Annotated in this window: 60 protein-coding genes and 1 pseudogene (2 of these 61 running past the window's edge); 31 read left to right on the top strand and 30 right to left on the bottom strand. The window is 62.0% G+C overall.

The window, feature by feature from the left end; all coding sequences use genetic code 11:
* The 6 genes from JI59_RS07640 to JI59_RS07660 form a co-directional block, all read left to right on the top strand.
* Positions 1-177: the 3' end of a TonB-dependent receptor gene (locus JI59_RS07640; RefSeq protein ID WP_081473977.1), read on the top strand. Its footprint begins 2,073 nt before the window's first position; 177 of the gene's 2,250 nt are visible here — the last part of the coding sequence; the start codon falls outside the window, past its left edge; its stop codon occupies positions 175-177.
* 6 nt (positions 178-183) lie between these two features.
* Positions 184-933, top strand: a complete 750-nt coding sequence (locus tag JI59_RS07645) for a polysaccharide deacetylase family protein (protein WP_007013348.1) — start codon at positions 184-186, stop codon at positions 931-933.
* Positions 934-994: 61 nt separating this feature from the next.
* Positions 995-2,155, top strand: coding sequence for a glycosyltransferase (locus JI59_RS07650; protein ID WP_007013347.1), 1,161 nt, complete (start codon positions 995-997; stop codon positions 2,153-2,155).
* A gap of 45 nt (positions 2,156-2,200) precedes the next feature.
* Complete coding sequence (locus JI59_RS07655) at positions 2,201-3,142, top strand: hypothetical protein (protein ID WP_238532535.1); 942 nt, start codon at positions 2,201-2,203, stop codon at positions 3,140-3,142.
* Between the two features lie 62 nt (positions 3,143-3,204).
* Positions 3,205-3,678, top strand: coding sequence for a DUF2141 domain-containing protein (locus JI59_RS26150; protein WP_238532538.1), 474 nt, complete (start codon positions 3,205-3,207; stop codon positions 3,676-3,678).
* Positions 3,679-3,702: 24 nt separating this feature from the next.
* Positions 3,703-4,857, top strand: coding sequence for a glycosyltransferase (locus tag JI59_RS07660; RefSeq protein WP_007013345.1), 1,155 nt, complete (start codon positions 3,703-3,705; stop codon positions 4,855-4,857).
* A gap of 66 nt (positions 4,858-4,923) precedes the next feature.
* Here the strand turns inward: JI59_RS07660 and JI59_RS27610 are convergent, their stop codons facing one another.
* Positions 4,924-5,193, bottom strand: a complete 270-nt coding sequence (locus JI59_RS27610) for a hypothetical protein (RefSeq protein ID WP_239000600.1) — start codon at positions 5,191-5,193, stop codon at positions 4,924-4,926.
* Positions 5,194-5,223: 30 nt separating this feature from the next.
* Here JI59_RS27610 and JI59_RS07665 point away from each other — a divergent pair, with 30 nt between their 5' ends.
* The 11 genes from JI59_RS07665 (at position 5,224) to JI59_RS07715 (ending at position 18,181) form a co-directional block, all read left to right on the top strand.
* Positions 5,224-6,192 (top strand): hypothetical protein, encoded by a 969-nt coding sequence (locus JI59_RS07665; protein ID WP_239000601.1) that lies wholly within the window; start codon positions 5,224-5,226, stop codon positions 6,190-6,192.
* Between the two features lie 100 nt (positions 6,193-6,292).
* Positions 6,293-7,609 carry a lipopolysaccharide biosynthesis protein gene (locus JI59_RS07670; RefSeq protein ID WP_238532534.1) on the top strand — a complete coding sequence of 439 codons (1,317 nt, stop codon included), beginning with the start codon at positions 6,293-6,295 and terminating at the stop codon, positions 7,607-7,609.
* Positions 7,606-8,697, top strand: coding sequence for a glycosyltransferase (locus JI59_RS07675; RefSeq protein WP_038577257.1), 1,092 nt, complete (start codon positions 7,606-7,608; stop codon positions 8,695-8,697). The genes JI59_RS07670 and JI59_RS07675 overlap by 4 nt, the downstream gene beginning before the upstream one ends.
* A gap of 142 nt (positions 8,698-8,839) precedes the next feature.
* Positions 8,840-9,163: a PepSY domain-containing protein gene (locus JI59_RS07680; protein ID WP_038577260.1), complete on the top strand. Its 324-nt coding sequence runs from the start codon at positions 8,840-8,842 to the stop codon at positions 9,161-9,163.
* Positions 9,164-9,171: 8 nt separating this feature from the next.
* Positions 9,172-9,846, top strand: a complete 675-nt coding sequence (locus JI59_RS07685; RefSeq protein ID WP_007013339.1) for a response regulator transcription factor — start codon at positions 9,172-9,174, stop codon at positions 9,844-9,846.
* Positions 9,843-11,189 carry a sensor histidine kinase gene (locus tag JI59_RS07690; RefSeq protein ID WP_007013338.1) on the top strand — a complete coding sequence of 449 codons (1,347 nt, stop codon included), beginning with the start codon at positions 9,843-9,845 and terminating at the stop codon, positions 11,187-11,189. The genes JI59_RS07685 and JI59_RS07690 overlap by 4 nt, the downstream gene beginning before the upstream one ends.
* On the top strand, positions 11,186-12,526 hold the full coding sequence (locus tag JI59_RS07695; RefSeq protein ID WP_007013337.1) for a TolC family protein: 1,341 nt from the start codon (positions 11,186-11,188) through the stop codon (positions 12,524-12,526). Before JI59_RS07690 ends, JI59_RS07695 begins: the two co-directional genes overlap by 4 nt.
* Entirely contained in the window at positions 12,523-13,545 is a 1,023-nt protein-coding gene (locus JI59_RS07700) for an efflux RND transporter periplasmic adaptor subunit (RefSeq protein WP_160289726.1), read from the top strand. The genes JI59_RS07695 and JI59_RS07700 overlap by 4 nt, the downstream gene beginning before the upstream one ends.
* Positions 13,542-16,625, top strand: a complete 3,084-nt coding sequence (locus JI59_RS07705; RefSeq protein ID WP_007013335.1) for an efflux RND transporter permease subunit — start codon at positions 13,542-13,544, stop codon at positions 16,623-16,625. The genes JI59_RS07700 and JI59_RS07705 overlap by 4 nt, the downstream gene beginning before the upstream one ends.
* A 169-nt stretch (positions 16,626-16,794) precedes the next feature.
* Entirely contained in the window at positions 16,795-17,517 is a 723-nt protein-coding gene (locus tag JI59_RS07710) for a hypothetical protein (RefSeq protein WP_038575774.1), read from the top strand.
* Positions 17,518-17,584: 67 nt separating this feature from the next.
* Positions 17,585-18,181 carry a DedA family protein gene (locus JI59_RS07715; RefSeq protein ID WP_007013332.1) on the top strand — a complete coding sequence of 199 codons (597 nt, stop codon included), beginning with the start codon at positions 17,585-17,587 and terminating at the stop codon, positions 18,179-18,181.
* 145 nt (positions 18,182-18,326) lie between these two features.
* On the opposite strand, the gene JI59_RS07720 is transcribed toward JI59_RS07715, so the two are convergent.
* The 5 genes from JI59_RS07720 to JI59_RS26730 all read right to left on the bottom strand — a co-directional run bounded on the left by JI59_RS07720 (position 18,327) and on the right by JI59_RS26730 (position 22,120).
* Positions 18,327-18,965: a plasmid pRiA4b ORF-3 family protein gene (locus JI59_RS07720; RefSeq protein WP_007013331.1), complete on the bottom strand. Its 639-nt coding sequence runs from the start codon at positions 18,963-18,965 to the stop codon at positions 18,327-18,329.
* A complete protein-coding gene (gene tnpC, locus JI59_RS07725) occupies positions 18,962-20,611 on the bottom strand; it encodes an IS66 family transposase (protein WP_038577262.1) in 1,650 nt (549 codons plus the stop codon). The genes JI59_RS07720 and tnpC overlap by 4 nt, the downstream gene beginning before the upstream one ends.
* Positions 20,612-20,684: 73 nt before the next feature.
* On the bottom strand, positions 20,685-21,026 hold the full coding sequence (gene tnpB / locus JI59_RS07730; protein WP_079731921.1) for an IS66 family insertion sequence element accessory protein TnpB: 342 nt from the start codon (positions 21,024-21,026) through the stop codon (positions 20,685-20,687).
* Positions 21,023-21,391, bottom strand: coding sequence for an IS66-like element accessory protein TnpA (tnpA, locus tag JI59_RS07735; RefSeq protein ID WP_007013328.1), 369 nt, complete (start codon positions 21,389-21,391; stop codon positions 21,023-21,025). Before tnpA ends, tnpB begins: the two co-directional genes overlap by 4 nt.
* Positions 21,392-21,547: 156 nt before the next feature.
* Positions 21,548-22,120: an IS5 family transposase gene (locus JI59_RS26730; RefSeq protein ID WP_338042180.1), complete on the bottom strand. Its 573-nt coding sequence runs from the start codon at positions 22,118-22,120 to the stop codon at positions 21,548-21,550.
* Positions 22,121-22,469: 349 nt separating this feature from the next.
* Between JI59_RS26730 and JI59_RS07745 the strand changes: the two genes are divergently transcribed.
* The gene (locus JI59_RS07745; RefSeq protein ID WP_007013325.1) at positions 22,470-22,676 is read left to right on the top strand and encodes a hypothetical protein; all 207 of its coding nucleotides are present in this window, start codon (positions 22,470-22,472) and stop codon (positions 22,674-22,676) included.
* Between the two features lie 112 nt (positions 22,677-22,788).
* On the opposite strand, the gene JI59_RS07750 is transcribed toward JI59_RS07745, so the two are convergent.
* Together JI59_RS07750 and JI59_RS07755 are read right to left on the bottom strand one after the other, a co-directional pair.
* Entirely contained in the window at positions 22,789-25,362 is a 2,574-nt protein-coding gene (locus JI59_RS07750; RefSeq protein WP_081473975.1) for a TonB-dependent receptor, read from the bottom strand.
* A 150-nt stretch (positions 25,363-25,512) separates the two neighbouring features.
* Positions 25,513-26,562: a YncE family protein gene (locus tag JI59_RS07755; protein WP_239000603.1), complete on the bottom strand. Its 1,050-nt coding sequence runs from the start codon at positions 26,560-26,562 to the stop codon at positions 25,513-25,515.
* 182 nt (positions 26,563-26,744) lie between these two features.
* Between JI59_RS07755 and JI59_RS07760 the strand changes: the two genes are divergently transcribed.
* From JI59_RS07760 to JI59_RS27620, 7 genes are all read left to right on the top strand, one after another.
* A complete protein-coding gene (locus JI59_RS07760) occupies positions 26,745-27,413 on the top strand; it encodes a response regulator transcription factor (RefSeq protein WP_038577266.1) in 669 nt (222 codons plus the stop codon).
* Positions 27,406-28,749 carry an ATP-binding protein gene (locus JI59_RS07765; RefSeq protein WP_007013320.1) on the top strand — a complete coding sequence of 448 codons (1,344 nt, stop codon included), beginning with the start codon at positions 27,406-27,408 and terminating at the stop codon, positions 28,747-28,749. Before JI59_RS07760 ends, JI59_RS07765 begins: the two co-directional genes overlap by 8 nt.
* A gap of 135 nt (positions 28,750-28,884) precedes the next feature.
* On the top strand, positions 28,885-29,694 hold the full coding sequence (locus JI59_RS07770; RefSeq protein ID WP_007013319.1) for an MlaA family lipoprotein: 810 nt from the start codon (positions 28,885-28,887) through the stop codon (positions 29,692-29,694).
* 146 nt (positions 29,695-29,840) lie between these two features.
* Positions 29,841-30,131: a PepSY domain-containing protein gene (locus JI59_RS07775; protein WP_007013318.1), complete on the top strand. Its 291-nt coding sequence runs from the start codon at positions 29,841-29,843 to the stop codon at positions 30,129-30,131.
* A 9-nt stretch (positions 30,132-30,140) separates the two neighbouring features.
* Positions 30,141-30,641 (top strand): response regulator, encoded by a 501-nt coding sequence (locus JI59_RS27615; RefSeq protein WP_007013317.1) that lies wholly within the window; start codon positions 30,141-30,143, stop codon positions 30,639-30,641.
* Entirely contained in the window at positions 30,625-30,789 is a 165-nt protein-coding gene (locus tag JI59_RS28115) for a winged helix-turn-helix domain-containing protein (RefSeq protein ID WP_007013316.1), read from the top strand. Before JI59_RS27615 ends, JI59_RS28115 begins: the two co-directional genes overlap by 17 nt.
* 41 nt (positions 30,790-30,830) lie before the next feature.
* Complete coding sequence (locus JI59_RS27620; protein WP_239000617.1) at positions 30,831-31,352, top strand: hypothetical protein; 522 nt, start codon at positions 30,831-30,833, stop codon at positions 31,350-31,352.
* A gap of 22 nt (positions 31,353-31,374) precedes the next feature.
* Here JI59_RS27620 and JI59_RS07790 read toward each other — a convergent pair.
* A protein-coding gene (locus tag JI59_RS07790) for an IS3 family transposase (RefSeq protein ID WP_085997526.1) occupies positions 31,375-32,546 on the bottom strand; the annotation gives its coding sequence in 2 pieces (ribosomal slippage) (positions 31,375-32,282 and positions 32,282-32,546; 1,173 coding nt in all).
* A 108-nt stretch (positions 32,547-32,654) separates the two neighbouring features.
* Here JI59_RS07790 and JI59_RS28185 point away from each other — a divergent pair.
* Positions 32,655-32,759 carry an efflux RND transporter permease subunit gene (locus JI59_RS28185; RefSeq protein ID WP_238532533.1) on the top strand — a complete coding sequence of 35 codons (105 nt, stop codon included), beginning with the start codon at positions 32,655-32,657 and terminating at the stop codon, positions 32,757-32,759.
* A 250-nt stretch (positions 32,760-33,009) separates the two neighbouring features.
* Here JI59_RS28185 and JI59_RS07800 read toward each other — a convergent pair whose 3' ends face one another.
* The 4 genes from JI59_RS07800 to JI59_RS07815 all read right to left on the bottom strand — a co-directional run bounded on the left by JI59_RS07800 (position 33,010) and on the right by JI59_RS07815 (position 39,115).
* Positions 33,010-33,552: a lytic transglycosylase domain-containing protein gene (locus tag JI59_RS07800; RefSeq protein ID WP_337999246.1), complete on the bottom strand. Its 543-nt coding sequence runs from the start codon at positions 33,550-33,552 to the stop codon at positions 33,010-33,012.
* A gap of 31 nt (positions 33,553-33,583) precedes the next feature.
* Positions 33,584-36,547, bottom strand: a complete 2,964-nt coding sequence (gene mobF, locus JI59_RS07805; protein WP_007013312.1) for a MobF family relaxase — start codon at positions 36,545-36,547, stop codon at positions 33,584-33,586.
* Positions 36,544-38,667, bottom strand: coding sequence for a type IV secretion system DNA-binding domain-containing protein (locus tag JI59_RS07810; RefSeq protein WP_007013311.1), 2,124 nt, complete (start codon positions 38,665-38,667; stop codon positions 36,544-36,546). The genes mobF and JI59_RS07810 overlap by 4 nt, the downstream gene beginning before the upstream one ends.
* Positions 38,668-38,815: 148 nt before the next feature.
* Positions 38,816-39,115 (bottom strand): hypothetical protein, encoded by a 300-nt coding sequence (locus tag JI59_RS07815; protein ID WP_038577274.1) that lies wholly within the window; start codon positions 39,113-39,115, stop codon positions 38,816-38,818.
* Between the two features lie 514 nt (positions 39,116-39,629).
* On the opposite strand from JI59_RS07815, the gene JI59_RS07820 reads away from it, so the two are divergent.
* On the top strand, positions 39,630-39,938 hold the full coding sequence (locus JI59_RS07820; RefSeq protein WP_038577278.1) for a hypothetical protein: 309 nt from the start codon (positions 39,630-39,632) through the stop codon (positions 39,936-39,938).
* Positions 39,939-40,096: 158 nt separating this feature from the next.
* On the opposite strand, the gene JI59_RS07825 is transcribed toward JI59_RS07820, so the two are convergent.
* The 4 genes from JI59_RS07825 to JI59_RS07840 form a co-directional block, all read right to left on the bottom strand.
* The gene (locus JI59_RS07825; RefSeq protein WP_007013308.1) at positions 40,097-41,077 is read right to left on the bottom strand and encodes a DUF2493 domain-containing protein; all 981 of its coding nucleotides are present in this window, start codon (positions 41,075-41,077) and stop codon (positions 40,097-40,099) included.
* A gap of 411 nt (positions 41,078-41,488) precedes the next feature.
* Positions 41,489-41,731, bottom strand: a complete 243-nt coding sequence (locus JI59_RS07830) for a DUF6117 family protein (protein ID WP_007013307.1) — start codon at positions 41,729-41,731, stop codon at positions 41,489-41,491.
* 68 nt (positions 41,732-41,799) lie between these two features.
* Positions 41,800-42,798, bottom strand: a complete 999-nt coding sequence (locus JI59_RS07835) for a DUF2493 domain-containing protein (RefSeq protein WP_007013306.1) — start codon at positions 42,796-42,798, stop codon at positions 41,800-41,802.
* Between the two features lie 94 nt (positions 42,799-42,892).
* The gene (locus JI59_RS07840) at positions 42,893-43,354 is read right to left on the bottom strand and encodes a DUF736 domain-containing protein (protein WP_007013305.1); all 462 of its coding nucleotides are present in this window, start codon (positions 43,352-43,354) and stop codon (positions 42,893-42,895) included.
* Positions 43,355-43,556: 202 nt separating this feature from the next.
* On the opposite strand from JI59_RS07840, the gene JI59_RS27360 reads away from it, so the two are divergent.
* Positions 43,557-43,766 carry a hypothetical protein gene (locus tag JI59_RS27360; protein ID WP_038575777.1) on the top strand — a complete coding sequence of 70 codons (210 nt, stop codon included), beginning with the start codon at positions 43,557-43,559 and terminating at the stop codon, positions 43,764-43,766.
* A 69-nt stretch (positions 43,767-43,835) separates the two neighbouring features.
* Here the strand turns inward: JI59_RS27360 and JI59_RS07850 are convergent, their stop codons facing one another.
* The 8 genes from JI59_RS07850 to JI59_RS07885 all read right to left on the bottom strand — a co-directional run bounded on the left by JI59_RS07850 (position 43,836) and on the right by JI59_RS07885 (position 50,928).
* Positions 43,836-44,048: a DUF5818 domain-containing protein gene (locus JI59_RS07850; RefSeq protein WP_007013303.1), complete on the bottom strand. Its 213-nt coding sequence runs from the start codon at positions 44,046-44,048 to the stop codon at positions 43,836-43,838.
* A gap of 65 nt (positions 44,049-44,113) precedes the next feature.
* Positions 44,114-44,407, bottom strand: coding sequence for a type II toxin-antitoxin system RelE/ParE family toxin (locus tag JI59_RS07855; RefSeq protein WP_007013302.1), 294 nt, complete (start codon positions 44,405-44,407; stop codon positions 44,114-44,116).
* Positions 44,407-44,676, bottom strand: coding sequence for a type II toxin-antitoxin system ParD family antitoxin (locus JI59_RS07860; protein ID WP_038575778.1), 270 nt, complete (start codon positions 44,674-44,676; stop codon positions 44,407-44,409). The genes JI59_RS07855 and JI59_RS07860 overlap by 1 nt, the downstream gene beginning before the upstream one ends.
* 365 nt (positions 44,677-45,041) lie before the next feature.
* Positions 45,042-45,356, bottom strand: coding sequence for a hypothetical protein (locus tag JI59_RS27625; protein ID WP_238532531.1), 315 nt, complete (start codon positions 45,354-45,356; stop codon positions 45,042-45,044).
* A gap of 394 nt (positions 45,357-45,750) precedes the next feature.
* Positions 45,751-46,209, bottom strand: a complete 459-nt coding sequence (locus JI59_RS07870; RefSeq protein ID WP_007013299.1) for a hypothetical protein — start codon at positions 46,207-46,209, stop codon at positions 45,751-45,753.
* A complete protein-coding gene (locus JI59_RS07875; protein ID WP_007013298.1) occupies positions 46,193-48,001 on the bottom strand; it encodes a site-specific integrase in 1,809 nt (602 codons plus the stop codon). The genes JI59_RS07870 and JI59_RS07875 overlap by 17 nt, the downstream gene beginning before the upstream one ends.
* A 4-nt stretch (positions 48,002-48,005) precedes the next feature.
* Positions 48,006-49,823 (bottom strand): site-specific integrase, encoded by a 1,818-nt coding sequence (locus JI59_RS07880; protein WP_007013297.1) that lies wholly within the window; start codon positions 49,821-49,823, stop codon positions 48,006-48,008.
* Positions 49,816-50,928: a tyrosine-type recombinase/integrase gene (locus JI59_RS07885; protein WP_239000604.1), complete on the bottom strand. Its 1,113-nt coding sequence runs from the start codon at positions 50,926-50,928 to the stop codon at positions 49,816-49,818. Before JI59_RS07885 ends, JI59_RS07880 begins: the two co-directional genes overlap by 8 nt.
* Positions 50,929-51,139: 211 nt before the next feature.
* Between JI59_RS07885 and JI59_RS07890 the strand changes: the two genes are divergently transcribed.
* The 3 genes from JI59_RS07890 to JI59_RS07900 are packed head-to-tail and all read left to right on the top strand — an operon-like array spanning position 51,140 to position 53,471.
* A complete protein-coding gene (locus JI59_RS07890; protein WP_238532530.1) occupies positions 51,140-51,646 on the top strand; it encodes a TIR domain-containing protein in 507 nt (168 codons plus the stop codon).
* Between the two features lie 5 nt (positions 51,647-51,651).
* Positions 51,652-52,812, top strand: coding sequence for a toll/interleukin-1 receptor domain-containing protein (locus tag JI59_RS07895; RefSeq protein WP_007013294.1), 1,161 nt, complete (start codon positions 51,652-51,654; stop codon positions 52,810-52,812).
* Positions 52,813-52,814: 2 nt separating this feature from the next.
* Positions 52,815-53,471, top strand: coding sequence for an SLOG domain-containing protein (locus JI59_RS07900; RefSeq protein ID WP_038575783.1), 657 nt, complete (start codon positions 52,815-52,817; stop codon positions 53,469-53,471).
* Between the two features lie 16 nt (positions 53,472-53,487).
* Here JI59_RS07900 and JI59_RS07905 read toward each other — a convergent pair whose 3' ends face one another.
* The 5 genes and pseudogenes from JI59_RS07905 to JI59_RS07925 form a co-directional block, all read right to left on the bottom strand.
* Positions 53,488-54,042 (bottom strand): toll/interleukin-1 receptor domain-containing protein, encoded by a 555-nt coding sequence (locus JI59_RS07905; protein ID WP_038575785.1) that lies wholly within the window; start codon positions 54,040-54,042, stop codon positions 53,488-53,490.
* Between the two features lie 46 nt (positions 54,043-54,088).
* Positions 54,089-54,694 carry a TIR domain-containing protein gene (locus JI59_RS07910; RefSeq protein WP_238532529.1) on the bottom strand — a complete coding sequence of 202 codons (606 nt, stop codon included), beginning with the start codon at positions 54,692-54,694 and terminating at the stop codon, positions 54,089-54,091.
* A 91-nt stretch (positions 54,695-54,785) separates the two neighbouring features.
* Entirely contained in the window at positions 54,786-55,157 is a 372-nt protein-coding gene (locus tag JI59_RS07915; protein WP_038577287.1) for an adenine nucleotide alpha hydrolase family protein, read from the bottom strand.
* Between the two features lie 5 nt (positions 55,158-55,162).
* Positions 55,163-55,450, bottom strand: coding sequence for a DUF5983 family protein (locus JI59_RS07920; protein WP_007013289.1), 288 nt, complete (start codon positions 55,448-55,450; stop codon positions 55,163-55,165).
* Between the two features lie 72 nt (positions 55,451-55,522).
* A pseudogene (locus JI59_RS07925) lies at positions 55,523-55,622 on the bottom strand (hypothetical protein) (its annotated part continues 278 nt past the right edge of the window); the annotation flags it as partial.

Genomic DNA, 55,622 nt, shown 5'->3' on the forward strand with positions numbered 1-55,622 from the left:
TCGTTAGGTCTGCGCTTCCAAGGGGCGCTATTGGGGATCACCCTGGATGTCAGCAACCTGCTCAATTCGCGGGCGAATACATTTGCCTTCGGAAATCCGTTCACGCTCGCGAGCGGCACGCAGCAAACCCCGCCGAGGCCGCGCTCGCTGCGCCTTGGCATTGATGCGAATTTCTGAATTACAGTGAAACGCCTCCTCGTCTCGATCCATGATGTCGCTCCACACTTCGAAGGCGAAGTGGACCGCCTGCTTGAACTCCTCACGCCGATCCTGGGCGGCCCGAGGCTAGCCATGCTGGTGGTCCCCAACCACTGGGGAAAGTCGCCGATTGGCGGGGATGCCGCCTTTCGAAGCCGCCTGCGAAGTTGGTCCGATGCCGGAATTGAAATGTTCGTGCATGGCTGGTTCCACAAGGATTTGAACAACCATACAGGGCTCGCCAATCTCAAGGCGCGGCACATGACCGCTGGCGAAGGCGAGTTCCTTGGTCTGGATTACCGGACGGCTTTTCAGCGCATGAGCGAGGGCAAGTATCTGCTTGAGGATATCACCGGCCAAGCAGTTGCTGGCTTCATCGCACCGGCCTGGCTGTATGGCCATGGCGCGATGCGGGCAATTGCTGACTGCGACTTCGCACTGGCCGAGGACCACATGAAGGTCTGGCAACCCAGCCTCCCGGACAAGCCTCTTGCCCTCGGCCCTGTAGTTACATGGGCGAGTCGCAGCCCGGCACGGACGGCCTCATCCCTTGCGTTCGCGGCGCTGGCCCGCAAGGGACTTCATTTACTCGATACCGTACGTATTGCAGTCCATCCCGGGGACGTGACCAAGACCTCGATCCTGAACAGCATCGAGAAGACGGTAGTTTCCTTCGCACGCAGACGGTCCGTCGGACGATACGCGGACCTGTTGGAGAACGAGGCGCTTCAGTAGCCCTGAAAAAAGATCCTATTGCGAAGTGTGGGTCCCGTCATCAGACGGAGTCATTGCAAGTATGACAAAGTCGCTTCGCATCGTCGTGCCAATCCATAGTTTCGAACCCGGAGGGGTGGAACGCGTAGGCTTGGGATTGGCTAAGACTTGGGATGACAAGGGCCATGCTGTGACAGTCGTATTGGGCCGCGACGAAGGAATGGATCGCAATCAGGCCCCCTCGATCCGTTATCGCAGTATTACCTTTCCGATTTCAACCGCGCGCTTCGAGACAATCTGGATGGTCTGGTCGCTGCTGGTCTATTTGCGGCACAACAAAGCCGATGTGCTATTCTGCCCAGGTAACACTTACGCCATCGTCTGCGTCGCCATGCGTGTACTGCTGGGGTCGCGCTGCCCGCCAGTTATAGCGAAAATCAGCAACGACCTCGTGCGGGCCGATAGGCCCTGGCTGTTTCGCATCGGCTATCGGCTGTGGTTGCGCTTGCAGGCAAGGTTTTTCGCTCGCCTAGTTGGCATGGCGGAACCCATGCGCGAGGAAATCGCCTGCTTCATGAGTGCACGGTCGGAGCAGATCGCCGTCGTCCCCGATCCGGCGCTGGAGCTACGACGGCTTCAACGCCTGATGGCTATGCAGAGGGAGCGCGACCTTGGCCCCTCGGTCCATTTCATTGCGATCGGCAGGCTGGTTCCGCAGAAAAACTTTCCGCTTCTTATTCGCGCCTTTGCCAAGGCGTTCCGTTTCGGTGACCGGCTGACCATCGTTGGGGACGGTCCCGAGCGTGCGTGCCTCGAGAATCTCGTAAAAAAATTGGCAATCTGCGACCGGGTGCAGTTCACCGGGCATCTCTCCAGTCCCGATGCATGGTTGAAACGGGCTGACTGCCTGCTGCTTTCTTCGGATTACGAGGGCGTGCCTGCCGTCGTACTGGAAGCGATCGCTGCCGGGTTGCCCATCATAGCGACCGAGTGTTCGATGAGCATGTCGGAGCTGTTGGGCTATGGCTCCCGCGGCGTCATGGTTCCTGTCGGCGATGACGAGGGATTTGCAGCGGCAATCCGGGATGTCCTCACGCTCCCCCGATTAGGTATGAAAGACCGCTCCTTTTGCATGAACTTCACGCTCGAACGCGGCGCTGAGCAATATCTTTCCCTGATGCAGACTGTGCAATCGGGACTCTCATCCGAACATGCCCAAGCGTTGCCGGTTACACCATCCTGAACGAAACTCTCCTTCCCATCGTCAAATAGCTGGACAGGTGCTCTCTTGACCCAGACCCTTGCATTGGACCACGCCACCTTGGAATCTGCGGTGGCGCCTGACTTCGAACTGCGGGCCCAGGATACGTTCTCGCGACTGCGCAGTGCCGTATCGCTCCCGCTTGCTTTCACCGGACTTATCGCTCTGGCTGTCATCCTTACGCTGCGCGGGATGGATATGCAGCAAGTTCTCGTGATGGTGCCGCGCCAGCCCTTGTTCTGGTTCGTCTTCGCGGCATTCTATTTATGCGGACCGATGAGTGAGTGGATCATTTTCCACAAGCTCTGGGCGTTGCCGGCAGGTGGTTTTGGCGCACTTATGCGTAAGCTTGTCTGCAACGAGCTTCTGCTTGGATACCTCGGAGAAGCATATTTTTACACTTGGGCGCGGCGCCATTCCGCAATGACCAATGCACCGTTCGCTGCGATCAAGGATGTCGCCATTCTGTCAGCTATGGTGGGCAACGCAATCACCCTTGTGCTGCTAGTGCTGACCTGGCCGATCGTGCACTCCACCCGGCTTGGTATGGAGAATACCTCACTTGTTTTTTCACTTGTAGCCGTGTTGGCGACTTCGATTGCCGTCATGGCCTTTCGCCGACGGCTGTTCTCGCTCGACCGTCGCGAACTTGCCTTCATCAGCTTCATGCACCTGGCCCGCATTGTAGTCGCAACCGTTTTGTCGGCTTTGCTGTGGCACATGGTGCTGCCTGACGTGCCAATCATCTGGTGGCTGTTTCTTGCGACCTTGCGGTTGCTGATCTCGCGGTTGCCCCTCGTGCCCAACAAGGACGTGGTCTTCGCGGGTCTTGCAGTCCTTACGCTTGGTCATGAAACCTCAATCGCGATACTGATGACGATGATGGCCTCTGCAATACTCCTCGTTCACCTGCTGGTGGGAACAGGGCTGGTGATCGGCGATCTTGTGCGCGGCGAGAAGCCAGCATGATGCGAAGCCATTTCACCATCGCGGCAAGTATAACGTGTCTGCTCGCACAGCCGCTGCAGGCAATGCCCTCAACGCCGGACTTGGGAAAAGCAGAAGGCCAATGCCGGAATAACGAAACAGGCCCGGCCTTTCAGGTCGCCGTCGATGGTCTGAAGGACCGCAAAGGGAAGCTCAAACTCGAAGTATACCCTGCCAACGGAACGGATTTCCTCGCTGATGACAATGTCCTAGTCATGGCAGGCAAGACCTTCCGCCGGGTAGAGGTGCCGTTACCTGCCACCGGAGCGGTAAGTCTTTGCATTCGTGTACCCCGCGCCGGCAGTTACGCTCTCTCGCTACTACATGATCGCGATGGCAATCGAAAGTTTGGCTGGACCGTCGACGGCATCGGTTTTTCGAACAATCCCAAACTGGGCTGGAGCAAGCCCAGTGCTCAAAAAGTCGCCATCGTAGCAAGTTCCGGGATCACACTAGTTCCTATCACACTTAATTACCGCCGCGGCCTTGGCATGTCTCCGCTGCGATACTCCAACTGAAAAAAAAACGGGAAACTAGTAACGATGCGGATCGTTGATGTCTGCGCCTTCTATTCACCCAATGGCGGCGGGGTTAAGACCTACATTGACCAGAAGCTGCGGATTGCGCCTATGCTGGGTCATGACGTGACAATCCTGGCTCCGGGGGACAGTGATGAATTGGTTGAGAACGCCCCCGGCGCACGCATCATCACGCTGGCTGCCCCGCGTTTCCCTCTCGACCGCAAGTACTGGTATTTCGCCGATGAAAGGGCTCTCCACGCTGCACTCGACAGGATCGGTGCCGACGTGGTGGAGGCATCCTCGCCATGGCGCAGCGCCGCGATGGTTGCACGCTGGAAGGGGCAGGCGCGCCGCAGCCTCGTCATGCACGCGGATCCGCTGTCAGCTTACGCTTACCGTTGGCTCGGCGGGATGATGACGCACCGAACAATCGATCGGGGCTTTTATCGCTTCTGGGATTACTTGCGCTCGCTTGGCGCCGCTTTCCATACGACGATCTGCGCAAACAACGATCTGGCCCGGCGCCTGCACGAAGGAGGCGTTCCTGGCACCCATGTCCAGCCCTTGGGCATCGAGACACAGGTCTTTTCCGCTGCAAGGCGGGATCCTGTGGTGCGAGCAAGGTTACTTGCCGCTTGCGGACTGCCAGATAGCGCTCACCTTCTGGTCGGCGCAGGCAGACTCGCGCCCGAGAAGCGCTGGCCGATGGTGGTCGATGCCGTAGCCGCAGCAAGTCGTTCCGTCCCTGTCGCTCTTGCCCTCTTCGGCGAAGGACGCGAGCGTCTGGCGGTGCTGCGTGCTATTGGCGGCAATCCTCATGTGCGCTTGTTCGAACCCCAGCGCGACAGGGCAACATTTGCCACCATCCTCGCCAGCGCGGACGCCTTGGTCCATGGCTGCGAGGCGGAGACTTTCTGCATGGTCGCCGCCGAGGCTCGCGCCAGTGGTACACCTGTTATCGTGCCAGACAGCGGTGGTGCGAGCGACCACGCGCGCGACGGGGCCGGGCTTACGTTCAAGTCCGCGAGTTCAATTCACCTCTCAAGTACGATCTCTCGCTTTTGTTCTGGCGCTTGGACCGTTGGCAAGATGGAGCTACCCATTTCGCATGAAGATCATTTCGCGCAGTTGTTTGCCCACTATGAAAGTCTGCGCCATGTTCGGCATGCAGCGTAAATGCGCTCGGAGAGAGAGTCTTATGCCAGACATCTCGATATGTTCACCGATCTGCAGAGCGCTTGGTCAGCCAGCATAAAGTAGAATAAGAAATTTATCCGAAAAGGTGCGGATATAAAGGGGGGGCGGAGTCATGCCCATGTGCGCATCGGATTTCTCTTCAATCATGATCAGATACACCAGGTCGGGCATAGCCTGCCCATTGCCATGGCGCTTGCCAATGGTGGGTTCGACGGCGAGATCATCGTTGCGACCACCACGCACGCGATGGCCCGTGAAGTCAGGCGAATCGCCGGCGACCTCATCGGCACACGTATCGAACATGTAGAACTGCATCCATCCGGCTGGTCTCGCAGCCTTGATGCGGTGCTGGGCAAGATCATCCCGGCCCATAAACTGCTGATCTATAGCGACAATCTGGATTTCTTCCACAGCCTCGATGTGCTTGTCGTGGCCGAAAAGACCTCCCTGCTGCTCAAGTCGCGCTATGGGTTGAACAACCTTGCCATCATCCACACCCGCCACGGCGCGGGCGACAGGGCCATCGGCTTCAACAAGGCCAGCGCCGGGTTCGATCACGTATTGTGTTCGGGGCCGAAAATCCGGGACCGCCTGATCCAAGAGGCGGGACTTGCGCCAGAGGCGATCACCGTGGTCGGCTATCCCAAGTTCGACCTGGCCCGAGACAAGCCCGCGCACCGCTTTCTGCCCACGTGCGAAAAGGTCGTGCTCTACAACCCGCACCCTTCGCCGCACCTGTCATCGTGGTATCGTCACGGCATCCAGGTTCTGGACACCTTTCTCGACTATCCCCGCCATGGCTTGATCTTCGCGCCGCACGTGATGTTGTTCGAACGCAACTTCGTGGTCACCATCGACAAGCTGACGATCGACCGCCCCGGCGCGATTCCCCAGCGCTTCCTGCGCGGCGACAACATGCAGTTCGACCTTGGCAGCAGGGCCTCTACAGACATGACCTATACGCTTGCCGCAGACATCTATCTCGGTGACGCGAGCAGTCAGGTCTACGAGTTCCTGCTCAATCCCCGCCCGTGCATCTTCCTCAATTCCCACCGTCATGCATGGGAAGGCGATCCGAACTTCCTGCACTGGCAGGCGGGTGAGGTGATCGTGGATCCCGGCCAGCTTCCCGGTGCACTTGCTCGCGCACATGACCTGCACGAAACTCGCTATCGCGCAGTGCAGGAAGAAATGTTCGCGCAGAGCTTCGATCTTTCGCCACTGCCCTCCTCGGTGCGGGCGGCCAATGCGATTGCCGACTTCGTCCAAGGTCGCAAGCCCACGCGCTCGCATCTGAGGCTGGTCGGAACATGAGCGCATCCGCACCGCGCGGACAAGCCTCTACCCCTGCGTAAAGACTGCTGCTAACCGAGCCTCCCCGACCGTGCAGGGCGCGGCAATTTGGGAGCATGAAGTGTCGACACCGGCGACCAGCGCTGACGGTCGTATCCGCAGGATCTTCAAGGGATTAGGACTGGTGCTGGGTGGCAAGGCCGGCGCCGGCCTGCTCAGCCTCGTCTACCTGCTTCTCGCCACGCGCTATCTTGGCCCCACCGAATACGGCGTGCTGGTGCTAGTCCATGCGTATGTCACCACGGTCTGTGGCATCGTGGAGTTTCCTTCCTGGCAGGCGATCCTGCGCTATGGCGCGGAGGCCGATCGCGACGGGACGCCCCATCGGATGGCGCGCCTTCTGCGCTTTGGAGCTTGCGTCGAACTGATCGGCGGCGCGCTTGCGATCCTGGCCGCTATGGCGCTGGCGCCGCTTGTCGGCCCGCATCTCGGCTGGTCGGCCAAGGCGCAGGCCTTCGCGCCCTACTACGCCTTTGCAGTCCTGGGTTCGATCCGCTCCACGCCATCGGGCTACCTGCAGCTGATCGGCCGCTTTGACCTTATCGGCCTGCACAATCTGGTCCAGCCGCTGGTGCGCATCGGCGGCGCCGTGCTGGTGATCGCCTGCGGCTGGGGCCTCAAGTCCTTTCTCGTCGCCTGGCTTCTGGCTGCCGTTGCCGAGTTCTCGGTGCTGTGGGGCATGGGACTGTGGTTCGCCTCTCGCCGACTGGGTGCCAGCCTGTGGCGGCCGCAAGTCGGAGAAGTACGGCGGGACAACCCCGGCATCTGGCGGTTCCTCATCGCCAGCAACCTGGATGTGACCTTGCGCGATCTGACCGGGCGGATTGCGCCGCTGATCGTCGGCTGGGTGCTTGGCCCTGCATCGGCAGGCCTTTTCGCCGTGGCCCAGCGCGCAACCGTGATCATCGCGCAGCCAGCCCAGATCCTTGGTAACACCGCCTATGCCGAACTAACCCACATCGTTGCCGAGGGCGGCAGTGCCGGGCAAATGCGCCAGACCGTGGGCAAGGTGGCGGGGATCAGCCTGCTGGCAGCGGTGCCCGTCGTGCTTGTCGTCACCTTCTTTCCCCACTTCATCGTGAACCTTCTTGCCGGCCCGGCCTTTGCCGCCGCAGCCACTGTGATGATCGTGCTGGTGGCGGCGCGGGCCATCGCGCTGGTCGGTCCGCCCTGCAGCGCGGCTATCGCATCTTTGGGCCATCCAGAGCAGTCGATGGCCGCCAACCTTTTTGCGAGCCTTGTCTTCCTGCCTGTGCTGCCCTGGCTGCTCCACCGCTTCGACCTTATGGGGGCGGGCTTCCAGGCTGTGGGCCAGGCGGTAGTTTCCAGCCTCATCCTCATCGTGCTGGCGTGGCGCGGCAGCGGCAGGCTGGCATGACCCGCCCGCGTATCGCCTACGTCATCAATTCGCTGGAAGGCGGCGGCGCCGCGCTGCCCGTGCCTGCCGTTGCGCGCGTCCTGCGCGAAAATGGGGCTGACGTGCGTGTGTTCGCCCTGTTGCGACGCGATGGGCGAGCGCTGCCGCCGATGCTCGAGGCGGGCCTCGATCCCGCGATACGCGAAGGCAGCGCGGGCGATCACCTTGCCGCTGCACGCTGGCTGCGCCGCGAGGTCAAGGAATGGGGCGCTACCCATTTGTGGACCTCGCTCAGCCGCGCAACAATCCTCGGCCTTCTTTTGGGCCCCGTTATCGGGCTTCCGGTCATCGCCTGGCAGCACAACGCGTTCCTCAAGCCATGGAACCGCAGGTTGCTGCGCGCCCTGCAATCGCGGGCGCAGGTATGGGTGGCCGATTCCCGCTCCGTTGCTGACCTCTCGGTGGAGCGGCTTGGCGTCACGCCGGAGCGACTTGCAACCTGGCCGATCTACTTTGCTGATGAAGCCATGCCGCAAGCGCCGGCCTGGTCACCGGGACAGCCGCTGCGTCTGGGCAGCCTCGGGCGGCTTCATCCCGCCAAGGGCTATGATGTCCTGATCGGTGCCCTGGCCAGACTGCGCAACGAAGGGTTCGCCGCGCCCGTGCCCTTCACGATCGAGATCGCGGGCGAAGGATCGCAGCGCGCACGTCTGGAAGAACTGGCCAAACAAGCCGGGCTCGATGTGCTTTCGCTTGCGGGTTATACCGATGCGCCGTACGGCTTTCTCAGCGGCCTGAATCTCTATCTGCAACCTTCCCGTGCCGAGGGTTTCTGCATTGCCGCGCATGAGGCGATGACTGCAGGTCTGCCCGTGATCGGCTCGCGAGTTGGGGAAATGCCCTATTCGATTAGACCAGGCGAGACCGGATGGCTGGTCGATCCGGGAGACGTCGCCTCCCTTGGCGATGCCCTGAGCTTCGCCTTGAGCGAGCCGGGGAGGCTGGCAAGCATTGGAGCCGCTGCGCGAGATACCATGTACACCCGCTTCTCATGGGACAGTTTCTCCATGATCGGGCGGGAGATCATGGCGCGGATCGGCAAGACATGAACGGTACAGGCTGGGGAAAGAGCGCGAAACTGGCATGACGTGCGGGCAAGTTTGGGTATTTGTATCCCCACCTCCCACCAGAAGTAAGGTATGAGCAGCCATGAAGTGTGACGTGCAATGCTGCAATTCGTGGAGATACATGATGAAGTTCCCCCCCCGTGTCGCAGTGGCTCTCGCCGCCCTCTCCATCCCGCTGGCCGCATACGCGGCGGCTGGGCAGGACCGCGACGAACCACGTGCCGAGGCCCAGACGTTCCGTCCGAAAGTCAGCGAGGTCGAAGCGCGCCGCGTGGCGCTCGTCGTCGCCCATGGCCAGATCGTCGAGACTGAGTACGAGAAGGAAGACGGCGGCTGGCGATGGTCTTTCGACATCAGCGAAAACGGCCGCATTCATGAGATCGGTGTGGATGCGATGACCGGTAAGGTCGTGGAAGACAGCTGGGAAGCGCCGGGTAGCGCGGACTGACCGAACCTATGCGCATCCTGATTGCCGAAGACGACGTAGAGACAGCCCGGTTCATCGAACGGGGGCTTGCCGAACTCGGGCATACCGTCGTGGTGGCCGGGAATGGCGACGATGCGCTTCATCTCGGGCTGACCGAGAATTTCGAGATCATGATCCTCGATCGCATGATGCCGATCCGCGACGGATTGGAAGTGCTGCGCTGCCTGCGTGCTGCCGGAAATGAAACGCCGGCAATCATGCTCACCGCATTGGCCCGGATCGAGGATCGTGTAGGCGGTCTGGACGCAGGCGCCGACGATTACCTGACCAAGCCCTTTGCCTTCAGCGAGCTGGTCGCGCGCGTGAATGCTCAGGTCCGGCGCAGAGCGCCCCAGCAGACAGAGACCCGGCTTTGTGCCGGGCCCATCGTGATGGACCTTCTGGCCCGCGACGTGCGCCGCAATGGCGTGGTTGTTCTGCTGCAGCCGAAGGAATTCCGGCTGCTGGAGGAACTGATGCGGCATCCGGGCGAGTTCGTTACGCGCACCATGCTGCTGGAACGCGTGTGGGATTTCCATTTCGATCCGCAGACCAAGATCGTCGAAACGCACATGAGCCGCTTGCGTTCGAAGCTCAACGAGGGCGGCCTTGATGACTGGATCGAGACGCGGCGCGGTGTCGGATACCGGGTGCGCGCGCAATGAAGCTGTTACCGCGCAGCGCGGCATACCGGATCGCCATCCTTTCGGCGCTCGCATTCTCGCTGGCGACGGCACTGGTGGGGCTCGCGGTCTATTTAGCCGCACACAATGCCTTCGAGCGTCAATTGGACATGTCTATCGAGCAGGCGAGTGCCTCGCTCCATGCCGAATTCGACGATGAAGGGCCGGCAGGGTTGATCGAAGCGATTGCCGTTCGCGAAAAGAGCGCCACCAAGTCGTTGGGCTTCGCCGTGTTCGCACCAGACGGGCAACGGATCGCGGGCAAGCTGGATACATCAATGCCGGCACCGGGCTGGCACCGCATCGTCTTTCACGATCCCGTCGAAGGTCCCGATCCCGCGCGCTCGTTCACGGCAGAGCTTGCCGATGGCACGCGGCTTGTAGTGGCAGCCGATCTGGAACCGGTCGAGCGCATTGATGAGACCATACTGACGGCATTCGCGCTCGGTTTTCTGGGCATCCTTGTCATTAGCGCGCTCTTCGCCACTGTCCTCGGGAGCTACCTCAAGCGACGTCTGGACCGGATTGCCGCGGTGTCGCAGGGCTTTGCCGGGGGCAATCTTTCGCAGCGCGCCCGTGTAGGCGAGCATGCCGACGAGTTCGATCAGTTGGCGGCCGCGATCAATGGCATGCTCGAAAGGATCGAGGCGCTGCTGCGCAATCTCCAGCAAGTCACCTCAGACCTTGCGCACGATATGCGGACACCGCTGTCACACCTGCGGCGCGATCTGGAGTACCTGCAGGACACCGACGGCCCTGAGCGCGACGCAAGAATCCAGGCCGCGATCGACAAGAGTGACGAGATACTGAATCTCTTCGCCGCGATCCTGCGCATTTCGGAACTCGAACAGGCCGATCTCAAACGCCATTTCCAGACCCTGGATCTGACGCGACTGGTAGCGGAACTGGAAGAGGCCCACCTTCCTCTTGCCGAGGATAGCGGACATGCCCTGCGCGTCACCGGGCTGCGCAGTGAGGTGTTCGCGGAAGGGGACCGGGAGCTGCTGGCGCAGGCGCTGATCAATCTTCTTCAAAATGCGCTTCGTCACACCCCTGCCGGCACCGTGATCGAGATCGGTGCGGATTTCGAGGACGGCAAGCCCGCGCTCTTCGTTTGTGACAACGGGCCAGGCATAGCCGAGACCGATCGCAAGCGCGTTCTCGAACGCTTCGTGCGTCTGGAAAGCGCGCGCTCGACGCCGGGCAACGGTCTCGGCCTCAGCCTCGCGCGAGCCATCGCCGAGGCTCATGGCGCGCGCTTCGAACTGCGCGACGCGCGGCCCGGCTTGAAGGCAGTGCTTGTTTTCGAAAGGCAAGCGGCATGAAGCGGCTTTCTCTTCTGGCGATCGCGCTGCTGGCTGGCTGTGCGAGCTATACGCCGCAGCCGCTATCCTCAGAATCCGTGGTGCTGTCTACGCCGGTCGCCGCGGTGCTGGAGAAGCGTGCCAGCGCTGTGCAGCGCCCGTGGCTGGCTCCGGTGAATGTCGATCTGGCCGCTCCGCTCACGCCGGATGCCATCGCCGCGATTACGGTGACCAATGATCCCGATCTTGTGGCACAGCGCACGCGAGCGGGCGTGTCGGACGCACAGGTCTTCGCTGCCGGGCTCTTGCCCGATCCGACGTTCTCGACCGGAGCCAACAGCGTGGTGAGCGGCCCGGACTCGCTGCTCGATGTGTCGGGCGCGCTCGGTTTCGATCTCAACGCCCTGCGCACGCGAGCGGTAAGACGCACCGAAGCGCAGGCGCAGGCACGGTCTGTCCGGCTCGATCTTGCTTGGGCGGAATGGCAAGCGGCAGGTGATGCGCGTCTGCAGGCCGTACGGATCGAAGCGCTCGACCGGCGCCTTGCGCTGGCGAGGGCGTCGCAGGAGGCAGCGCAGTCTCTGCTGGATCGCATCGTACGGGCTGCAACACGCGGCGACCTGGCCGCCAGCCGGCTGCAGGCGGCCCGCCTTGCTGTGCTCAATGCCAACGATACCCTGCAGACGGCAAAAAAGAATCTCGCGGCCGCACAGGCTCAGTTGCTTCGCCGGCTGGGGCTTCCTCCCGGAACCGCAGTGCGGCTGGCGGACCAGGGGGTGCCTGACGCAGCGCCGCCCTCGTCTATACAGCTTTTCGTGTTGGCCAGAGAGAACAGGCCGGACCTTGCAGCGCTGCGTCAGGGCTACGCCGCGCAGGAGGCCACCGTCCATCGCGCCGTTCTTGAGCAGTTTCCCAATCTCACGCTGACACTGAATGGCCAGCGCGATTCCGCAGGCAACATGCTCGTGGGCCCAGCGGTGGATTTCACACTGCCGCTGTGGAACCGTAATCGCGGCACCATCGCGGTCGAGAGGGCCACTCGCGATGCGTTGCAGGCCGAATACGACGCACGGCTGTTCCAGACCCGATCGGATATTGCCGAAGCTGAGGCGGGAATAACCATCGCGCGCCAGCGGCGGGCAAAGGCGCTTGCGGGGCTTGATGAACTGGAGCGACAGGCCGCCGCGTCGAAGCGGGCGGCAGACCGGGGCGATCTGTCCTGGGACACCGCCCAGTCGACGCTGCAGGCACTGCGCGATCGGCGCATGCAAATCGTTCAGGCTGAACAGGATTTGTCCGAGCAGATGATTGCGCTCGAATTGCTAACCGGCACGCCGAGGGAGGCATGGCCCCGATGAAATTCCTACTTCCCGCAATGGCGGCGACGCTTGCGCTTGCCGGATGCTCGGGCTCGTCGCCCTCGAACAAGCAGAGCCAGCCGGAGGCCCTCGTCTCGCTGGCAACGGCGCGGAGCGGCGGTGTCGCCAGCACCGAGCAGGTCTATGGCGCAGTCGAGCGGAACGCGGAGACGCAGTACAATCTGGTGGCGCCGGTTGAAGCGACGGTGCAGCGCATCGCCGCGCCGGGCGGGACTGCCGTTTCGAGCGGCGATCTTGTGGTGGCTCTCACGCCCAGCCCTACTACGCATGCGCAGATGACACAGGCCTCTGCCGGCGCTGCCACCGCACAACAGGCTTATGAACGTGCCAAGCGCCTGCGTGCCGACGGTCTGGCCAGTGATGCCGATGTCGAAAGCGCGCGGTCTGCGGCTGCCAATGCGCTGGCCGCGAAGCGGGCGCTTTCGACGCAGACGAAACAGCTCGCCTTGCGTGCGCCGGGCGCCGGATATGTTCAGACGATCAGCGCAACACCGGGTGACCTCATCGGGTCTGGCACGACCGTGGCCACAATCAGCCGCAAAGGTTCCTTGCGGGCGCGCTTCGGTATTTCGCCGGCGCTCCTGGCGCGCTTGTCGCGGTCTGCCGGAGTGACTTTGCAGACGAATGGCGGCGAGGCCTCGCGCACGGTACCGATCGTTGCCGTCGATCCTGCCGTCGATCCGCAGACCCGCCTAGCTTCCCTCTATGTGCGACTGCCTTCTACGGCCGGTATCGAAACCGGGCAGGTACTCTCGGGGCAGGTTGCGCTGGAACAGGTCGATAGCGGTACGACTGTGCCCTACGACGCTTTGCTCGACGACGGCGGTCAGCCCTACGTCTATGTCGTCAAGAACGGCGTGGCGCACCGGCACGATGTGACGGTCGGCGCTGCGAACGACAAGCGCGTGGCCATCACCAAGGGCGTATCGACCGGAGACAAGGTCGTGACGGCAGGCGGCACCGGCGTCGAGGACGGCATGAAGGTGCGCACCAAGTGAAGTCGCGCCTTTCTCGCCATGCCCGTGCGCTATGGCTCGCGATGATCCTGCTGACGCTGGGCGGCGTGTTCGGTGCGCTCAAGCTTCCTGTCAGCCTGTTCCCGCAGATCGACTATCCCCGCGTGGTCGTGTCTATTGATGCTGGTGAACGCGATGCCGCGCAGATGGAGGCGGCGATCACCCGGCCAATGGAGATCGCGCTGCGATCGGTGCCGGGAGTGACGCGTATCCGTTCGACCACCAGCCGTGGCTCGGCGGAAATCCAGTTGAACTTCAACTGGGGCCACAACATGCCGCGCGCGTTGCTCGCCGTGCAGGGCATGCTGGCGACGATCCAGCCCGACTTGCCTTCAGGTACGCGCTACGATGCCTGGCGAGCGGACCCGACGGTATTTCCCGTCTATGGCATCGCGCTAACCTCGCCCAATCTCGATCAGGAGGCGCTGCGCCAGATCGCGGTTCTCAAGGTTCGGCCCGCGCTTACAGGGATCACCGGCGTGGCGGCCGTCGACATCCTTGGCGGATCGCCGCGCACGTTCGAGGTCGATGTCGATCCCGCCAAGCTGACCGCGCTTGGCCTGAGCCCGGACGACGTCAGCACGGCGCTGAGCAAGGCCAATGTCGTGCGCGGTGCGGGCCGTCTGCAGGACCGTCACCGGCTCTACCTGCTGCTGGTGCAGAACCGGCTGAAAGATGCGGCGGACATCGCCGCAACGCCGATCCGTGCAGGCGCCATGCCCGGTGGCGGGCTGGTGACCGTCGGTGACGTGGCCAGCGTTCGCTCCGCCGTGGAACCAAACTACACGCTCGTGACGTCTAACGGCCAGAATGCAGTGCTGATCAATGTGCGCCAGACCTTCAATGGCGATACGGTGCAGGTCGCACACGACGTCGCGGCGAAGATGAAGACACTGGGCTTGCCGCCCAGTGTGAAAGTGACGCCGTTCTACGATCAGTCGCAACTCGTCACGGGCGCTGCCAATGCCGTGCGCGATGCAATCCTGATTGGCGCAGTGCTGGCCGGACTGGTCCTGTTCGTGTTCCTGCGTTCGGTGCGGCTAATGGCGATTACCGCTGCGGTTCTCCCTGCCGTCTTGGCGGGAACCTGCGTCGTGCTGTTTGCCCTGGGAATGCACTTCGACATGATGACGCTGGGCGGCATGGCGGCCGCCGTGGGTCTGATCATCGACGATGCGGTGGTCATGCTCGAACACATGATGCGCCGCATGCAGGAAGGCGAGGCAACTGACACCCCCGGCCTGCTCTCGGCCGCGGCTGAAATGGGCAAGCCTTTGTTCGGATCGACCGGCGCGACGATCGTCGTGTTCCTGCCGCTTGCATTCATTTCCGGGGTCACCGGCGGCTTTTTCAAGGCGCTTGCCATCACCATGGTGGCCGCCCTTGCCATCTCGCTGGTCTACGCGCGGTTCCTGATACCGCTGCTGGCCGCACACTGGCTCAGGCCCAAGGATGCCGAGGCCGCGGAAAACGCGGGCGGCTTCATGGGCTGGATCACGCGTACCTACGATCGCGCGTTCAACCGCACATTTGCGCGCCCGCTGCTGTTCGTCGCCATCGTCGGGATCGGTCTCGCTGCCGGAGGATACTATTCCTACAAGCACGTGCCTTCAGGCTTCATGCCCAAGATGGACGAGGGTGGCTTCATCCTCGACTACAAGGCGCAGCCCGGCGCGGCGCTTCACGATACCAACCACCTGCTCAAGCAGGTCGAACAGATCATCCAGAACACACCGGAAGTGGCCAGCTATTCGCGGCGCACCGGCGCGCAGCTCGGCGGCGGCCTGACCGAAGCGGACGAAGGCGACTATTTCATCCGGCTCAAGGGCGGTTCGCGCCGGCCGATCTGGCAGGTGATGGACGAGATCCGGCACAAGATAGACAATCGGGTCCCCGGCCTTCAGATTGAAACCGCGCAGCTGATGGAAGACCTGATCGGAGATCTGACAGCCGTCCCGCAACCCATCGAAATCAAGCTCTTCGGCGACAATCCCAAGGAACTTGCGGCATCGGCAAAGAAGGTCGGCGATGCCATCGGCAAGATCAACGGCGTCGGCGAAGTGGTCGACGGCCTGCGCGTCGCCGGAGACGCCATCGCGGTAAAGGTCAATCCCGGCGCCGCGCTGCAGCAGGGACTGGATCCCGAAACGCTCGGAAACCAGCTTGAGGCGCTGGTGGGCGGCACCCAGTCGACCCAGGTGCGCGTCGGCGAGCAGCTTATCGGTGTTCGCGTGCGGGGGCCGGCCGATGTGCGCGAGCGGGCGAGCCAGATCGGTGAATTGCCAATTACGGCGCCCGATGGCCATACCGTACGTGTCAGCCAGATCGCGGATGTCTCGATCCTCGCCGGGCAGAAGCAGCGCACGCGCGAGGATCTGGCCCCCTTCATCGACGTCACCGCCCGGCTGGAAGGGCGCGATCTCGGATCGGCGATGCAGGAAGTTCGCAAGACGGTCTCGGGCCTGAATATGCCGCGCTCGATCCGCGTTGAATATGGCGGCATGTATGCCCAGCAGCAGAAGAGCTTCACGGACCTCGCGATCGTCTTCGCGGCCGCGCTGCTTCTCTCGGCCCTGCTGTTGACCCTGCTCTACGAGCGCATCGGCTGGACTCTTGCTGCACTCACCACTGTGTTGATGTCAGCTGCAATCGTCCTGTGCGGTCTTTGGATCACCGGCATCGAACTCGACATCTCCGCGCTGATGGGACTGACCATGGTCGTGGGCATGGTCACTGAACTGATCGTGTTCTTCTTCGCGGAAATCGATCCCGAGCGCCCCGTCGACCTCGCCGCGCTGCACGAAGCCGGTTCCAAGCGCCTGCGGCCGATCCTGATGTCCGCCTTGATCGCGGTTCTCACGCTCAGCCCGCTGGCGCTGGGGATGAGCCGGGGGGCGGGTCTGCAGCGTCCGCTCGCTACGGCGATTATCTTCGGCCTGACTGCCGCAGTGCCCTTGGTTCTGCTGTTCTTGCCTGCCCTGCTGCAGGCTTCGTCACGCGTTACATCTGCGGCTCGCAATGGGCTCGGTAGAAGCCGAAATTCGGGCACGTCGCGGGAATGACGAGCCTTGGTTTACAATTTCCCAACCTTGGAACGGGGTGAGGTCAGTCGGGGTTATGATGTCGAGCTACATTGATTGTTCCCGACCGCTCGCGCCTGCATTCATCCTGCGATTTCAGCGCAGCGCCGGGCGGAGAGATCGGTCCGGTCAGCATGTCAGGAGACACAGGATGCGGAAATTCGCGCATGGCGCACTCGCCATTGGACTGGCCACAGCACTCGCCGGGTGCGGTGGCGAATCGAAAACTCAGAATACGAGCAATACGGCTCAGAGTTCAACGCTGCCTGTGCCTTCGACGAGCACGGGCTTGGACACTGCAAATCACAAACTTCTGGCAGCGGCCGAACCGTTCGAAAATCTCACGGAATCGTCTTTCTCGGCCGGTTCCGACGAACTCAGCCAGTTGATTGCTACGGCGCGTTCCTCTGCGAAGCATGTGATGTCGCAGCTGCCGCCGGCTGCGGCGCAGGATCTGCAGGTCCGTCTTGACGAGATAGGCAAGGCACAAAATGCTGACAAGCGTGCGGACGTCGCGCTCGCTGCGGTCGAAGGATACCGGACGCTGGTTTCGAATGTGCAGGGCAGGACGATCGTCCCGCAACAAGTGAGCCTGCTCGATTATGCCGGCTTCAGGATACAGGCTGATCTCAAGGCCTCGCCGGCCCGTTGGACGGACATTGCAAGCGCCCTTGGCTTTGCAAAGCAGCGTTGGGGAGAAATATCCGATCAAGTGCATACGAAGAAAGTCGCAGCCGATATGCAGACTGCTCTTTCCGACATGACCAGCGCGGTTTCGTCGCAGGACAGCAAGATGCTGCAACAAGCTTCTACACGAGAGCTCGATCTTGTCGACGAATTGGAGAACTATTTCACCAAGTCCGCGGCTAGCTGACCATGGTGCAGACAAACTGTTGGCGCTCGTTTCCGTTCGATCGTATCCGCTGGCTGCGGCCCCTGTAATGTTCGGCTCGATCACACACCTGCTCGATCAGTTCGGCTATGCCGGCATCGCATTGCTGATGTTTCTGGAAAACGTCTTTCCGCCCATTCCCTCTGAGCTGATCATGCCGCTTGCCGGATTCGATGCGGCTCGGGGCGATATGAACATAGTTCTCGTCATCCTGTCTGGCAGCATCGGTTCGCTGGTCGGAGCGAGCCTTTGGTATTTTCTCGGCCGCTGGATCGGCGAGGACCGGCTGAAGCGCTGGGCGGGTCGGCACGGGCGCTTGTTGACGCTAAACGCATCGGACATCGACAAGGTCAACACCTGGTTCGATCGCCATAATGAAAAGGCCGTGCTGATGGGGCGGTTGGTTCCGGCCGTGCGTACACTGATTTCCGTGCCTGCCGGTCTGTTCGAAATGCGGCTCGACCGGTTCCTGCTCTTTTCAAGTCTGGGCACTGCCGCCTGGACAGCACTGCTGACAGCGGCAGGCTACTTGCTCGGCGAGCAATACAAGGCTGTTCAGGGATATCTGAACCCCGTCTCAAACATCGTCGTGGGCGCCTTTGTGGCCTTCTATCTCTTTCGCGTGGTAACCTGGAAGCCACTTTGAAGGTCCAAAGGCATCAGCTCCAAAAGGAGCCGTTCCATTTCGTCCGGCATTGCTTTGCATCGACCGTCCACGATGTAGGTCGGATATATGTCTGTCCTTGGGGCGACGCAACGTACCCATCCGGTGAAGGCCGCAGCGACCGTGGCTAGGTCGCGTTCGGCTTGACGATGCGCTTTGCTGCAGCGTTTCGCCTGGCGGCGATACGCGAGAGTGCGGCTTCGATCGGCAAGATGTCGAGTTCTTCCGGATCGTAGCCATCGAGCCAGTCGTTGATTTCGGCATGCTGCTCGTGCGTGGGATCGGACCTGATCTCCAGCATGTCGTAGAAGCCGGAGATCCCGCCGCAATCCTCGGGTGGGCACTCGCGCTCGCCGCCGATGAAGCGGGGATAGGCGAGAGCCGGGTCCCCCTGTCGAACATCGCTCAGGGTGAGCGTGTGCTGCCAGTCGTCACCAAAGTCGTAGGAATACGCGATCGTGGTTGTGCCGGGAGCGAGTACGTCGCGCAGGCGGATGCGCGCGGCAATCTTGCGCGGAGCTGTTCCCCAGTCGTCTTCCATCGGCAGGCCATAAGTCTGGCCGTCAATGAGCATCTCCCAGAGATGGTAGTCGAACCACCCCATCGCGGCCTGGACGATGTCGTGCAGGACCTTGAGAGTGACCGAGGTCGGCACTTCGACCAATCGCCAGATCGGCGGATCGCTGTCCTTAAGCTCGATGCGCAGCGTTGCGATCTGCAGGAAACTGTCGATGGCTGTGGGCCTGTCTGTCGATCGGGCGGTCATGCCACCTGCGATAGCACTCCGGGCCGGACTTGCCAGTTCCAGGGAAGCAGCTCGTCGATCCGGTTGACGGGATGCTCCGCGATGCGCGCGAGGACATCGGCCAGCCAGGCCTGCGGATCGACGTCGTTGAGCCGGGCGGTATGGATCAGCGTGTAGAGCACGGCCGCACGCTGTCCGCCGCGATCGGAGCCGCAGAACAGCCATGCCTTGCGCCCAAGGGGCACGCAGCGCAGCGCCCGCTCGGCCGCGTTGTTCGTGAGGCAGATCCGGCCATCTTCGAGGAACCGGGTGAAGGCACCCCAACGCCGGAGCATGTAATTGATGGCCTTGGCCAGATCGTGGCTGCGCGAGAGCTTCGCGAGCTGGGCGGTGAGCCAGGCGTGCAGATCCGCCATCAGCGGTGCGCTGAGGCCCTGCCGGACGGCGAGGCGCTCTTCGGTCGCCTTGCCGCTGATGCTACGCTCGATCTCGAACAGGGCATCGAGGCGCTGCACGGCTTCCAGCGCGATCGGATACATCATGCCGGAGCGCTCGCCGCGGCTCTTCCTGCGCGCGGCAGCCTCGACGTCAGCCAGTTCGAAGAACTTGCGCCGCGCGTGCGCAAAGCAGCCCGCCTCGATCACGGGCGCAGGCTGACGACCGGGCGCGTAGAGCTCGTTATAGCCGCCATAGGCATCGGCCTGCAGAATCCCTGCCCAGGACGCCAGGTGCGCCCGAGGATGCTCGCCGCGCCGATCGCGAGAATAGTGGAACAGGGTGGCGGGCGGATCGCTGCCGGCAAAGGGCCGGTCATCGCGGACGTAGACCCACAACCGCGCGGTATCGGTCTTGCCTTTGGCCAGGACCGGCACGGTCGTATCGTCGCCATGCAGGCGCCGGGCTGCAAGCACGTGGGCTTCGATCCGTCGATAGAGCGGCATCAGGGCGAAAGCCGCCGCGCCCACCTGGTCGGCCAGCGTCGAGGTGCTGAGCGCCACGCCTTCGCGCGCGAAGCGCTCGGCCTGGCGGTTGAGGGGCTGGTGCTGGCCATACTTCTCGAACAGCAGCATGGCGAGGAAACTGGGCCCGGCCCATCCGCGCGGCACGACATGGAACGGCGCCGGGGGCTGCGTGATCGCCTCGCAATCCCGGCACGAAAACTTCTCGCGCACCGTTTGAATCACCTTCCACTGGCGCGGGATCACTTCGAGCGTCTCGGTCACGTCTTCGCCCAGCTTCGACACGCGCGCGCCGCCGCAAGCCGGGCACGAACACGGCGCAGGAATGACGACGCGCTCGCGCGGGAGATGTTCGGGGAACGGCTTGCGGCTCGGTCGCTTGCGCGCGAAGGCGGCGACATCGGCTGTCCTGGCCGCGGCAACTTCGGCGGCCAGGTCATCCTCGCAGGCATCGGCTTCGAGGTCTTCCAGCTGAAGCTCGAGTTGATCGAGCAACCGACGGCTGCGCTCGGCGCTGGCGCCATATTGCTCGCGGCGCAGCTTGGCGATCTGCAGCTTGAGGTGGGCGATCATCGCCTCGGTCGCGCTCTCCCGGGCCATGGCATTGGCGAGGCGCGCTTCGGCATCATCGGCGCGTTCGAGCGCGGCGGACAGCAGCGCCTTGAGCGCTTCGACGTCGTCCGGGAGAGGCGATGCGGCCGTGTCCATGACGAGCATGGAATCACAGATCGGCGCAGGGTTAAAGCCGAAAATGCGCTGGGAGACGAAGAAAGTGCCCGGCCTATCCGGCGCTCTGCGGACGCCAGGAATACTGCGGGTTACGCCAGTCGATCCCCTCCAGCAGGCAGGACAACTGCGCGTTGGTCAGCGAGACGATCCCGTCCTTCGCCGAAGGCCACACGAAGCGTCCCTTCTCGAGCCGTTTGGAATAGAGCGACATGCCGATACCGTCGTGCCAGATGATCTTGATCAGCGATCCCGTTCGCCCGCGAAACACGAACAGGTCCCCGCCGTGCGGATCGCGCTTCAGGCCCTGCTGGACCTGCAAGGCCAGCCCCTGCATCCCCTTGCGCATGTCCGTGTGGCCCATGGCGATCCACACCCGCGCGCCCGCTGGGATCACCGCAGCGCCTTCAAGGTCGCGCTGACCAGTGCGGCGGGCGCTCCGGCCGAAATGCGAATGAGTCGGCCTTCGCCCAGTTCAACGGTGATCGCGGCACAGCGATCACAGCCGTCCGGCTTCTCGTCCTCGGCGAGGACCGCCTGGGCAAAGGTCACGTCCGCCATCGGGAGGGCAGCCCCTTCGGCTTGTTCGCGCCGCAGATTGCGCCGCCATGTGTAGATTAGGCTGGTCGATACGTCCCACCGCCGTGCCACGTCCGCGACACATGCGCCCGGTGCGAAGGCTTCGGCCAGGATCTGGAACCGCTCCTCATCCCGCCACCGACGTCGCCGCTCCGGCCCCGTCATCACCGTGATCTGCCCCATGCTGCGCTCCTAAGCTCGCTCATACGAGCGCTCTTAAGACCGGTCGTTCACTCACCGGACAAGGCGGGGCTCACCGGATGGGTACGACGCAACTTGGGCAGGACCGATGACAAAGAGTCGGTCCGGGCAAATAACGCTGCGGCATTCGAATGTTTGCTAGGCGGCCTGGACAAATTTGAGCCAGTATCTGGCAGTGGCGAGATGGCCTATTCCGAGGAAGCTGTTGGCCAGTTGATCGTAGCGAGTGGCTATAGCGCGGTTGATCTTGAGGTGACCAAACATGCGCTCGATGCGATTGCGCTGCTTGTATAGCGCCTGATCATGCTCGATCTTCACTCGGCGGTTTGACCGGCCGGGTATGACAGCCTCAATCTTTCGGGCGGCAGGGTTGGCCCGGATTGCGTCGGCATCGTAGCCCTTGTCGGCAAGCAACGCGTCCGGTGTGCGCTCCGGCAGGCCGATCAGCTCTTCATAAGCCTTGCAGTCCGCCGCTTCGCCAACTGTCAGGTGGAAGGCGAGTGGTCGTCCAAGGGCATCAGCCAAGCAGTGAAGGTTACTGGTGAACCCGCCCCGCGAGCGGCCAAGAGCGCGTCGATGAGTCCCCCTTTTCCGCCCGCTGCCGAGACGTGGGCGCGAACTGTGGTACTGTCGATGCTGTAGTGGCCGCTGTCCGCCATGATCTCGTCCAGCATTACGGCAACGGTCTCCCAGACACCAGCCTCGCTCCAGCGCCGGAACCGGCGATAGATGGTATTCCAGCTGCCATATTTGGGCGGGACATCGCGCCATGGCGCTTCACAACGAAGTCACCAAAGTATGCCGTTAATGACCAAGCGGTTCTGTTCGGGGCGTCTTCCTCGACCACAGTTTTCAGGCTCGATCGGCAGCAAGTCCTTCAGAACCCGCCATTCTGCTCCTGTGAGATCGCCCCTGCTCAAGCCTGCCTCCCAAAAAAGCAGCCTTGAATCAAGCTTTGAGTTCCGCGTCAATCATGCTCGTGCCTTTCTTCGTTGCGGTCATCCAGAATTGGCGGCACATAAATAGGATGGCAAAGCCGATCCCGCTGAGATTCAGCGTCATGCCCGAGAATGAGGCCGCTGCCGTCGATTATCTTCAAGAACAGGGCTACTCGCCCACGACTATCGAAAAAGATGAAAGCGGTGTGGTCATCTTGATCTTCAGACCGTTACCCGACAATCAATTGATTGGCCTGTTTCAGGCTTTACCGATGCACCTGAGCGCCAAGACCGGCATCGTGATGGGCGATCAGCCGTCAATCACATAAGAGCGTAATCGGCGATGTGAATTTCCTAGCAAATCGCCCCCGTTCGGGTAGGGCTGGGCTCTGTCTTTTTGTCTGGCAGATGCCGTGATTGGTCTGCCAGACAATTTGGCGATCAGAACCGCAATTTCACACCGCCTTCCAGCGTCACATCATAGAATTCCCGCTGGATCGGGCGGTTGGGCGTTCCTTCGTAGAAGCGAAGCGGTGCATTGGTGAGGTTCTTCGCATTGGCGTAGAACTGCACGTTCTTGCTGAAGTCATAGCTGCCGTTGAAATCCAGGGTGTAGCGGCTGTCCTGAAACACGTCGGTCGCCCGGCTGTCGCTGACACCGAATAGCACTGTGCTTTCGAATTGCGAGGATAGCCGGAGCTGGACCGGGCCGCGCTCATAGAAGACAGCGGCATTCCATGACCAGGGAATAGTGCCGGGCATGGCCACGCTTCCTTCGCCGTCGCGCAGCGCTACCGCAGAGGACACGTAAGTCAGATTGGCGTCGATGCCAAGCCCGCCCAGCAGGCCAGGCAATCCCGTGAATTTGTCGACGAAGTTGGCTTCGATCCCCCGGGCATAGGCACCAGAGACATTTTCGTAAGTCTGGATCAACGCGGTTCCGGTGATACCCGGATAGCTGCCCCGCACCGCGCGGGTGACGATGAAGCTCTTGATCTCCTTGTCGAAGGCACCGACCGAAATGATGCCGCTATCGGGCAGGTAGTATTCCAGGCTGGCGTCGAAGCTGTGGCCATACATGGGCTTCAGATCGGGGTTCCCGGTCGATACCACGCCGCCGCCGACATCGATGCTGGTTGCCTGAAGCGTCTGATAGAAGCCGGGGCGGGCGATGCCGGTGGAGTAGGTCGCGCGGGCGATCAGGTTGGGCATGGCCTGATAGCGCAACTGCAGCGTGGGGAAGACGTTGTCGTAGCTGTGCGGGGTGGAAAGCGGACCTGTCTGCACCGCCCCGTTCATGATCGAATCGCCAATGCCGCGATAGATCGCCTTGGTATGTTCATAGCGGACGCCGGTCAGGATCCCGAGTTTGCCAATGGAGGCCCGGTACTGGATGTAGGCCGCCGCGATGTTCTCGGTGTCGTCGAAGTAGCTGCCCGTATCGAGGCTGAGAGCCGTGCCGCTGCCGTTGAACAGCTTGGTCATCTGGCCGGTATCGATATTGGGCCCGATGTTCGTTCCGGTGTTGTAGAAATTGGTAACCGCGGAGCCGGAGGCCGCATCGCTCAGGAGCAGCGTCGCGCCGTCATACGCGTACTTGCCGGCATAGGGCGCAGAGATCTTTTCGCGATAGCGCAGCTTGCCGCCGATCTTGAGTTCGTCGTCAGCCGCAAGGTGAAGCGGCGTTGCGGCATTGAGCGCGTAGGACCATTCGCGGTCGCGTGAATTTTCCGTCGCATTCTTGATGGTGTCGAGCGCATAGTTGGCGGGATCAGTAACGCTGCCACCACCCAGGACCTTGAACACCGGATAGTCGGGATTTGTGGTGTTGTCGTATGCAATCGTCAGATCGGACGGTCCGGCAAATTCGGTGTTATAGTCCGTATACTTCTTGTAGGTCGCGCGCGAATAGGCCGCGAACCAGTCGATGTGCACGGTGCCCAGATGATGATCGCCACCCAGTTGCAGCACGACATTCTGTTCCTTGACGTCGCTGTCGCGCAGGGTTTTGACGGTCGAGGCGCCGGTCGCGATAAAGCCCTTGGCATTGGACGGATCGGTGACAACCGAGTCACCCAGACCGTCTATTTCAAGGCGGTTCCGCAGCACACGCTCGTTATATCCCGCAACGTTTGCCCGCAGGAATATGCGGTTTTCGCTGTTCGGCGTGAAATCGAACTCGCCAGAATAGCCGAAGCGCTTGCGATTGTAGTTGTAGCGGCGCAGTTCAAGCGCGTCGAAGGCCTTGTCGGGCGTGCCGTTCACCTGATCGTTGATATAGGCCGATTCTAGGTCGTCAAAGCTGCGCTTGTCGTTGTAGAGAAACTGGCTCAGCACGAAGGAGAACGGTGCATCGCCATCGGCGTTCGTGCCGCCCAGCGGGCCGCCGACGACCACTTCATCGCGGTAGAGACCGGTGTTCTGATCGGTTTCGATGCCGCCGCCAAGTGTGACATGGGCATAAAGCCGCTTGGCGCCAATGGCGGTGCGCGGGCTCAACTCCACGGAACCGCCGATACCCTCCGCGTCATGGTCTGGCAGGCCGGTCTTGGTGACGATCATCCGGTCCACCGCGCCGATCGGCACGGTATCGAATTCGACCGCGCGGCCCGCAGCGTTGAAATAGGTGTAGCTGGGCGAGGTGTTGAGCAGTACGACGCCGCCAAAGGTGGCACCGTTGAAGTTGCCGTCGAGGCCGCGGATGTTCACGTAGCGGCCTTCGGCCGTGTCGATGGACAGCGAGACGCCAGGCATGCGGCTCAGCGCTTCGGCGGAATTGACGTCCGGGTATTTCGCGATCGTTTCGGCGGATTGAATATTCTGGATATTCATGGCTTTTTTCTGTTCTGCGCGAGCAGTCTTCGCCAGCCGCTGTCCTGTCACCACGATTGTTTCGCCCTTGACGCTGGCGGCATCCGGCGCGGAACCGCTCGTATCAGCCCCCCAGGCGGGCGCAGCAGCCAAGGGAATAGCGATTACAGACGACGAAAAAAGCAAAAAAGATCCGGACCTCATAAATGCGCCCCTAAGTGTTTTCCAAAGTTGGTGGTTGTGGCGTAAAATCAATACTTGGGGCGCTAGAATTGATCCATTACAGAATTGAGACTTATTGCCGATAAGCAATCAACATTGCAAACTATCAATATAATTTACATTATTATTACTTTAGGAGAGGGAGACTACGAGGACGTGAAATGTCCCGGGCACCGGCTTTGGTCGCTGCCCGGCGGGAGCCGCGCCCCATTTCGCGGTCGGCAGATAGAGTTTTCCGGTACGCGGATCGAGCGCGCCGGTGCGTGCGCCTGGCTCGGTCTTCACCGCTCCCGTCACGCGAGGCGCCCGCGCGCCATCAAGGGCAATAATGCTGAGCGTTCCGTCCCGTCCACAAGGAATATAGGCCTTGCGACGGGCCGCATCGAGAATGACCGCATCCGGTCCCTGGCCGATGTCGAGCAGCTTCACGAGCTTGCGGGATCTTGCATCGACCACCGCCGCCTTGCCGTTGTCGCAGGCGCTGATGAGCATTCCGGACCTGGCATCATAGGCAAGGCCGGATGGCGCTTCACAGCCGGTCAGGGCGATCGATTTCCCGGGCTTGCCGGTGGCGAGATCGGCCGTTTCCAGCTCATTCTCGTCCTCGTTGTTCGCAAACAGCGAAGATCCCGGCCCCTGCTGCGGATATTCCAAGCCCGGCTTGAGTGTAATGGTACGCACGACCTTCATGGCCTTCGGGTCGATTTCGGACACCGTCCCGGCTTTGGCGTTCATGACGACGGCCAGTTTGAGACTGGCGGAATAGAACGCGCCGTCGGGATCCTTGCCTACTGCAGTCCGGCCCAGTTCCCGCCCCGACCGGGTGTCCAGAAAGCGCACGCTATCATCATGGCCGCTGGTCACCATGAGCGTGGACGTCCCGGGAAGCGGCACGACGGCATGACTATGGGCAATCGCGCCTATCGAGGGGAGAGCCTTGCCTTTGGGCAAGTCGATGACAGTGACGCTCGTGGAACGGGCCACGTACAGCCTGTCATGCGCCGGATCAACGCTGGCGTAGTCCCAGCCGCCGTCCGGGCCGGCGATATGGCCGGTGACCGCTGGAGTCGTGGATGCTGCAGCGGCGGTGGCCATCAGCAACGCGAGACCTGCGTAAGATGCAGTAAGAGGATGGATGCGCATGAGACTGTGTTCTCCCTCGTCGTCAATGGGCCGGACCATGAAATGCCGCGAACGGGGTGACCACTGCAAATTGCGGATCGCGCATGACATTGCCAATTTTCAATACTTGTGGCGATTGCGGGACGAGTTTCGTTCATTAACATTGGGAACTTTCAATGAATTCCCGCGCCACGTGCGGTTAGACAGACGGCGTTCAGCAGGATGGAGTGCAGACCTTGGACGTGCTTGTCGTTGAGGATGATCTGCGAACGCGGGAACTTGTCCGCGAGTGCCTGGAAGGTAAGGCGCAAACGACACTGGTCGCGACCTGCGCCGAGGCGCTGCATGCGGCGGGGGAGCGCGAATTCGACGTGGCCATCGTTGATCGCATGCTTCCGGACATCGACGGGATCGAAGTCGTGACGGAACTGCGCCGCAGAGGTTCGCAGACCCCGATCCTGCTGCTTACCGCGCTGGGTTCCGTCAATGATCGTGTACGCGGCCTCGATGCCGGAGCGGATGACTATCTGGTCAAACCTTTCGCCCAGACAGAACTTCTCGCGCGAGTCGCCGCCTTGTATCGCCGCCCGCTGCTCGGCGCGCGCACCACCCAGATCTCCGTGCGAGATATCGACATCGACCTTCTCGGCCGCCGGGTGCGACGTGCGGGCCAGACCGTGCATCTCCAGCCCCGCGAGTTTGATCTTCTCGCCCTGCTTGCGCAACATGCGGGCCGTCCGGTGACGCGCAAGATGTTCCTCGAACAGGTCTGGTGCATTCACTATGATCCGACGACCAATATCGTCGAAAGCCATATCAGCCGACTGCGCTCGAAACTGAAGCGCGGCTTCAAGGATGATCCGATCGAGACCATTCAAAATGTGGGATACCGGATGCGCGAAAGTGCCTAGACTGCTCGCCAGCGCGGCTTACCGGCTGGCTTTCACTTATACGGCGGTTTGCGCGTTGGCGATTCTTCTGCTGGGCACAGCGGTCTATCTGGCGGCCGGGGCAGCTATCCAGCAGCAGCAGGATGAGGATTTGCGCAAGGAAGGCGATGCGCTGCTTAGAGCCTACCAGAAAGGCGGTCGGCCTTACCTCTTGGAGGCGCTCCAGCGCCGTGAAGCCTCTCCGAACAACGATTTCGTCTATGCCCTTTTTGATCATGGCCGAAAGATCGCGGACAAGTTCGAGGCTGGCGAACCGCCTCGTGGCCTGAGCAACCTGACCTTTATCGACCCTCGGGAAGGGCCTGATCAGGCACGTGGCCTGCTGACCCGGCTTCCGGATGGAACGGGTTTGCTTGTTGCCCTGGACACCGAAGGCCTTGAACGTCTCGATGCGACGATCCTCTTGCTCTTTTCCATCGCCTTCGTTCTGATCGTGGCTCTTGGAATCGCCGGTTCCCTGGCACTGGGACGGCATCTGAAGCAGCGGTTGGACAGGATATCCACGACCGCCGCCGCCATTGCATCCGGAGATTTGACCAGCCGTATCGAGGAATCCAGAGCATCGGATGAATTCGACCGGGTGGACACAGCGCTCAATGCGATGCTTGACCGGATCACGTCGCTACTGGAAAATCTTCAGCAGGTCTCAAGCGATATTGCCCATGATCTGCGCACACCGCTTACCCGGCTGCGAGCCGAGATCGAAGCGGGCCTGAACCGGCCAGACAATGCCAGGGCCATGCACGAGGCCTTGCAGCGCGCGCTGGATCAGAGTGACAGCGTCCTATTCCTGTTCGCGGCGATTCTGCGCATTGCGGAAGTCGAGGGAGGAACGGCTGCAAGCGGCTTCCAAAGGCTCGATCTCAGTGCACTCACCGCATCGGTCGGCGAAATGTACGGACCGGCACTTGAGGACCAAGGCCGTTCCTTTCACTGCTCGGCTGACACTGGGCTTGCGATCCTGGGAGACAGAGAACTGGTGATGCAGGCTCTAGGCAACCTGCTCGACAATGCCCTGACTCACACGTCACCGGGAACGGACATCCACGTGACGGCGCGGCGGGATGCAGGCGGAATCCATGTAGCGGTGGCAGACAACGGCCCTGGCGTTGCCGCGGTCGACCGCGAGCGCGTGGTGCGGCGCTTCGTGAGACTTGACGCCAGCCGGTCCTGTATCGGGCATGGCCTTGGGCTCAACCTCGTGGCGGCGGTCATGAAAGCGCATGGCGGATCGCTGCGCCTCGATGACAACCGGCCGGGCCTGGTGGCCACAATGACATTTCCCGCCGCAGAATAAGGCGGAGAAAAGCGGAACCGGCCTTGAGACCTCAACGGGTCAACTGAGGCAATTGCCGTTCAGCAGCGTCTTTGCCGGTAACTGTCCCGCGTTGTCGCGCGGACGGCGTTCCACGAGCACCGGAAAGGATATTCTATGAGCCTGGCAATGGCGCTTCTGGCATTGCAGCCTCTGCAAGACATGGCGGTTGTTCCGGTTCCCGAACCTGCCGTCACTCAGACAGCCGCCGCGGATCACGCGGACGCGCCTGCACCTTCAACCGATATCGTGGTCACGCGGCCACTCGCGCCGGATCCGGCCGAAGCCGTCAACATCAAGTCCTTCGAAGCAACGCAGGCAGTGGACAAGGCTGTCTTTCGCCCCGTGGCAACAGCCTACAAGCATGACGTTCCCCATCCGGTCCGCATCGGGGTGCACAACTTCCTGAAGAACGTGCATGAGCCTGTGGTGGCCCTGAACTACGTCCTGCAGATCAAGCTGGGAAAGGCCGCAGAAACAGTCGGCCGGTTTGCGATCAACTCCACTCTGGGGGTGGCCGGTCTGGTTGATGTTGCCCGGAAAAAGCCGTTCAATCTCCCGCGCAGGCCCAACGGGTTCGCGGATACTCTCGGCTACTATGGAGTTGGCCCCGGGACCTATTTCTACGTTCCGCTGGCCGGACCAACAACCGTTCGCGATGCGCTGGGTACAATCGCCGATGGATTGGTGCTTTCTGCGGGCATTGGTACTCCGTTCAACAAAAAGGCGTTTGCCGTTCCCGCCCTGGCCATTGGCGCGCTTGACCGTCGGGCGGAACTTGAAGGAACCTTGGCCGAACAGCGCCTGCAGGATCAGGATGCCTACACCTCGCGCCGCGACCTCTACTTGCGGGCACGAGCGGCTGAAATCGAGGCTCTGCATGGCAGGCAACCGCGCGACATCACCCCGTCACCTGCACCCCGGTAACGATCCGCAATCCAGGCTCCGACCGGCATAGGGCGGAAGCCGCTCTGCCTAAGCTTACCAAATTGTATCCCCTGCGCAAACTCCAACCAATCTATAGGCAGGCATTCTCTGGGGCATGCGATCATGCATGCCATTGGAGAAGGTTGATGAATCGGACTTCACAATTCGCCCTGCTGCCGCTCGCTGCGATGGCGATCCTGCTTTCCGGCACGGCCAGCGCCGCGCCTAAGCCCAAGGTGTCCAAGACCCAGGCAGAGGCGATCGCGCTCAAGGCGGCGCCAGGCAAGATCGTCGAATCCGACTACGAAAAGGAAGACGGAATCTGGCGCTGGTCGTTCGATATCCGGCAGGGCAAGCGCATTCACGAGATCGGCATCGACGCCATCACCGGCAAGATCGTCGAAAGCAGCTTTGAAAACCCCGGCAACAAGGACTGACCGGAGGTCATGTGTATCCTGGCGGCCGAGGATGAACCGGAAACCGCCCAGTTCGTGGCGAACGGTCTCCGGGAGCATGGCCACAACGTGCTGCTCGCGGGAACTGGCCTGGATGCGCTGCACTTTGGCCTGACCGAGGATGTCAGCCTGATGATCCTCGACCGGATGCTGCCGGAGCTGAACGGACTGTCCGTGTTGCTCCGGCTGCGTGCGGCCGGGATCACGGCGCCGGCCATCATGCTGACCGCACTTGGCCGGATCGAGGACCGCATCGGAGGTCTGGATGCCGGGGCCGACGACTATCTGGTCAAGCCTTCAACCTTCGGCGAGTTGTTCGCCCGGGTCAACGCGCTCAGCCGCCGGGCCGCCCCGCAGGAGGCGGTCACGCGGCTGGTGGGGCCCCATCTATATGGATCTGCTGCGCCGCGAGGTACGCCGCGACGGCGTGCCGATCCTGCTTCAGCCCCGCGAGTTCCGTGTGCTGGAGGAACTGATGCGCCACACCCGTGAGTTCGTGACACGCACCATGCTGCTGGAGCCCGTGTGGGATTTCAATTTCGATCCGCAGACCAAGATCGTCGAGACGCATATGAACCGCCTGCGGTCGAAGTTGAACGAAGCGGACTGCCGGACGTTATCGAGACCGTGCGCCGCGTAGGCAACCGGATCCGGACATCAAGAGTCCTGATCAGGAGCGCTGTGTACAGAATTGCTTTCATTTCGTCGCTGTCTTTCGCGTTTGCGGCCCTGTGTCTGGGAGGGGCGGTTTACTCTGCCCCTCATGCCGCGCTGGCGGGCCAGCTGGATGCCAGTATCAAACAGGCCACGGGCAACCTCCTTGCCGAACTCCATGATTACGGGATGCATGGCCTTCGCGAAGGCCTTTCACAGCGGGACGCGAGCGGCCCTGATACTTTGGGATATGCGCTATTCGATCCTTCAGGGCGCAGGATTGCGGGCCGGATGAACACAGCGAGGGCAACGCCCGGCTGGCATCGGATCATGTTCCTGGACCCCAAAGAGGGCGCCGATCCGGCTCGTGCCCTCTTAACCGGGCTTCCTCCCGGCTATCAGCTCATTGTTGCCGCCGACCTGGAGCCGTTGGAGGAGATCGACCACACCGTCCTGATGATGTTCGGCGTGGCCTGCGTGGCACTGGTGGGGATCGGAGCTCTCGGAACACTGAGGTGGTCCCGCCTTCCTGTACAGGTTTGCGGCTAAGTTAAGCTCATCCGGTTGTTGTTTACGCCGCCATTCTGGTGATCAGATCATGGGGGGCATGCCCCCCATGATCTGAAGCGTCGATTTGCCCATATGCCTCTGCCGGGGTTTTGCCTGCAAGGCGTGAGTGAGGCCGGTGATGGTTGTAATAGGCGAACCAGCGGGACAGGCCTGCGCGCAGTTCGGAACCCGTCTCGAAGGCGTGCAGATAGACGCACTCGTACTTCACCGAGCGCCACAGGCGCTCGATGAAGACGTTGTCCATCCAGCGCCCCTTGCCATCCATGCTGATTTTCACTTCGGCCGCCCGCAGCACGCCGGTGAAGGCCTGCGAAGTGAACTGGCTGCCCTGATCGGTGTTGAAGATGTCCGGCTTGCCAAAGCGGGCCATGGCATCCTCCAGAGCCTCGACGCAAAAAGCCGCGTCCATGGTATTGGACAATCGCCAGGCCAGCACCTTGCGGGTGGCCCAATCCATGATCGCAACGAGATAGAGGAAGCCTCGGCGCATCGGTAGATATGTCACGTCCGCACACCACACCTGATTGGGCCGCTCGATCTTCATGTCCCGCAGCAGATAGGGATAAATCCGATGCTCCGGGTGCGGATCGCTCGTGCGCGGGCGCTGGTAGATCGCCGCCAGCCCCATCTGCGCCATCAGCCGTCGTACCCGGCGGCGGCCCACCGCATGACCAAGCCGCTGCAGGTGCCGCACCATCTGCCGGCTGCCGTACCACGGACAGTCCATGAACGTCTCGTCGATTACCCGCATCAGCGCCAGCGTCTCCTCGCTCTGAGGCGCAGGCGTATAATAATAGGAAGACCGGCTGATCGACAGCAGGCGGCACTGCGCCGCGATCGACAGGCGCTGGTGAGCAGGCTCGATCAGCAATCGCCTCTGGCCCGCGCTCATCGACCGGAGGCTTTCGCCAAAAAATCCCGCTCCACCAGCAATTGCCCGATCTTGGCATGCAGCTTCTCGATTTCCGCTTCGGTCTCCGTCTTCGACGCCTGCTCACCGCCGTCGAACAGGCTGGCCATCCCGTCCACCGCCTGACGCTTCCATCCCCCGATCATCGTATGGTGGACGCCGTGCTTCGCAGCCAGTTCCGCCAGCGTCAGTTCACCACGGATCGCCTCCATCGCAACTTTCGCCTTGAATTCCGCGCTGTAGCGCTTTCTCGTCTTCTTCATTCCCGTCCATTCCTTAGGTCGGGATGAGCTTAACACCCTGTCCAGATTTCCAGCACCACGTCACACTGCTGCTCGGCGGTTGGCCGCAAGCGCTTGCGGCCGATCTTGATGTCCGCGCTGATCGCAATCCTCACGCTCAACCCGCTGGCCTTGGGCCTGAGCCGGGGTGCCGGCCTCCAGCGTACGCTGGCCACGGCGATTATTTCGGCCTGACAGCGGCGGTTCCACTGGTGCTGCTGGTCCTGCCTGCTTTTGTCTCTATTTTCCCCGAGCGGGAACGCGGAGGTCTTTGAGTTTCAGAATCGTCGCGGAAGAATATGCACTTCGCATAAATGGCCGCGTTGCTGGCTGCTGCGGATGACACATTTGTCACCACGGTGCGTTCGGAATCTACGTCCTGGCCTCTGGAGCCGACGGTCTCAAAGCTCCCAGCTCCGGTCAATTCGGTTTGTCCAAATTGCGATCAGGGTGCAGCGACCGCCTGATCGAAGGCACTGTCTCCGAACCGGCGTTCCAAGCGCTTCGCAACACTCAATGAATAGCGCTGCTGCCGCCAAGCCGTCGGGCTGTGATAGATGCCGACCGCTCGCCAAAAGTCTCCTGTATCCCGCAGCGCCGCCAGAAATATCCAGCGGGCCGCTTCCACGTTAAAACAGGCATCGAAGCGGAGCCAATTGCGGACCTCAGGGCCTGACCTGCCCATTAGCTCCGCAATCTTCGGCACCCACCAACTGTTGATCTGCAACGGGCCAAGATCGTGCGTGCCATTGGTATTGCTGACCTCTGCACCGATCCAGCCCGCCTCCTGGTCGCGCAGGCCCCAGAGGGCCTTTTCAAGCCAAGGGCGGCCCTCTGCTGCGGCGTGGATGCAACTGGCAATGCGGGCCTCGTCAGACACGCGCACAACGGCATGCACCGGCGTGGCAAAAAGCATGAAAGCCGATGCTGGCAGCCAAAGCCGAACTGCCTGCTGTAATTGTGTGGACCCAAGAAAATTGGTGGTCATGCGCAAACTCCCTCACGGTTAAGCAATGGCATCAGCGGTCAAAACCGGATCGATCATTGGATTTCTGATGATCATGATCGGCGGCCGGAAAAGCGTGCCCCCTGCCCGCACGCGCATGACTGCGGTCGGCGCTGGCTCGGCGCTCAAGCGCCGAGTTAAGAATACGGTCCATGATTTCCGCAATGCCGCCTGCGCCTTCTGCGAGATGTTCACCCAGGCCCTGTGGGGAGCGGCGCTGATCAAGCTGGCGTTCCAGCAGCTGGTCGCGCCGGTCCTGACGCAAGCGCTGCTGATCGTCACGCGCCTGCGCCAGGCGTCCCGCATGACGTCCGGCAAGAGCGCGCGCGGCATCTCGATCGAGCCGGCCGAGCCCTTCCAGCGCCGAAGTCTTCTCCCCGGAGCGAGCCTCAAGCTTCTCGACCAGCTTCTTCTCACTTTCGGTCCAGAGCTTCACGCCAAGTCGCGCCCGGGTAATCGCCGTGTAGTAGTTCTGGCCATTGACCAATGCCGAGTTCACCGGCGCCAGCACATAGACCCGCGCATAGGTCTTCGACTGCGCGGAATAGACCGTTTCGGCATAACCGTGGTCCCAGGTTTTGTGCTCGCTAAGATCGATGGTCTGGACGCGCTTTCCGCGGTCCCAGCGGATGGTGGCAAGGCTCCCTTCCAGCTTCTCGACCGTACCGCGCTCTGCATTCTTGAGGTCCAGTTCGGGGTTGACGAGCCGCCACTGGATGCGGTCGCCTTGCGCAAGGTCGCGCTCCTCGCGGTGGAACACGTTGACGTGACGCGCTTGCCCCAGGCGCGGATCCCACCGGATCATGCGGCCATTCTCATCGACAAGGCGAACGATCTGTCTGCCATTGGCCTCCTGGCTGAGACCGGCCACCCGGTACTCGGTATCGCGGGCGATGCCCGGACCGGCCAAATCGCGAGCAAAAGTGACAACCTGCCCACCAGAATAGAAGCGCGCGAAGTGCTTTTCCTGGGCGGTCATGCCTGCGGGGGTGAGCACCGAGAGGCGGGTATCCTCGGCCGCAATCGCGCTCTCGGACTTCAGGGTCTCGCGAATCTTCGCATTGACCAGGAGCCGGGTTTCGTTCTCAAGCACGAGGATATTGGTCGTCGCGCGCGTCTCGGGCTTGAGCCGGGTCCATTCCTCGACGAGTCCGCTTGCCAGGCCCTCAGCGCTTGCCCCGCTCACCACCTTGTCCAGCCTTTCGAGCGAAGCGACGTAGTTGCCGGCGCGGGCTTCGGTTACCGCGGATTTCATCATCCGCGTTTCCTGCCGCATCGATTCCGTCAGTTCTGCAGTCGGAAGTCCCAGGCGCTGAAGGAGCCAGAACGGCTTGCCCTGCTCGATCGCGCCGGTCTGCCGGTTGTCGCCCAGCAGGATGAGCCTTGCGCCTGTCTCGCGGCTGATCTGGAGCAGCCGCCGTGCCTGCCGGTTCCCCAATTGCCCCGCCTCGTCGACCAGCAGGACGTGGGCATCGGTGATCCCGTGTCCGCCGCCTGCCAGCAGGCTGGCCACGGTTCTGGCCTCCACGCGAGCCCCGTCGCCGAGATTGGCGGCTGCCGAGGATGTCGGCGCCAGAGCAAGAAAGCGCGTTCCAGGTTCGGCCGCCTCGGCAAGCGTTCGCATCAAGGTCGACTTGCCTGCACCGGCGACGCCGTGGAGCCCCATGACACGATCGCGCGACGACGCGAGCATGACCAGCGCCTGTTCTTGCGCCGGATTGAGCCCTGCGCGTTCGAACCGTGCCAGCAGGCGATCGGACGAAGCAATGGGCCGGGCATCATCCAGTGCAAGGGCGAGTTCGCGCGACAAGGCCTGCTCGAGGCGGGCACTGCGCCGCGTTGTGCGCCCCCGGGTCAGGGTGCGATCGCCGGTCGGCTCGCGCACCGCGAGCAGCTTGCGCCGTACTTCATGCTCGCCGATGAGTAGCCGCACTTCGGCGAGACGGACCTCCCCGACATGGCTCGCCAGCGCATGGCGATAGAGTGAGCCCAGGTTGGAGACGGCCTCGCGAGTTTCTGCCTGACGGATCCCGAACAGGGCTGCGCGCCGGCTTGCCATGGGATCGGGCTGCGGCCCCTCTCCTTCGCGCTCTGCGGCTCGGGAACCAAGGTCAGCCAACTCCTTCACATAGGGTTGTGCGCGCTCAGCCCATTGCGCTTTCAGATCGTCGAGCCCCACCTTCACCTTGGCTCCGCGGGTTTCGTAGAAGGAGGCCCGGCGCGCGGCCTGCCCGGCCAGGCCATGTTCCTGCGCATGAGCATCGATCTTTCGGGAACGCTGCGATGTCTCGCGGATGAAGTTCTTGGGCACGCCGGCGATCTCGAAGAGGCCCCGGCGCGGATCGAATTCGATCTCGAAGCCCTGTTCGCGCAGGTCCCGCGCGAGTTCGTTGCGGTAGACCTGCCCTGCCACCATTTGCTCGGCGAACATGGCCCGGGTCTCGAGGCTCGCCATGGGACCATCGGCTTCACGATTGGTCATGTTGAGAACGACGACATGCGTATGAAGGTGCGGGTCAAGATCCCGGCTTGCATGCTCGGTGAAGCGCGCGAAAAGCAATCGCCCGGTAGTTTCGTGTATGATCTCGCTGTCCTCGCGCCGGCGGAGCGAGGCATGTTCTTCCAGATAAGAGAGCGCCATGGTCACTGCGCGTTCGTGGGCGGCGATGATCCGGTCATCGCCTTGGACGAGCGCCATGATCGAAACCGACTTGGGCGCATTGACGGCAAAATCCCATCCGGGATGGTGCTGGACATCGCCATCGCCGCGATGCCGGCCAAGCTGCCCGCCCGCCACCCGCCCGGCAAGCAGTTCGGCGAAGACATGGGGATCGACTTTGCCCTCAAGGCCAAGCTCGGGCGCGAGCCGTCCTCCCCATTGGCTGGGTTCGTCACCGCCCTTGGTGTAATAGTCGCCCACCGTATAGTAGCGCGCGATATTACCCGAAGTGCCCTTGAGACGGCGGGGATGTATCATGCCGGCCGGGCCTTGCGATGAGGGCCGCCTGCCCGGTCATAGACAGCGATCTCGATACGCGGATGCCCTCGCCGCGGTGCCAGCGTAAAGTCCTGGACCTGTCGCGCTTGTTCCAGCTTTGGTTCTGGATCCGATTCCAGTTCTGGTTCTGGTTCGCTCTGCTGGGGGAGCGGTATTGCCTTCGGACCGGCTTCGACGGGATCATCACCATCTGATAGGCCTGCTGCAAACAGGTCCGGTTGACGCCCGTCCGCTTTGCTCTTGCTTCGCGGGTTTAGAGTTTTGCTGGGGCGCCTGTCCTTATTCTCCGGGGTGCTCTCCTCGCCCGGCATGCCGGAGTGATCGTCGCCTCCTTCGGTATGAAGCGTGGCGATGATCGCCTCGCCATCGCTGTCGCGCAAGGGCGGCGTATCGCGCTCGACGAACCCTTCCGTCACGGTCGACACAGTGTTGAAGGTATCGGCAAAACGCACCACCGGAAGGTTACGGCCGAAACGAAGGTAGCCTGAAAGGTTGGGAAGATTGGTGACCTCGGTGTGCATGACCAGCGGACGCGTTACCTGCATGCGCGAGAGGTTCACCCCGTCGCGCATGTCGTTGACGCCGTAAGACATGCCTTCGTTCGCCTCGATCTGCTCGACCTGCCCCAGGTTCTCCGAGACATGCTTGGCGGTGGGGGTATCGTTCGCGCGCAGCGCCACCCAGGTCGAGCAATAGCCGGTGATCGCGGCGGCATCCTGTATGCCGTAGGTCGCTTCCAGTTGCGGATAGGACTGGAAACCCAGGATCCCGCAGCCTCCGTACTTGCGCGCGCGGGCCAGGAAGTCGGACAGCGAAGGAAGCTTCTGCAGGGAAGGAAGCTCGTCGATGATGCAGTAGAGTCGCCGCCTGCGATCGGGCGCCAGGCTCATGATCGCCGATATGGCAATGTCGAGCCAGACGGTGATGAGCGGGCGCAGCGAGGGGAGCTGGTCGGCCTTGACGGTAATGAAGAGCCAGTTGTCCCCTTCCTCGTTGGTGACCCAGTCGCGGATCGAAAGCCCCGTCCGGGTATCGTCGAGGTAGGAAAAGCTGCGCATGACTGAAGCGAGTTCGGCCTGGATTCCGGCCGAGGTCCGCTCGCCCTCGAGACTAATGAAGGCGGCGGCATCGGTTCCCGCGGCGAAAGCAGCCAGGTCCTTGAGCGGGGAGCGCAGCAGCCGGTCGAGAAGTACGGAGGCCAGCATCTCACCTTCGCGCGCGAGCTTCCTCAGGACAGCGACAAGCGTCCCGCGCGCGGCCTTGGCCCAGAAGGGATCACCGGCCTTGTCGGGGATCGTCGATTCCGCGATCTGGTCGTAGTGGTACTCGCGCGGGACGTCGCCCCAAGGCGACCAGTGCGCGGTGCGGGCATCGAGCGGATTGAGGATGATGTCCTTGCCCGGGCGGTAGAACTTCTCGACGAAAGTTCCAGCGGTGTCGTAGATGATCGCCCGCTTGCCCTCCTTGCGGATACCATCCAGCATCTTGACGATGAGGTTGGTCTTTCCAGTTCCCGGCGCGCCGCACAGGAGAATATGTTCAGGCTCGAAGGCATCGGGCACAGGAACCCCGCCGATCGAGAAGCTCCCTTGCTTCTGCCTCCAGAGGGTGCGGCGCACCTGCCTGACGGTCCCGAAACGCGCCCCGCGCAGGTATTCATTGGAACCCAGCCCCCGACCCGTCCTGGTGAAGGCGAACCAGGCGAACAGGAGCGCCACGAGCGCGAAAACCCCGGCGACGATCGCACCGTGAATGAGCTCGATCTCGAAAGCGTGAAGTGTACGCTGGGCGATCGGCGAGGCCATCAACCAGTCGGCCGATGTCCAGTAAGGATGGCCACCGGGCGTCTTGAACAGGACCGGATCGTTGGTTCCAGGCGCCGCGTCGGTCTTGAAACTCGCCTCCACGAGCTTCATCGCGACGTATCGCTGATAGGCCGTGGTATGTTCGAGGGCCCACCACACCGTGCCCATGACCCACAAGGCGAGACCGGCCATGAAGGTCTGGAAGAAGACCTGGGTCGTCATCCTGACGTTGTGGACGATGGACTGGCCGCCGCGGGTCCAGCTCCCCAACGTGTCGTTGCGAAAGATGCTCATCGCCGCCCCTCCCGGGTGAAGCAGACGAAGGCTTGGCCCCTGATTGCTGATCCGACCTCAGCGGTCATCGGGTGGCTCTCCGGTCGCGACCGCGGACCAAAATGACCGGGCACAGACCGGAGGCAGCGCCAATGGAGCGACCCGCCGATCACTGATCCTGGTCCGGATCAAGGAGGCCGCGTTCGCCTAAGATCGTCCGGGCATCGGCCATTCCCCGCTCCAGGAGCTCAGGGGCACGCGCGCCGATCGAGGTGGCGAGCAGGGTGAGGATCTGGATGGCGGTGGCGAGGACCTCGTCCTGCGAGGAATAGATGTACCGGCCATTGGGATCGGCCGCCTCACCCAGAACCTGGCGAACAAACTCCGACAAGGTGAGGTTTGCGCCATAGGCCCGGCGCTGCATCTGCCGGAAAAGGGTGTCGTCCACCCGGACGCTTATTCTGTGCATACCGCTGCTCCGCGTTGCGAAGCCCGGCGTCAGGATGTCATGAAGCAGGAGTTTTTTACCGCAAACCGGCAGGAAACTCAAGAAATGCGGCTGTCCGCCGCGGCACACGCGGAAATTGCGAGGAACTCTGCGGTCTTCGCATTGGCAGGCGCAGTCCCGATACTACCGGTATGACGCCAATGCGAACCAGCGGGTGACGCGGCGCCCCTGGCAAGCCACTGACCAAGCGCGAAAAATCGGCGCAGCACCCGTGCGTACGGTGCATTACAAAACGGCCACGGCCGTGCGTCCTTCCTTGCGCAGCGATTTCTCGCTGCGTCGCCACGTCCCGGAAGGGGCGCGGCTCCCCCGAAGGGGGCCTTGTCCTTTCGCCGGTGGGACACCGGCAGGCTGATCATGGTGCCGCACAGGGGAACCTCCGAATTCATGATGACCTCCCCGTCCATGGATTGCAGGCAGGCCGTAGGCGGCCGATAAAGGGGACGGCGGGCAGACCATCGAAGGATCGATGGACATGCCCAAGAAGACCGACCGTGAACGCCTCGCCGACCTTGAAGCGCGCCAGCGCATGATGGCTGAAGAGGTGGAAAAGACCCGCCGCGCCTTGCGCGGCAAGTACGCAGACATTGTCGCTGACCTCCCGGTAGAAGACCTCACCGAACGGGAATTTCGCGATCTGCTTGCCGCTTCGATCCGGTGTGGCGGCGCGGTGGCTGTGAGTGCCCTTCGCGCCCTTCCTGAAGCAAGCGCATCGTCGAAGTCGGGTACTTCAGCCAACTCCAAGTCATCCCGCAGGGATGGCCCAGCGACGAGCATGGCGTAGCCACGCGCAGGAGGCCGGAGCCACACTTGTGGCTTCGCATCGGCGCCGCGACGGGCGCGAAGCCGAGAGGCTTCGGGTCCCCGAGCGGGGGCGACATCCACGCTGGCAAAATGAAAGGGACCGGCCGAACCGAAGCCCGACCAGTCCTTGCTCCCCTCTTATGCTGCGTCCCGATTGGTGCGCTGGTCCTTCAGCGCGAAGAAGTGCGCCGGTATCCGCTTCGCCCTCACCTCACGGGCAAGATGCGACTGCAGCCCGGAGCCCTCGCAGACGATCGCTTCGACCGGACGCAGGCCCAGGAGCTGCTCGTTGCGGGCAAACCCCGCCCGCTTGCCGAGACGCCGGTCAAGCGTGAAGGCGATGAGCATGGTCCCGCTGCGCGCCGCCCAGGCCGCCGCGATGGCATCGCAGCCCTTGTCCTGCGCTGTGGTCGCCAGCACCATGTTCGGGACCCGTGCCTTCACCGCGTCGAGCGCTTCGGTGAGGAGTTCGTGATCCTCCCAGACCTGCCCTCCCGAGAAGACCACCACCGGACCTTGCGGAGCGTGCGCCTCGGCCTTGCGCATCCGCCGCGCGGCGAGGAAGTCCTGCGCGGCGATGACCGAGGCGGTGCGCTTGGAAGAGACCAGCGATCCCCTCACCGACGACCATGGCCGCCCGCTTTCCGCTAGGTACGTCGCTGCCGCGTGATCGCGCATGCAGGCCACCGCTTCGCGCGCTTCGTCGAGGGACTGGCAGAGCACCTGCGCCTCCTCAAGCTCACTCATCAGCACCTCGCTGCCGTCGGCATCGCGTGCGAGATCGCGAACCTTCATTGCCGCCCGGTCGGCTTCGCCGTCGAGCTGCTCGGCGACCTTGTGGAAGGAATTGACGATCCCCCAGGCAAGGCGCGGCGCGAGGCTTTCGATACGGGTATCGCGCAGTACGTCGAAGAGCGTGGCGACCAGCATTTCGGTAGCAAGCTGGGCCTGCATGGCGTCCGGCATGTCGCAGGTCAGTTCGTCGTCGGCTATACCCATGCGGCTCGCATCGAGGCCCGTTTCGAAAGCGGTGGAGAAGCCATCGGCCGGTGTCAGGGTTTCCGCAGCAATGAGATCGGCGATTTCTGAAAAGTCGCGAATGGTGCGCTTGATGTTCATCGTAGCCTCCTTGAATCCAGGAAAAGAGGCTTCCCCTCCGGCACGGGCTGCGAGCGCCGGGGTCAAGGACCGGGCGCAGCCCGGCCGCGAAGCGGGCGACGGAGGAACCGATTTGCGAAGCAAATTGGAGGGGCCGTCGATCCTTGAGGCCGGGGCTGACCCCGTGCCAGACTTGGACTTGTTGGAAGAGAGAATAATACACGGGCGCCTGCCCCATACGCCCGAGCCCTGGCATGGGCTCGATGCCCATGACGGGGCTTTTGCATGGTTCACGGGTGTGTCTTTACCGGTGGGATCAGCGGAAGGTCTGAATTCCCCGGCAGCACAAAAATGGGCTGGCGCGCGAGGAGTGCGGCCAGCCCGAATTGTCCGGTTCAGTCGCGCGGACGAACCATGTCTACCCCGGTGTCGTCACGCGCGCGGCTGTGTCCCATCGCCCGGATCGGGCGGAATATAATCCTCGAAAGGGTTCCCATCGCAGAGATGTCCAAACGGGGTCATGACGTAATCGCCTTCGTCGCGGCCCACGGCCGTGACGACGTAGCGGGGCACACCGGTCCGGGCATCGGTGCACTCCAGGAGCGCGAGATTGCCATCGGCTGCTGCGCGAAGCAGGGTTTCGAAATTGCGGCGATAGGGTTCGGGGATTGCCATGCGAACCTCCTGCTATGGAAGTATGATGGGGCGGGCCGATGGCCCAGCCCTCGATGATCAGGCCGACTTCACGCCCTCATACGCGGAACAACGGTGTCAGCGATCTGGTCCGTCTTGCGGAACGCATGGATCGGGACATTGGCCTCGCGCAGAACCTGATAGAGATTCGCCTGAAGGCCCGATCCTTCGCACAGTAGCGCTTCGACCGGCTTCAATTCAGCAAGCTTGCGGTTGCGGGTAAACGCCGTCTTGCGTCCCGAACCATAGAGCCCGTAGGCGACCAGAGGCACACTGTTTTCCGGGCGCGCGGCCCAGGCCGCCGCGATCGCATCGGCGCCCTTTCGCTGCCCGGTCGTCACCAATGTCATGTGCGGCACGCGCGCCTTGATCTCGTCAAGCCGCGCCCACAGCGTCTCCCAATCATGCCATTGAGCTGGGCCGGAGAACACCACAACAGGTCCCCTGGGACTGTGCTTCTCGCGCGCGGCCAGTTCACGGGCGCGCAGAAAATCGAGCGCTGCGATCTGGCTGGCGGACGAAGCTGAGGAGGCCTTGCTGCCGCGCGCCGGGGACCATGGCCAGCCCGACTGCACGCGGTACATCTCGGCGGCATAGTCGCGCATGCATTCAATCGCGGTGCGCTGTTCGGCCAGCGACTGGCACAGGAGCTGCTTCTCTTCGAGCTCGTTGTTGTAGACTTCACTCATGTCGGGATGGCGCGCCAGATCACCCAGTTCGAGGGCAATAGCGTCCTCACGCCGTTCCAGTTTTCCGGCAACGAAGTGGAAGCTGTTGACGAAGCCCCAGGCGATTTCGGGGGCGAGCGGTTCGAGCCGGGTTCCGGTGAACAGGTCGAAGATCGCGGCGATGACGCCGCCGCATTCGGCCTGCGCCGCGAAGGGTTCGGGCATGTCATGTTCGCCCGGTTCCTCGCCCGGCTGGGTGATGGAAACAGCAAGCGGGTCGCCAAACGCCGCCTGGAATTCCGGGGTGGCGGTCATCTCGGCATAGAGGCTCTTGAGGTCGGCGAAGCGATCGACGCTGCGCGTGAGATTGGTGCTGGTCATGGCAGGGTGCCTTTCACGTCTCGGGATCTGGACAAGAAAAGGCCGGAGGCGCTGATTGCGCCCCCGGCCTTCGCAAGGTGCTGTTCGTGCAGGATCAGAACAGCGGTTCGTCGCCTTCGTCGGCACCGGCGCCCATCAGCGCGCCATCGGCTCCTGCGGTGCTGCTGCCGAAGCCTTCCTGCCCACGCTCATCGTAGGAGCGCTGCATTCCACCGAAACCGCCGGCAAACTCGGACCGCATGGTCTCGCGCCGCCAGGCGATGGTGTAGCCGCCGTCTTCGGTCGGGAAGAGCGCGACGGGCAGCGGTTCGGGAAGACCCGGATCATCGACCGATCCGGCAAGGAAGGCTTCTCCGGTCTTTTTCGAGAAAGCCTCCCACAGCGCGCCGATCTGCACCCAGCGCCGGGCGACGTTGAGCGCCAGGATCTCGTAGGCGGGCGCACGGTCGCTCATGCTCTCGACCTTGCGCAAACCGATACGCGGCAGATCGATGGTGCGGGTTGCGATGGAGCCAGTGAGGCGGCCATTGACGCTGCGGATTTCTCCAATGTTCATGATCTTAACTCCTTGATGTCGCTCTCGAACCATTTCTTCGCGACATCTTCTCCGAACCTCCTCTCCTCTTGATCCCGCCCTCGCGGCCTTACCCCTGCGTGGCCGGGCGCACCGCCCTCGCCTCCCGCGCCGCGCCATCATCCGGCCGTCCGCAAACCTCAGCGGACTGGCCTGCTATGCACTTCAGGGGTATTCTTCGGCGATGGACTCGGAAACGCTTCGCACTGTGGCGGACCTTGCCCGCAAGCGCGTAGCGCGCGGGTGTTCAGGCGCGCATAGCGACGGCATGATGCGGCTGGGCGCGGCGCGCGCCCTCACCCAGCTTGCTGTGGATCTGGAAGTTTCCGCGGCCGAACTTGAGCGTCGCTCTGGTTCAGGACGAAAACGTTCCCAACCGACGAACCGTACCTGACCGGACGAAACGCTCGCGGTTCAGGATCTTCCGGATCTCTGATCACGGTCGCAATGTACGCGCTGAGGTTCAGGCGGAAGCGGGAGCGATCCAGGTCAACGTGAGGCGGTCAGGTCCGACCATCTGGCCTTCAGCGACAACCTGCTGGTCATGGAATGGGGCGAGATCTTCCTCGGAAACGAGGAAGATCAATTCCCCATCGCCCGTTTCGAGAACGGCGCTGCGGCCGTTGAGACGAAGCAAGCCGCTAAGGCGGCGATAGGTAGGATGGTGCGAGGCCATCAGACGGCAGCTCCTGAGGATGGGGCGCCGATACGGCAATTGAGTCGCGGCATTGGAGTTACTGCCTAACTGGAAAAGAGGATCGCGCCGACATCGCGGGCCCCATGCAGAATACGCTCAATACGGATGACCCTGTCCAGGGTGCTGTAGAAGATCACATAGCTACCGTGCGGTCTGGAGCGCAGCCCGGGACGAAGGTCGAAACGAGCACTCCCGGACTCGGGGAAATCGACAAGCCTGGCACATGCCGCTTCAAGTTCGTCAACAAAGGTGAAAGCCCGCGGAACATTGTCGCGAGCGATGAAGGCGGCAATATCGACAAGGTCTGCTTCCGCCGCGGGCGAAAACTGCAGATGCATCAACTATCCCTGGCGGCGGCGGCGATATCAGCGATCCGCTTGCGTGCGTTCGCGAATGCCTGCTCAGCGGGAATGCCCGGACCGCTGGCCGCACCATGCTCGATCTCGGCGCGGAGCGCGTCGAGCCGGGCCTGACGCATGGCGTCCTGTTCCTCGAGCAAGCGGAGGCTATCGCGAACGACCTCGCTGGCGGACGCGTAGCGACCGCTGTTCACCTGGCTCTTGATGAAGCCCTCGAAATGGGCACCCAAGGTAAAGCTGGAAGGCATGATCAAACTCCTCTGGCGGGGAGAAATATCACTTTATGATACATGAAGGCAAGTCTTCCACAGGCAGGCAAGCGTGCGGAAACCTGCTTCAGCTTGAGCTTATGCAATGAGTGCGACGATGCGCTCGTCAAGCCTGGGAGCCCGACTGGACGTTCGGAATGGCTGCAACGGATCCCCCGTCCGAAGAATAAACTGGCTCACTCCGGAATGCCGGCGCCGCTGGAGTCCGACTGCGTAGCAATGATCGAAGCTCGTGAGCACTGCTCTTCGCGGGGATAGCGCTTGAGCGGGACCGTCATCACGCATGCGGTGTCTCCAATCCACGGTTCAGGGTGAACATCAATGCCTCCGGAACAAGATGATAGTCAGGCCGGCACATGGACGATTCCTGCGTTGAAGCGCTCAATCCAGTCGCGCATCGGTTGACGGTCTTCCAAGGGAACGGCCGCGGCGGCCGTCTGGAATTCGACGAGATCGACCGGGGCCCCGGCAATGATCTGGTCGACCTCGTCTGGATCGAGCAAACGCTGATCCCGGATGTAGTCCGTCATCGAACCTGGACGCGATGCGGTGGAACTACGCCACAGCCCTTCGACACTGCGCAGACGTGGCCCCGCTCGTGCCTCAACCAGCACGATCAGGCGCAAACACCAGCGGGGCAATGAGCGCAGTTCATCCACTTTCTGGGCAGCGCAAAGCCAGCAGGCCGACTTGATCGGGACGGGCAGGCCTTCCTCGCGGATGCGACTGGCGCAGCGGGCACGATCCCATCCCCATTCGCGAAGGGGATAGCGGTAGTCGAAGCGTTCGCTGATGTGCCCTTCGCGATGCGCGTATCGGCGGCTATCGGCGGGAGATGCATCATAGCCGATAAGCTTGAGGACCTTGCCGCCGCTCCGCCAGCAATCCTGCGCCGGCTTCCAGTCGGAGACCCATTGGTCCTGCGGCTGTATCTTCCACTTCTGCGAGCATTAGGTCTGGATCGACCTGTCTTATTGGCCTCGCAAAGCTCGCATTTCCGTCGTTCCTTCACCCTCTCCCCTTGCATGACGCCCGATTAGGGCGTGACCGCCTTCAGGCAGCAGAGGGATCGGGCGCTCCGGCGTTGGTGCGGATCGGAACGGGCCGGCGCATCCGATCGAGTTCCTGCACGAGTTGCGCATTGCGGCGTTCGAGCCGTTCCGCCCGCTGCTCGGCTTCGACAGCGCGCTTCAGCAGGCTGGCATTATGTGTCGCAAGGGCGATGTTCCTGGCTTCAGCATCGCGAAGAGCAGAGCGTGTGCGATCAGCCTCGCCTGCGGCCGTTTCAGTGGCCCCCTCACGCTGCGACTGAAGCTCACGCAGGGCGTCGAGAACGCCGGGATGGTGGGTATAGATGATGTTGCGGCCGACCCCGGCTGCTCGTGCGAGCCCGGCGACCGTTGGCGCGGTGGACGCGTTATTAGCGAGGACGCCAAGGGCTTCGCGCAGGCGTGCATCGGTGTTCGCCCGCCGACGGGCTTGTGGGGTGGACAGATCAGTCTCGGACGCCATCGGCATTTCCTTTGTCGAGCTGGGCCAAGATGCGGAGAGATTCCTGGATGCGTGCTTCGGCAAGCGCGCGGCTCTCGGCATCGAGGTCATCGCGCTGGGTCAGCGCGGTGTTACGTTCAAGGCGCGCCTCCCAGACCGGCCTATGCCGGTCAGTCACGGCGAAGTTGGCGCAACTTGAGCAGGTGCTTTGCGTGCGAAGCACTGGGTTCGGCTCGCGCTCGCCGCCGAGGCAAGCGGATGTCTCCCGGCGGTAAAGGCAATAGCCCCAGTCGCAGACGCCGAGGCGCATATCCGTTTCGGCGAGGATTTCGGTAATATAGGCATCGACATCGCCCGATCCCGTGCGCCCGCGGAACGGCGATCGCTCGGAGAGCATGACGCCCGCCTTCCCCGCAACGTGCGGAGCCAGGAGCAGGTCTTCCAGCGCCTTGCGGGTTTCTTCGGCGGCCTGCTCGTCGATCAACTCGGCAAGCTCGAAGTCGGTGCCGACATAGGCCCGGTCGGTCATCGCGCGGTGGACATGTCCGAGATGGCGTTGCAGCGCCGTCAGGCCGGTGCGGTCGCGCCGCCCGATGAACCGCGAGAACGTCTTGCGCCCCTGATAGGTGGTCAGGCGCCAGGTGCCGCCTTGGTGGTCCGGCAAGGCGAGGAACGGCGCAAGCCGCTCGTTCAAGCGGACATTGACCATGGGTGACCGCAGTCGGGCGACGGGCATCATCGTCGGGAGCGGTGATCGTCCCCGACCGAGCTGGTGGAGCCAGAGATTCTTCTCGCCGCTGAGTTCGCGGAGCGGAGCGGAGAGACGCTCGAGTATGTGGATTGCGCGCTGGACCGGCTCGGGCGCGAGCCAACGGTGGAGGTCGCCATGTTCCGTCAGCGACGTCTTCGTGATCGTGCCGACCAGATAGACGTGTTCCTCGCCGTCTTCGTCGGTCGCGCGCCGTTCGAGGCAGCCCTCTTCAAGCCTGAGTATCTCGGAGGCGCGCGCGCCAACAAGATAGGCGATGACAGTGAAGCAGGCATCGCCAAGCCGGTCGAGCATGAACGCCAGGCGGCGCAGTGGCCATTCCGGATTCGGATACCGATCGGCGCAGGGACATGGCTCGGCCAGCATCGCGCGTCTGATATGCCAGTGGAGCATTCGTCCCTGGTGCCGTGGTCGGAGCCGTTCATACAAGTCTGCGAGACGGTCGCGCAGGGCGATTATCTGGTCCGCCGGATCGCCGAGCAACTCGATTGCCCCGCTGATCAGCGGCACGGCGATCTCGTCAGGGGTATAGGGATGACCGCCATAAGGCTTCCAGTGCCGCTTCCCGACCGAGGCGGCGCGAGGCGGTGCCGTCGGCGGCGCGTCGTCCAGCTTGTCGCGCTGCATATGGAAGGTGCGGATCGTGCCGAGATGGCCTTCGGCGGTGCTGAGCGAAAGCAACGCGCCGTTCCTGCCCGGGCGCGCGCGCAGCATCGCCACGAAGCGACCCACGGTGTCCTGATCGAGATCCCTGAAGCGTCGGACGTTTTCCGCCGCCATCCACCGGGCAAGGAAGCGGATATGACTGAAGTGGCCGCGGATCGTTTCCTTTCGGAGCGGCATCCGGCCTTCGGGTGGATCGTGCCGCAGCGAGAGCAGGAACAGTTCGGCCGCGTGCCGGAGCAGCGTCCACTGATCGTCGCTGAACCGGCTTCCGTCCGGCATTTCGAACCCCCAGTTGAACGTCATCGCGGCGGGCACGCCTTCGTTCCCGAGCAATGGAGCCGGAACCTGGGTGAACGTGGATGTCGGGACGGAGGCCATGAGGCTATTCCAAGTCCGGCAGCGAAGGCAGGGCGCACATGAGCCGTTCGGCGTCTGGCATCATCTCGGGCGGGAATGCCGGTAGCAGGTCTTGCGTCAGCACCTGAAGGCTGGGCGCGTAAAAGAGGCCGAACCGGATCGGGTCGATCCGCTCCCGCGCAGCTTCAAGATGCCAGGTGGCCTGGACGATCCGCGCGAGATGATCCGGGTCGATCGGGACGATCAGGCCCGGACAGGCAAGGCAGCCTCCCAGTTTCGGGCACACGCGACCAGGATGGGCATGTCCGCTGTCAGTCGGGCGAAGGCAGTCGTGGCCGAACAGCGCCGTCACCGGCGCGCCGGTATCCGCGCCTCTATGTTGCGAGCGATCCGAGATTGTCTCGCCGCGGACCCATGTGATCATCAGCGCCTGAAGTCGGGCGATCGTATCGCGTTCGAGGCGGCGAACGGCATCGCCGTCGACGTAGATATCTGTGGTGGCGACACTCGCATGATTAAGGACCGCCTTGGCCGCCATGATGTCGCCCTGCGATGCAGTATAATGGGCGCTTGCCATGCTGCTGCGGAACAGCTTGGGCGAGAAGTCGGGAAGCAGCGCACGAGGCTTTTCGGGATGCGCTTCGTTCCACGAGGCGATTGCAGCGTTCTGGCGCTCGTAGAAGCGCAACATTGCCGATCGCAACGTGGCCTGCACGATATGGCCGGCGTGATGATCACGCTCGAGGCGGCCAGTCGTCATGAGGAAGCGATGCAGGAACAGCCGATCGCGGCTGGACGGTTCCACATGCGGCAACAACGGCGCCGTCATCGCAAGGAGCTTTTCTATCAGGCGAGGCGCCGCATAGGGCCGGCGATTGTCGAATGACCGCCGTTGCATGCGTTTCACCTTACCGCCGGCGCGGGGTTTCACCCACTCTACCATGACGCGATGCCGCTCGAGCGGATGGGGCACCAGGCAGTCGCGCTTGATCTGGCGTAGCGGACCGGCATTTGCCGCCGTCTGGATCAGCAGCACGATATAGAACGCAACCAGCGTGTCGGTCGTGACGTGGAGATAGCTTTCCAGCTCACGGAACCCGCCTGCGTCGGCGATCCGCTGCCGATCGGGCTTGTTAAGGTCCGAGCCTCGGGCGGGCGGCATGACGCCGTGGCCGAGGCGGTGGAGCTTCCATATCCAGCGATCCCGTTCGGCGGTCCGGCCACCATGGAGCGGCAAGTTCGGAAGAGCGACGATGGTTTGCCCGTGCTGGAACTTGTCCCAGGCAGTGTCGATCTCGGCATAGCAGACTGCCAGCAGGGCACGCATTGCGGAGGTCGTCAGCCTGTCTTGCGGTAGCCGCTGGACGCCGGCGAGCGGGATCGCATTGTTGGGAACGGCGAAGCCCGGTGCGAACAAGCCGGGATTGTCCGCGATCGCGCGCTTAAGGACCGGCCGGATCATACCGAGCTGACCGGATTGCGACTGGACGCCGCGCCTGCGCCCGTTGGTGGGCTTCGCCAGCCATGTAATGAACCGGCGGATCGTCGCTGTATCGAGGTCAACCGCGCGCCTGACACGCCCATCTTCGCACAGGAACCTGCCGAACACGCGGAGCGCGAACCAGCGTGAGGTGCGGGTGGCGGCGCTGGACGCCACATCATGATCGCGGAAGGCGCGCGAGATAGCTGCGCTGATGTCGTCCGGCATTCCGAGCAGCGCCGGGTCGAACCGTTGAACGATCCTGCCCCATTCGTCGCGGAACTGGATTTCGGCGATCTCCGCCGGATGGTCCGCCGGCGTCGGTTCGAGCCGAAGCGTCCGATCGAGGCGGTTCCTAACCATCGGCCGGGATCAGCTCGCCATAGAGATAGGCGAGGCTTTCGCTCAGGTCGCGCTCGTGCAGTTCGACACAGCGCAGATAGATCGCCGTCGTCGTGATCGAAGCGTGGCCGAGCAGCACCTGCACGACCTTGAGCGGGTTGAGGTTGGGATTGGTGCGGGCCTGGACCTGGAGACGGGCCAGCATCGCCATCGCAAAGGTGTGCCGGAGCCAGTGCAGTGTGCCCTGCAGCCCGGAAGCGGCAAACGCTTCGGCAAGCTGCGCCGTCAGGAGCTTGCGCGTCATCGCCCGTCCATGCTCGTTCAGCAGGAGATTGGACGGCGCGCGATAGCGCCGGTCGGAACGGCGGATACGGCGGACGATCCGGGCGCGTTCCTCGCCGATATACCAGTGCGTATGATCGAGCAGCCGAAGCGGCGGATAGACCGTCCTTGGCCGGTCGCCCTTGGTGATGTGCAGCGGCACGCCAACCAGCGGGTCGATGCCGAGGTCGAGTGGCCAGCTATCGGGGATCTGGTCGACGGCAAGCGCGCAAAGTTCCTTGCGGCGCAGACCCGCCCCGAGCGCCCATTGCGCGGCAAGTCGGGCGGTAGGCCTGAGATGCGCGAACAGCCGCGCCAGTTCGTCGGCGCGCAGCGGCCGTGGCAGCTTTTCGGGGCGCGAGACGATCAGCTCGTTGAACTGGCGCCGCTGCAAGCCTGGGCGATAGGAACCGTCAAGCATCAGCGTCATCTTCTCGGTCAACCGGAACGGGCAATGGTCGATCAGCCCCCGGTCGAGCGCCCAACCGTAGAAGCGGCAGACGGTCGAGACGCGCGCATTGATCGTGGTCCGGGCATAGGGCCGCCCGGTATGCGTGCTGGGATTCTCCAGCATCCGGTTGCGATAAGCAGCGATGACACGCTCGTCGGCCTCGCGCCATTCGATCCCCGATTGTTCGAGCGAGTCGAACCAGTCGTGGAGATGTTCGCCATAGGTCCGGACGGTTTCAGACGCCTGCGCGCGGCCGCTCAGTTCGGCCTGCTCCATGAGCCAGACGAAGGCAGGCTCGATGATCGCCATGTCGGCGTCGAACAGGATCGGGAAGCCAAGTGGGACATTGGGCATGCCAGAGAATGCCCGAATCATTGATACCACGGGCTATCTCCCTCGCCCGCACAGATGCGATTTCGAAAGTAGCGCAATATGGCCGGTTTGACCGACGCATTTCGATGGAATGGGCGGTTTCCTCGTCATGTCGAAGGGTGTCGTTGCGACTCGACACCAACCACTCACCGTGGCTGCTGACACTTGGCTCCCGCCTTGATATGAGTGAACGATGATCGAGGGGGAAGTGGTGGCACGTCGGGTATTCTTTAGCTTTCACTATGACCGTGACGTTCGACGGGTCGTGCAAGTCCGCAATTCCTGGGTGGTTCGGCCCGGTGGCGAAGCCCAGCCCTTCTATGACAAGGCAGAGTTCGAAGAGGCGAAGAAACGAGCAGGCGGCATAGAAAAATGGATCGAGGAGCAGCTCAAAGGTACGTCCGTGACTGTGGTGCTGTTTGGCGCGGAGACGTATGACCGTGAATGGGTCCGGCACGAGATCAAGAGAAGCTACGAGCTTGGAAAAGGCCTCTTGGCCATCGACATCCATAGCGTAAAAGATCCGCAACTTGGGATTGATCGTCAGGGGACCAACCCACTCAGCTATTTTACAATTAAGCAGAATGGCCGGGATGTTCCGCTTTCGAACCTATACGGGGCGTATGATTGGGTTCGGGATAACGGCTATGTCAACATGCCGGCTTGGATTGAAACTGCAGCAAAGGCGGCCGGTCGCTGACATCAATGAGTATCTATGAATTGGCCATACTTGGCGCCGTAACGCCCGGGGATCGCGCAACACTAACCGCGACGCTCGCCGATATCGTTTCCGACTTCGGATTGACGTTGGGCGACGATGTAGTTGTGCATAATGCGGACACGCTGAGTGGACGACACAAACCAGCAGCATTCGCGTGTGCGTATTTCGGAGGAAACGCCCAACAAGATCTGGAGGCGGCCCAGGAACTCATCCGAGCGAGCGCGCCCATCATTCCCACCATCGCCGCCGGCGCAGACTTCAATGTTCACATCCCCCAGTTTCTCCAGCCCATCAACGGGCTAACGCGGCGCGCTGACGATCCAGCGATGACAGAACTCGCATCGGCGATGCTGGAATGCGTTGGCCTGCTCCGCCGACAGCGACGGGTATTTGTCAGCTATCGACGCGTTGAATCCCGAGCAGCTGCGTTGCAACTCCACGATCTCCTCGCATCCCGCGGATTCGACGTTTTCCTGGACACACACGATATTAGGCCCGGCGATCCGTTCCAAGATGTGCTTTGGCACAGGCTCGTCGATTCTGATGTTATGGTTATGCTCGACACTCCAACTTATTTTGATAGCCGATGGACGCGACAAGAAATAGGAAGAGCACGCGCAAAGGAGATTCAAGTTCTTCGTGTCATTTGGCCTGCACATACACCGAACAAGCTGACTGATCTTGCAGAGACCATTTATCTTGATCCAGAAGAACTCGAGGGGGCGGATGGACCGATAGTAGCAAAAACGGCCGACGCAATCGTTCTTGAGGTGGAACGGCTACGAAGCCGAAGCATCGCATCTCGATATATGTCGATAACCGGCAAGCTTCGCGCTGACGTCGAAAAAATTGGAGCATCGGTGGAAGGCGTCGGCGCACACCGAGCCGTCGCTGTGCGATTGCTGGATGGTCAAAAGATTTGGGCATATCCGATTGTTGGAATCCCCACGGCCGAAATTTTGAACGATGTGGCCGATAAGGCGCGACGAGCGGAACAGCAGGAGATACCGGTACTGGTCTACGATCATATCGGCATCCGTGATGCATGGAATGCCCACCTCCGATGGCTTGGAGAGCATATTCTCGCGGTCCGCACGATTAAGGTTTCCGAAGCCGGATGGGCTCTCGCAGCATGGGAGAATTGACCATGGCTGAGGCCATTTTCCTATCGGCAGGTGTGCCAGATCCGAAGCGAGGGCCACAATATGCGGCGACCGCCGACACTGTCGCGATTACGGCCGCAGTTTCCGCTTTGGTGCACGTCACACTTGGTCGCAGACTTCTTGTTTGGGGTGGACAACCCGCAATCACACCGATGATCTGGGTGGTCTCTCAAGACATCGGAGTAAATTACGGACATTGGGTACGGCTCTATCAGTCCCGCCATTTCGAGGATGAATTCCCCGAGGACAACGAGCGATTCAATAACGTGATTTATACAGACGAGGTTGAGAAGGATCGGGAGAAGAGCCTGCTTGCCATGCGCGAGCGCATGTTTTCCGAACACAAGTTCAAAGCAGCGGTATTCATTGGTGGTATGGGTGGGATCGTACAAGAGTACGAAATGTTTCGACGCCTGCAACCAGAGGCTGCAGTGATACCAGTAATCTCCACGGGCGGCGCGACGCTTGAAGTGGGGGCGCAAGTTGGGTCTCTAGCGCCCGACCTAGCGGAAGACCGAGACTATGTTGCGTTATTTCACCGCCACCTTGACGTTTCCGTCCGAGAGGAGCGCTTCGAAAGCCCGGCCCTCCAACCGGCTGTCGTTGAGGAGCGATTTTGGCAGCCCCCTGCCACTGCTTAAACGGGGTGGGAACTCATCATTCGCCAGCCAGCCATTCGCTGAGCTCCGTAGCTGTGTTCCTTTTCTCGTCGAGAACCATCCAGACACGCTTTTGATGACCCTGTAGATCCCCCCAGACAATGCGGCGGTATAATCCCAGATACTCCCACGATGCCCATGCTTGCTCATGCGAGCTGTCGGATGCCGGGAACAGCGCGATCTTCGTCAGCCCTTTATACCCATCGGCCACGCCCAACTCCCAGGGCACCCAACGGCTGTCCTTGCTGTTCTTGCTTGCAAGAAGGACGAAGCGCTTGGTCTGGCGAATACGGCTCTTTAACAGCCCCGCCGTTTCCTCCGTCGTGTATGGGGGCATTTCCGGGTCGATTTCATCGACATAGACCCTGGCTCCGTGCCCTTCCAACACACGAATAGCGCCAACGACCAAATCATCATCTTTGCTTGAGTGCGAAAGAAATGTGGTGCCTGAGAGGCTACGAGAAGCAGCAGATTTTCTGAGACTTGCCTGTTCGCTAACATTTAACTTATCGGCAAAATTCCGAAGCTCGGATTTTGTAATGTATTCGATCATAATCGAAACTCTATCATCGAATATCGCACGAATTCACGGAGTTCCATCAGTTCTTTGAGCGGATCGCTATCGCGTCCTCAATCCAGCTCTCGATCCCGTTTTTGATCGAATCATAGACTGCCTTGCTATCTGTGCCTGAAGGGGTGACCAGCTTCGCTATGGACGATAGCTTTTTCCCGGTATTTCCATAGCCGACTTCGTCAAACGGATTGCTACCAGCCGCGCACGAATTCCCGTCGTGGCCGAGAAGTTTGTTTATCCGAATGCCGACCACTCCTTTGCCGGCATCCCAGCCTTTAACGATCTCGCGGATTACCCAAGGGCGGCTCGCTGTTTCAGAACCGACAAGCACCACCACACAGCTCTTGCCGTACATGTTGTCATCGATCCATTCTTCGATGGAGGCCTTGCCCTTCCGCTTGACCTCTTCCCATGCATTCGCGGTGCAAAGAGTCTGCCCTTCAAGAGCACCGATGTTACGCACTTGCTGGGTGCGCCAAAAATCGTTCGCGAAGTGGAAACTGAAGAAAACGCGCCGCGCCATAAGGCCCCCTTTTGTTCTCCGGTCTTCTACAAGCCCAGGCTTTGTTTCGCCAGTGAAATCGATCCTGAAATGATCTGCTCGCGAATGAAGTGCGGTAATTGAGTCCAAGCGGATTCATCCGGCAATCAGGCGTCGCTGCGCGACGCGAGTGACGGGCCGACCACCGCCAGCTCTTTGGGTTAGCGCGGCGGTCGGCCCGTCACTCATCGCGAGCAAAAGAGACAGTCTCTGAAGCCGGACCTAAGCTGCAACTGTGGCGCCCGAAGCTGATCGAGGGCAGCGTGGCGTTTGTGAGACAGTTTTCAAGCAAGGTGAAGTACGGTGGCCAATGCTTGAAACGGCGAGGGGTATAGCGCACCACATGGTGCTCGATGCCTCGCTCATCCATCCATTGCTGGAACAGGGGCAGGAAGGCGTAAGTCTCTTCGCGTTCGGTGCCGGTATCGGCAGTGAGGACCGCGGAAAGCGGCATGCCCCTTGCGACCCACTCGATGATCATCGCCGTGCTGTCGATTCCCATGCTCCAGGCCGCAACGACAGGCACGCCGTGCGGAACTTGCGCAGGACTCATGCCGTTCACCACGGGAACACCGGCAGGCCATCGACAGTGTCGGAATCACAGTCGAACAATAGATGATCGCATCCCAGATCGCGGGCGAACCGCATGGCCGCCAGAAGCTCCAGGGGAACCTTCCGACGGTACGGTTCGGGGATTTCGCGGCTGGCCACGAACCAGCCTTCATGTGTCGATGCGACAGCCAGGGGCCGAAGCGAGCGATCAAGAGCGGCCCAGGCATCAAGCCGCTCGGCTGTGCTCAGGCACACATGCGATGTGCTGAGAACGAGATAGCGCCCGAATTCCACAGGCACCTCCAACGGTTATGGAATGGAGACGTGCCGGCCAATGCGAGGATCACGTGGCCGGCACGTGGCGGTTCAATTGACCTTTTCGAGGATCTTGCGCGCCTTGCCCTCGATCTCGAGCCGGGCGTCCTGGTTGGTCTTGCTGCGCGCGTGGGCGGTAATCCCCTGCACG

The sequence above is a fragment of the Novosphingobium pentaromativorans US6-1 genome (assembly GCF_000767465.1).
Lineage (GTDB): Bacteria > Pseudomonadota > Alphaproteobacteria > Sphingomonadales > Sphingomonadaceae > Novosphingobium > Novosphingobium pentaromativorans.

Bases quoted from the DNA above. Each gene is read 5' to 3' on its own strand.
- JI59_RS07650 (WP_007013347.1), top strand. From the start codon at position 995: ATGACAAAGTCGCTTCGCATCGTCGTGCCAATCCATAGTTTCGAACCC.
- JI59_RS26150 (WP_238532538.1), top strand. From the start codon at position 3,205: ATGCCCTCAACGCCGGACTTGGGAAAAGCAGAAGGCCAATGCCGGAAT.
- JI59_RS07660 (WP_007013345.1), top strand. From the start codon at position 3,703: ATGCGGATCGTTGATGTCTGCGCCTTCTATTCACCCAATGGCGGCGGG.
- JI59_RS27610 (WP_239000600.1), bottom strand. From the start codon at position 5,193: ATGCAGTTCTACATGTTCGATACGTGTGCCGATGAGGTCGCCGGCGAT.
- JI59_RS07675 (WP_038577257.1), top strand. From the start codon at position 7,606: ATGACCCGCCCGCGTATCGCCTACGTCATCAATTCGCTGGAAGGCGGC.
- JI59_RS07680 (WP_038577260.1), top strand. From the start codon at position 8,840: ATGAAGTTCCCCCCCCGTGTCGCAGTGGCTCTCGCCGCCCTCTCCATC.
- JI59_RS07685 (WP_007013339.1), top strand. From the start codon at position 9,172: ATGCGCATCCTGATTGCCGAAGACGACGTAGAGACAGCCCGGTTCATC.
- JI59_RS07690 (WP_007013338.1), top strand. From the start codon at position 9,843: ATGAAGCTGTTACCGCGCAGCGCGGCATACCGGATCGCCATCCTTTCG.
- JI59_RS07695 (WP_007013337.1), top strand. From the start codon at position 11,186: ATGAAGCGGCTTTCTCTTCTGGCGATCGCGCTGCTGGCTGGCTGTGCG.
- JI59_RS07700 (WP_160289726.1), top strand. From the start codon at position 12,523: ATGAAATTCCTACTTCCCGCAATGGCGGCGACGCTTGCGCTTGCCGGA.
- JI59_RS07710 (WP_038575774.1), top strand. From the start codon at position 16,795: ATGCGGAAATTCGCGCATGGCGCACTCGCCATTGGACTGGCCACAGCA.
- JI59_RS07715 (WP_007013332.1), top strand. From the start codon at position 17,585: ATGTTCGGCTCGATCACACACCTGCTCGATCAGTTCGGCTATGCCGGC.
- JI59_RS07720 (WP_007013331.1), bottom strand. From the start codon at position 18,965: ATGACCGCCCGATCGACAGACAGGCCCACAGCCATCGACAGTTTCCTG.
- tnpC (WP_038577262.1), bottom strand. From the start codon at position 20,611: ATGGACACGGCCGCATCGCCTCTCCCGGACGACGTCGAAGCGCTCAAG.
- tnpA (WP_007013328.1), bottom strand. From the start codon at position 21,391: ATGGGGCAGATCACGGTGATGACGGGGCCGGAGCGGCGACGTCGGTGG.
- JI59_RS07745 (WP_007013325.1), top strand. From the start codon at position 22,470: ATGCCCGAGAATGAGGCCGCTGCCGTCGATTATCTTCAAGAACAGGGC.
- JI59_RS07750 (WP_081473975.1), bottom strand. From the start codon at position 25,362: ATGAGGTCCGGATCTTTTTTGCTTTTTTCGTCGTCTGTAATCGCTATT.
- JI59_RS07755 (WP_239000603.1), bottom strand. From the start codon at position 26,562: ATGGTCCGGCCCATTGACGACGAGGGAGAACACAGTCTCATGCGCATC.
- JI59_RS07770 (WP_007013319.1), top strand. From the start codon at position 28,885: ATGAGCCTGGCAATGGCGCTTCTGGCATTGCAGCCTCTGCAAGACATG.
- JI59_RS07775 (WP_007013318.1), top strand. From the start codon at position 29,841: ATGAATCGGACTTCACAATTCGCCCTGCTGCCGCTCGCTGCGATGGCG.
- JI59_RS27615 (WP_007013317.1), top strand. From the start codon at position 30,141: ATGTGTATCCTGGCGGCCGAGGATGAACCGGAAACCGCCCAGTTCGTG.
- JI59_RS28115 (WP_007013316.1), top strand. From the start codon at position 30,625: ATGCGCCACACCCGTGAGTTCGTGACACGCACCATGCTGCTGGAGCCC.
- JI59_RS28185 (WP_238532533.1), top strand. From the start codon at position 32,655: ATGTCCGCGCTGATCGCAATCCTCACGCTCAACCCGCTGGCCTTGGGC.
- JI59_RS07800 (WP_337999246.1), bottom strand. From the start codon at position 33,552: ATGACCACCAATTTTCTTGGGTCCACACAATTACAGCAGGCAGTTCGG.
- mobF (WP_007013312.1), bottom strand. From the start codon at position 36,547: ATGATACATCCCCGCCGTCTCAAGGGCACTTCGGGTAATATCGCGCGC.
- JI59_RS07810 (WP_007013311.1), bottom strand. From the start codon at position 38,667: ATGAGCATCTTTCGCAACGACACGTTGGGGAGCTGGACCCGCGGCGGC.
- JI59_RS07815 (WP_038577274.1), bottom strand. From the start codon at position 39,115: ATGCACAGAATAAGCGTCCGGGTGGACGACACCCTTTTCCGGCAGATG.
- JI59_RS07820 (WP_038577278.1), top strand. From the start codon at position 39,630: ATGCCCAAGAAGACCGACCGTGAACGCCTCGCCGACCTTGAAGCGCGC.
- JI59_RS07825 (WP_007013308.1), bottom strand. From the start codon at position 41,077: ATGAACATCAAGCGCACCATTCGCGACTTTTCAGAAATCGCCGATCTC.
- JI59_RS07830 (WP_007013307.1), bottom strand. From the start codon at position 41,731: ATGGCAATCCCCGAACCCTATCGCCGCAATTTCGAAACCCTGCTTCGC.
- JI59_RS07835 (WP_007013306.1), bottom strand. From the start codon at position 42,798: ATGACCAGCACCAATCTCACGCGCAGCGTCGATCGCTTCGCCGACCTC.
- JI59_RS07840 (WP_007013305.1), bottom strand. From the start codon at position 43,354: ATGAACATTGGAGAAATCCGCAGCGTCAATGGCCGCCTCACTGGCTCC.
- JI59_RS27360 (WP_038575777.1), top strand. From the start codon at position 43,557: ATGGACTCGGAAACGCTTCGCACTGTGGCGGACCTTGCCCGCAAGCGC.
- JI59_RS07850 (WP_007013303.1), bottom strand. From the start codon at position 44,048: ATGGCCTCGCACCATCCTACCTATCGCCGCCTTAGCGGCTTGCTTCGT.
- JI59_RS07855 (WP_007013302.1), bottom strand. From the start codon at position 44,407: ATGCATCTGCAGTTTTCGCCCGCGGCGGAAGCAGACCTTGTCGATATT.
- JI59_RS07860 (WP_038575778.1), bottom strand. From the start codon at position 44,676: ATGCCTTCCAGCTTTACCTTGGGTGCCCATTTCGAGGGCTTCATCAAG.
- JI59_RS07870 (WP_007013299.1), bottom strand. From the start codon at position 46,209: ATGGCGTCCGAGACTGATCTGTCCACCCCACAAGCCCGTCGGCGGGCG.
- JI59_RS07875 (WP_007013298.1), bottom strand. From the start codon at position 48,001: ATGGCCTCCGTCCCGACATCCACGTTCACCCAGGTTCCGGCTCCATTG.
- JI59_RS07880 (WP_007013297.1), bottom strand. From the start codon at position 49,823: ATGGTTAGGAACCGCCTCGATCGGACGCTTCGGCTCGAACCGACGCCG.
- JI59_RS07885 (WP_239000604.1), bottom strand. From the start codon at position 50,928: ATGCCCAATGTCCCACTTGGCTTCCCGATCCTGTTCGACGCCGACATG.
- JI59_RS07890 (WP_238532530.1), top strand. From the start codon at position 51,140: ATGATCGAGGGGGAAGTGGTGGCACGTCGGGTATTCTTTAGCTTTCAC.
- JI59_RS07895 (WP_007013294.1), top strand. From the start codon at position 51,652: ATGAGTATCTATGAATTGGCCATACTTGGCGCCGTAACGCCCGGGGAT.
- JI59_RS07900 (WP_038575783.1), top strand. From the start codon at position 52,815: ATGGCTGAGGCCATTTTCCTATCGGCAGGTGTGCCAGATCCGAAGCGA.
- JI59_RS07905 (WP_038575785.1), bottom strand. From the start codon at position 54,042: ATGATCGAATACATTACAAAATCCGAGCTTCGGAATTTTGCCGATAAG.
- JI59_RS07915 (WP_038577287.1), bottom strand. From the start codon at position 55,157: ATGAGTCCTGCGCAAGTTCCGCACGGCGTGCCTGTCGTTGCGGCCTGG.